47 protein-coding genes and 1 riboswitch (2 of these 48 running past the window's edge) are annotated in these 56,940 nt (G+C 70.1%); of the genes, 11 read left to right on the top strand and 36 right to left on the bottom strand.

Annotated elements, in window-relative coordinates; translation table 11 throughout:
- Together ACFPJ4_RS11650 and ACFPJ4_RS11645 are read right to left on the bottom strand one after the other, a co-directional pair.
- Positions 1-285 carry the 5' portion of a carbohydrate ABC transporter permease gene (locus tag ACFPJ4_RS11650; RefSeq protein WP_386740594.1) on the bottom strand. Its footprint begins 738 nt before the window's first position, so 285 of the gene's 1,023 nt are visible here — the first part of the coding sequence; it begins with the start codon at positions 283-285; its stop codon lies off the left edge, out of view.
- Positions 286-293: 8 nt separating this feature from the next.
- Positions 294-1,586 carry an ABC transporter substrate-binding protein gene (locus ACFPJ4_RS11645; RefSeq protein ID WP_386740593.1) on the bottom strand — a complete coding sequence of 431 codons (1,293 nt, stop codon included), beginning with the start codon at positions 1,584-1,586 and terminating at the stop codon, positions 294-296.
- A gap of 187 nt (positions 1,587-1,773) precedes the next feature.
- On the opposite strand from ACFPJ4_RS11645, the gene ACFPJ4_RS11640 reads away from it, so the two are divergent.
- The 3 genes from ACFPJ4_RS11640 to xylB all read left to right on the top strand — a co-directional run bounded on the left by ACFPJ4_RS11640 (position 1,774) and on the right by xylB (position 5,557).
- A complete protein-coding gene (locus ACFPJ4_RS11640; RefSeq protein ID WP_386740631.1) occupies positions 1,774-2,775 on the top strand; it encodes a LacI family DNA-binding transcriptional regulator in 1,002 nt (333 codons plus the stop codon).
- Between the two features lie 81 nt (positions 2,776-2,856).
- Positions 2,857-4,044 carry a xylose isomerase gene (gene xylA, locus ACFPJ4_RS11635; protein WP_386740592.1) on the top strand — a complete coding sequence of 396 codons (1,188 nt, stop codon included), beginning with the start codon at positions 2,857-2,859 and terminating at the stop codon, positions 4,042-4,044.
- A gap of 85 nt (positions 4,045-4,129) precedes the next feature.
- Complete coding sequence (gene xylB / locus ACFPJ4_RS11630; RefSeq protein ID WP_386740591.1) at positions 4,130-5,557, top strand: xylulokinase; 1,428 nt, start codon at positions 4,130-4,132, stop codon at positions 5,555-5,557.
- 68 nt (positions 5,558-5,625) lie between these two features.
- On the opposite strand, the gene ACFPJ4_RS11625 is transcribed toward xylB, so the two are convergent.
- Together ACFPJ4_RS11625 and ACFPJ4_RS11620 are read right to left on the bottom strand one after the other, a co-directional pair.
- A complete protein-coding gene (locus ACFPJ4_RS11625) occupies positions 5,626-6,192 on the bottom strand; it encodes a YbhB/YbcL family Raf kinase inhibitor-like protein (RefSeq protein WP_386740590.1) in 567 nt (188 codons plus the stop codon).
- Positions 6,193-6,219: 27 nt separating this feature from the next.
- Positions 6,220-7,635: an MFS transporter gene (locus tag ACFPJ4_RS11620; RefSeq protein ID WP_386740589.1), complete on the bottom strand. Its 1,416-nt coding sequence runs from the start codon at positions 7,633-7,635 to the stop codon at positions 6,220-6,222.
- 87 nt (positions 7,636-7,722) lie between these two features.
- Here ACFPJ4_RS11620 and ACFPJ4_RS11615 point away from each other — a divergent pair, with 87 nt between their 5' ends.
- Positions 7,723-8,202, top strand: coding sequence for a MarR family winged helix-turn-helix transcriptional regulator (locus ACFPJ4_RS11615; RefSeq protein ID WP_386740588.1), 480 nt, complete (start codon positions 7,723-7,725; stop codon positions 8,200-8,202).
- Between the two features lie 7 nt (positions 8,203-8,209).
- Here the strand turns inward: ACFPJ4_RS11615 and ACFPJ4_RS11610 are convergent, their stop codons facing one another.
- The 4 genes from ACFPJ4_RS11610 to ACFPJ4_RS11595 all read right to left on the bottom strand — a co-directional run bounded on the left by ACFPJ4_RS11610 (position 8,210) and on the right by ACFPJ4_RS11595 (position 11,525).
- Entirely contained in the window at positions 8,210-8,512 is a 303-nt protein-coding gene (locus ACFPJ4_RS11610; RefSeq protein ID WP_386740587.1) for a putative quinol monooxygenase, read from the bottom strand.
- Positions 8,509-9,309, bottom strand: coding sequence for an ATP-binding cassette domain-containing protein (locus tag ACFPJ4_RS11605; RefSeq protein ID WP_386740586.1), 801 nt, complete (start codon positions 9,307-9,309; stop codon positions 8,509-8,511). The genes ACFPJ4_RS11610 and ACFPJ4_RS11605 overlap by 4 nt, the downstream gene beginning before the upstream one ends.
- Positions 9,306-10,346, bottom strand: coding sequence for an ABC transporter permease (locus ACFPJ4_RS11600; protein WP_386740585.1), 1,041 nt, complete (start codon positions 10,344-10,346; stop codon positions 9,306-9,308). The genes ACFPJ4_RS11605 and ACFPJ4_RS11600 overlap by 4 nt, the downstream gene beginning before the upstream one ends.
- A gap of 84 nt (positions 10,347-10,430) precedes the next feature.
- The gene (locus ACFPJ4_RS11595) at positions 10,431-11,525 is read right to left on the bottom strand and encodes a substrate-binding domain-containing protein (RefSeq protein WP_386740584.1); all 1,095 of its coding nucleotides are present in this window, start codon (positions 11,523-11,525) and stop codon (positions 10,431-10,433) included.
- Between the two features lie 162 nt (positions 11,526-11,687).
- Between ACFPJ4_RS11595 and ACFPJ4_RS11590 the strand changes: the two genes are divergently transcribed.
- Both ACFPJ4_RS11590 and ACFPJ4_RS11585 read left to right on the top strand, forming a co-directional pair.
- Positions 11,688-12,686 carry a LacI family DNA-binding transcriptional regulator gene (locus ACFPJ4_RS11590; protein ID WP_386740583.1) on the top strand — a complete coding sequence of 333 codons (999 nt, stop codon included), beginning with the start codon at positions 11,688-11,690 and terminating at the stop codon, positions 12,684-12,686.
- The gene (locus ACFPJ4_RS11585) at positions 12,683-13,561 is read left to right on the top strand and encodes a carbohydrate kinase family protein (protein WP_386740582.1); all 879 of its coding nucleotides are present in this window, start codon (positions 12,683-12,685) and stop codon (positions 13,559-13,561) included. Before ACFPJ4_RS11590 ends, ACFPJ4_RS11585 begins: the two co-directional genes overlap by 4 nt.
- A gap of 24 nt (positions 13,562-13,585) precedes the next feature.
- Here the strand turns inward: ACFPJ4_RS11585 and araA are convergent, their stop codons facing one another.
- The 12 genes from araA to ACFPJ4_RS11525 form a co-directional block, all read right to left on the bottom strand.
- The gene (gene araA, locus ACFPJ4_RS11580; RefSeq protein WP_386740581.1) at positions 13,586-15,106 is read right to left on the bottom strand and encodes an L-arabinose isomerase; all 1,521 of its coding nucleotides are present in this window, start codon (positions 15,104-15,106) and stop codon (positions 13,586-13,588) included.
- Positions 15,103-16,731, bottom strand: coding sequence for a xylulokinase (locus ACFPJ4_RS11575; protein ID WP_386740580.1), 1,629 nt, complete (start codon positions 16,729-16,731; stop codon positions 15,103-15,105). The genes araA and ACFPJ4_RS11575 overlap by 4 nt, the downstream gene beginning before the upstream one ends.
- Complete coding sequence (locus tag ACFPJ4_RS11570) at positions 16,728-17,468, bottom strand: L-ribulose-5-phosphate 4-epimerase (RefSeq protein ID WP_386740579.1); 741 nt, start codon at positions 17,466-17,468, stop codon at positions 16,728-16,730. Before ACFPJ4_RS11570 ends, ACFPJ4_RS11575 begins: the two co-directional genes overlap by 4 nt.
- A 45-nt stretch (positions 17,469-17,513) precedes the next feature.
- Positions 17,514-18,521 carry a LacI family DNA-binding transcriptional regulator gene (locus ACFPJ4_RS11565; RefSeq protein ID WP_386740578.1) on the bottom strand — a complete coding sequence of 336 codons (1,008 nt, stop codon included), beginning with the start codon at positions 18,519-18,521 and terminating at the stop codon, positions 17,514-17,516.
- 70 nt (positions 18,522-18,591) lie between these two features.
- A complete protein-coding gene (locus tag ACFPJ4_RS11560; protein ID WP_386740577.1) occupies positions 18,592-19,689 on the bottom strand; it encodes a substrate-binding domain-containing protein in 1,098 nt (365 codons plus the stop codon).
- A 44-nt stretch (positions 19,690-19,733) separates the two neighbouring features.
- The gene (gene mmsB / locus ACFPJ4_RS11555; RefSeq protein WP_386740576.1) at positions 19,734-21,038 is read right to left on the bottom strand and encodes a multiple monosaccharide ABC transporter permease; all 1,305 of its coding nucleotides are present in this window, start codon (positions 21,036-21,038) and stop codon (positions 19,734-19,736) included.
- Positions 21,035-22,621: a multiple monosaccharide ABC transporter ATP-binding protein gene (mmsA, locus tag ACFPJ4_RS11550; RefSeq protein WP_386740575.1), complete on the bottom strand. Its 1,587-nt coding sequence runs from the start codon at positions 22,619-22,621 to the stop codon at positions 21,035-21,037. Before mmsA ends, mmsB begins: the two co-directional genes overlap by 4 nt.
- On the bottom strand, positions 22,618-23,643 hold the full coding sequence (locus tag ACFPJ4_RS11545; protein ID WP_386740574.1) for a LacI family DNA-binding transcriptional regulator: 1,026 nt from the start codon (positions 23,641-23,643) through the stop codon (positions 22,618-22,620). Before ACFPJ4_RS11545 ends, mmsA begins: the two co-directional genes overlap by 4 nt.
- Before the next feature lie 120 nt (positions 23,644-23,763).
- Positions 23,764-24,690, bottom strand: coding sequence for a cyclase family protein (locus ACFPJ4_RS11540; protein ID WP_386740573.1), 927 nt, complete (start codon positions 24,688-24,690; stop codon positions 23,764-23,766).
- Positions 24,674-26,020: an amino acid permease gene (locus ACFPJ4_RS11535; protein WP_386740572.1), complete on the bottom strand. Its 1,347-nt coding sequence runs from the start codon at positions 26,018-26,020 to the stop codon at positions 24,674-24,676. The genes ACFPJ4_RS11540 and ACFPJ4_RS11535 overlap by 17 nt, the downstream gene beginning before the upstream one ends.
- A gap of 92 nt (positions 26,021-26,112) precedes the next feature.
- Complete coding sequence (locus ACFPJ4_RS11530; protein ID WP_386740571.1) at positions 26,113-28,191, bottom strand: glycosyltransferase family 39 protein; 2,079 nt, start codon at positions 28,189-28,191, stop codon at positions 26,113-26,115.
- A complete protein-coding gene (locus tag ACFPJ4_RS11525; protein WP_386740570.1) occupies positions 28,191-29,486 on the bottom strand; it encodes a bifunctional glycosyltransferase family 2/GtrA family protein in 1,296 nt (431 codons plus the stop codon). The genes ACFPJ4_RS11530 and ACFPJ4_RS11525 overlap by 1 nt, the downstream gene beginning before the upstream one ends.
- A gap of 141 nt (positions 29,487-29,627) precedes the next feature.
- On the opposite strand from ACFPJ4_RS11525, the gene ACFPJ4_RS11520 reads away from it, so the two are divergent.
- Positions 29,628-30,839 carry an ATP-binding protein gene (locus ACFPJ4_RS11520; RefSeq protein WP_386740569.1) on the top strand — a complete coding sequence of 404 codons (1,212 nt, stop codon included), beginning with the start codon at positions 29,628-29,630 and terminating at the stop codon, positions 30,837-30,839.
- A 34-nt stretch (positions 30,840-30,873) separates the two neighbouring features.
- On the opposite strand, the gene ACFPJ4_RS11515 is transcribed toward ACFPJ4_RS11520, so the two are convergent.
- From ACFPJ4_RS11515 to ACFPJ4_RS11505, 3 genes are all read right to left on the bottom strand, one after another.
- Positions 30,874-32,052 (bottom strand): cystathionine gamma-synthase, encoded by a 1,179-nt coding sequence (locus tag ACFPJ4_RS11515; RefSeq protein ID WP_386740568.1) that lies wholly within the window; start codon positions 32,050-32,052, stop codon positions 30,874-30,876.
- Positions 32,053-32,061: 9 nt separating this feature from the next.
- Positions 32,062-33,426, bottom strand: coding sequence for a cystathionine beta-synthase (locus tag ACFPJ4_RS11510; protein WP_386740567.1), 1,365 nt, complete (start codon positions 33,424-33,426; stop codon positions 32,062-32,064).
- A gap of 67 nt (positions 33,427-33,493) precedes the next feature.
- On the bottom strand, positions 33,494-35,374 hold the full coding sequence (locus ACFPJ4_RS11505) for an ABC transporter ATP-binding protein (protein ID WP_386740630.1): 1,881 nt from the start codon (positions 35,372-35,374) through the stop codon (positions 33,494-33,496).
- Between the two features lie 279 nt (positions 35,375-35,653).
- Here ACFPJ4_RS11505 and ACFPJ4_RS11500 point away from each other — a divergent pair, with 279 nt between their 5' ends.
- Positions 35,654-37,297, top strand: coding sequence for a LuxR C-terminal-related transcriptional regulator (locus ACFPJ4_RS11500; protein ID WP_386740566.1), 1,644 nt, complete (start codon positions 35,654-35,656; stop codon positions 37,295-37,297).
- Positions 37,298-37,559: 262 nt separating this feature from the next.
- Here the strand turns inward: ACFPJ4_RS11500 and ACFPJ4_RS11495 are convergent, their stop codons facing one another.
- The 6 genes from ACFPJ4_RS11495 to ACFPJ4_RS11470 all read right to left on the bottom strand — a co-directional run bounded on the left by ACFPJ4_RS11495 (position 37,560) and on the right by ACFPJ4_RS11470 (position 46,008).
- Entirely contained in the window at positions 37,560-39,377 is a 1,818-nt protein-coding gene (locus tag ACFPJ4_RS11495) for an ABC transporter ATP-binding protein (protein ID WP_386740565.1), read from the bottom strand.
- Entirely contained in the window at positions 39,374-41,194 is a 1,821-nt protein-coding gene (locus ACFPJ4_RS11490) for an ABC transporter ATP-binding protein (RefSeq protein WP_386740564.1), read from the bottom strand. The genes ACFPJ4_RS11495 and ACFPJ4_RS11490 overlap by 4 nt, the downstream gene beginning before the upstream one ends.
- Positions 41,195-41,479: 285 nt before the next feature.
- Positions 41,480-42,091, bottom strand: a complete 612-nt coding sequence (locus tag ACFPJ4_RS11485; RefSeq protein ID WP_386740563.1) for a DUF4232 domain-containing protein — start codon at positions 42,089-42,091, stop codon at positions 41,480-41,482.
- Positions 42,092-42,193: 102 nt separating this feature from the next.
- Positions 42,194-43,780 carry a bifunctional phosphoribosylaminoimidazolecarboxamide formyltransferase/IMP cyclohydrolase gene (purH, locus tag ACFPJ4_RS11480; RefSeq protein ID WP_386740562.1) on the bottom strand — a complete coding sequence of 529 codons (1,587 nt, stop codon included), beginning with the start codon at positions 43,778-43,780 and terminating at the stop codon, positions 42,194-42,196.
- Between the two features lie 36 nt (positions 43,781-43,816).
- A riboswitch (ZMP/ZTP riboswitch) is annotated at positions 43,817-43,912 on the bottom strand.
- Positions 43,913-44,187: 275 nt separating this feature from the next.
- A complete protein-coding gene (gene purN, locus ACFPJ4_RS11475; RefSeq protein ID WP_386740561.1) occupies positions 44,188-44,775 on the bottom strand; it encodes a phosphoribosylglycinamide formyltransferase in 588 nt (195 codons plus the stop codon).
- Between the two features lie 9 nt (positions 44,776-44,784).
- Positions 44,785-46,008: a cell division protein PerM gene (locus ACFPJ4_RS11470; protein WP_386740560.1), complete on the bottom strand. Its 1,224-nt coding sequence runs from the start codon at positions 46,006-46,008 to the stop codon at positions 44,785-44,787.
- A gap of 104 nt (positions 46,009-46,112) precedes the next feature.
- Between ACFPJ4_RS11470 and ACFPJ4_RS11465 the strand changes: the two genes are divergently transcribed.
- Entirely contained in the window at positions 46,113-46,724 is a 612-nt protein-coding gene (locus ACFPJ4_RS11465; RefSeq protein WP_386740559.1) for a DUF4166 domain-containing protein, read from the top strand.
- 10 nt (positions 46,725-46,734) lie between these two features.
- Here ACFPJ4_RS11465 and ACFPJ4_RS11460 read toward each other — a convergent pair whose 3' ends face one another.
- From ACFPJ4_RS11460 to ACFPJ4_RS11440, 5 genes are read right to left on the bottom strand one after another with little or no spacing between them, the layout of a single operon-like run.
- On the bottom strand, positions 46,735-48,291 hold the full coding sequence (locus ACFPJ4_RS11460; RefSeq protein ID WP_386740558.1) for an alpha/beta hydrolase: 1,557 nt from the start codon (positions 48,289-48,291) through the stop codon (positions 46,735-46,737).
- Positions 48,292-48,308: 17 nt separating this feature from the next.
- The gene (gene ptsP / locus ACFPJ4_RS11455) at positions 48,309-50,744 is read right to left on the bottom strand and encodes a phosphoenolpyruvate--protein phosphotransferase (protein WP_386740557.1); all 2,436 of its coding nucleotides are present in this window, start codon (positions 50,742-50,744) and stop codon (positions 48,309-48,311) included.
- Between the two features lies 1 nt (position 50,745).
- Positions 50,746-51,390, bottom strand: a complete 645-nt coding sequence (gene dhaL, locus ACFPJ4_RS11450) for a dihydroxyacetone kinase subunit DhaL (RefSeq protein WP_386740556.1) — start codon at positions 51,388-51,390, stop codon at positions 50,746-50,748.
- A 38-nt stretch (positions 51,391-51,428) separates the two neighbouring features.
- A complete protein-coding gene (gene dhaK, locus ACFPJ4_RS11445; RefSeq protein WP_386740555.1) occupies positions 51,429-52,424 on the bottom strand; it encodes a dihydroxyacetone kinase subunit DhaK in 996 nt (331 codons plus the stop codon).
- A gap of 12 nt (positions 52,425-52,436) precedes the next feature.
- On the bottom strand, positions 52,437-53,171 hold the full coding sequence (locus ACFPJ4_RS11440; protein ID WP_386740554.1) for an MIP/aquaporin family protein: 735 nt from the start codon (positions 53,169-53,171) through the stop codon (positions 52,437-52,439).
- Between the two features lie 189 nt (positions 53,172-53,360).
- Here ACFPJ4_RS11440 and ACFPJ4_RS11435 point away from each other — a divergent pair, with 189 nt between their 5' ends.
- Positions 53,361-54,152: an IclR family transcriptional regulator gene (locus tag ACFPJ4_RS11435; RefSeq protein WP_386740553.1), complete on the top strand. Its 792-nt coding sequence runs from the start codon at positions 53,361-53,363 to the stop codon at positions 54,150-54,152.
- A gap of 23 nt (positions 54,153-54,175) precedes the next feature.
- On the opposite strand, the gene sucD is transcribed toward ACFPJ4_RS11435, so the two are convergent.
- Both sucD and sucC read right to left on the bottom strand, forming a co-directional pair.
- The gene (gene sucD, locus ACFPJ4_RS11430; RefSeq protein WP_386740552.1) at positions 54,176-55,063 is read right to left on the bottom strand and encodes a succinate--CoA ligase subunit alpha; all 888 of its coding nucleotides are present in this window, start codon (positions 55,061-55,063) and stop codon (positions 54,176-54,178) included.
- A gap of 14 nt (positions 55,064-55,077) precedes the next feature.
- A complete protein-coding gene (sucC, locus tag ACFPJ4_RS11425; protein ID WP_386740551.1) occupies positions 55,078-56,241 on the bottom strand; it encodes an ADP-forming succinate--CoA ligase subunit beta in 1,164 nt (387 codons plus the stop codon).
- Positions 56,242-56,438: 197 nt separating this feature from the next.
- On the opposite strand from sucC, the gene ACFPJ4_RS11420 reads away from it, so the two are divergent.
- Positions 56,439-56,940, top strand: the 5' portion of a protein-coding gene (locus ACFPJ4_RS11420) for an oxygenase MpaB family protein (RefSeq protein ID WP_386740550.1). Its footprint extends 257 nt past the window's final position; the window shows 502 of its 759 coding nt (coding positions 1-502); its start codon is at positions 56,439-56,441; the stop codon falls past the right edge of the window.

The following is a 56,940-nucleotide window of genomic DNA, read 5'->3' as shown; positions in this document are numbered from 1 at the left end:
CGCGTAGTTGCCGAGGCCGACGAAGTCGGTCGGGGCCCCGTACCCCTGCCAGCGGTAGAAGCCGTAGTAGGCGGCCAGGGCCACCGGCAGGATGACGAAGGCGACGAACACGACGATCGCGGGCCCCGTGAAGAGCGTGATCTCGAGTCGCTGCCGCCAGCGACGCGCCCGCCGGGCCGGCCCCGGACGGGCCGGAGCCGACACACGCGGTGTGCCGGCCCCGACCCGCGGGAGCCCCTCGGGCGAGCGCTGCGCCGTCGACTTCACGCTCACGGAGTCGCTCATGCGCTGAATCAGCCCTTCGCGGCCGCGTCGCTGACATCCTTCAGGATGTCGGCGGGCGTGCCCGAGCCGGCGAGCAGGTCGACGACGCCCTTGTTCAAGGCGTTGCCGACGTTCTGGCCGTAGTTGGTGTCGAGGTACTGGGAGACGTACGGGGCCTTCGAGTATGCCTCGAGCACCGACTTGAGGTAGCTCTCGGTGACGATGCTCTGGGCCGCGGTGTTGACCGGCGGAGCGTTGAATCCCTTGTAGTAGTTCTCCTGAACCGACTGCGTGACGATGTAGTTCAGGAAGTCGGCGCAGGCCTGCTTGGGGGCCTTGGCCGAGCAGGAGTACCCGTCGACGCCGCCCATGATCGCGCCTTCGGCGCCGGCTCCGCCCTTGACCGAGGGGAAGGGGAACCATCCCAGGTCGGGAAGCGGCTTCTGGTCGGGGGTCAGCGAGGCGATCACTCCGGGATCCCAGGCACCCATGAGCTCCATCGCGGCCTTGTGGTTGGCGAGCAGGCCGGCCGAGCTTCCGGCGCCCTGCTGAGCGGCGGTCGTGAGGAAGCCGTCGTTGAACGGCTTGGTCTTGTTGAACGCATCCACGTCCTTGCCGGCGGCCAGCCAGCAGGGGTCGTCGAACTTGAGGGTCTTGGCCGCAGTGTTCAGCACGCTCTGGCTGCACTCGCGCAGCGCGAAGTTGTAGTACCAGTGGGCGGCGGGCCAGGCGTCCTTGGCGCCGACGGCCACGGGAGCCACGCCGGTCGCCTTGAGCTTGGTGATGGCGGTGTTGAGCTCGTCGAAGGTGGTGGGAACCGAGGTGATCCCCGCCGCGGCGAACAGGTCCTTGCTGTAGAAGATGCCCTCGGGCAGCACGTCGACGGGCATCGCGTAGGTCTTGCCGTCGATCTGCTCCGCGGCGAATGCGCCGGCGCCCACGGCCGACTTGGTGGCGGGCGTGATCAGGCTGCTGATGTCCATCACCTGACCGGCCTTGACCATGGCCGCCATCTTGCCGCCGCCGCGCTGCAGGAAGATGTCGGGCGCGCTCCCCGAGTTCAGCGCCGTCTGCAGCTTTCCGTCGAGATCCTCGTTCTGGATGGACTGCATCTTGATGGTGACGTTCGGGTGGCTCTTCTCGAAGTCGGCGATCGTCGTCTTCCAGAACGCCTGCCCCGGGCCCGTCGTCGAGTTCTGCCAGAAGGTCAGGGTGACCTTGCCATCGCTCGATGAGCCGGAGCCGGCTGCACACCCGGCCGCCAGGAGGGCGACGCCCGCACCGATGGCGACGGCGGCCGCGCCGCGCAATTTCCTTCTCATTGTTGAGACTCCTCTTGTCGTCGTTGACCAGACAGCGCGGATGGCCGTCGGGGCGACTCTGCCACGCGTCGGCGAAATTTGTCAAACGATATCGATAACGTTTTCTATCCCATTTCACGGGGGCACGTGATCCCCGGCCCCAGGCGATGCGGGCTGCGGTAACGTGAGCCCCGTGAGCACCGAGACCATGCCGAGGGCGACGATCCACGACGTCGCGCGCGTCGCCGGCGTCTCGGTCGCCACGGTCTCGAAGGTCATCAACGGACGCTACGGAGTGGCCGAGGCGACCTCGACCCGGGTGCTGAGCGTCGTCGCCGAACTCGGCTACGAGAGCTCGCTGGTCGCCAGCTCGCTTCGTCGCCGCCGCACCAACGTGATCGGCATCCTGGTCGCCGAGTTCGAGCCGTTCTCGACCGAGTTGCTGAAGGCGATCGCGGCGGCGAATGCGGGCTCCGGGTACGAGTTGCTGGCCTATTCCGGGCCCGGCGGCGGCGAAAGCCGGGTGGGATGGGAGCTGCGCTCGCTGTCGCGGCTGGCCGGAACCCTGATCGACGGCGCCATCATCGTCACCCCCACGGTGCTGATGACCACGACGTCGATCCCGGTCGTCGCGATCGACCCGCACACCGGCCAGGGCGGCCCGTCCACGGTCGGGTCCGACAACGTGGCGGGCGCGCGCACGGCGACCGATCACCTCATCGCGTTGGGGCATCGCCGCATCGCGCACATCCGGGGACGCGTCGACCTCGAATCGGCGCAGTTGCGCGAGGCCGGCTACCGCGAGTCGCTCGCCGCGGCCGGCATCGCCTTCGACCCCGAGCTGGTCCGCGACGGCAACTACCGCGCGCCCGAGACCGACGACGCGGCCCGTGAACTGCTGACCCGGCCCGACCGGCCGACGGCGATCTTCGCGGCGAACGACCTGTCGGCGATCCGCGTACTGAGCGTGGCGGCCGAGCTCGGCATCCGGGTGCCCGAGGAGCTGTCGGTGATCGGCTTCGACGACGTGCCCGAGGCCGCCGCCGCGACGCCGCCGCTCACCACGATGGCGCAGCCGCTGCGAGAGATGGGCGGACGCGCGCTCGAGATGCTGCTCGAGCTCATGCGCGGCGACAACGTGGCCCAGCATCTGCACCTTCGCGCCGAGCTGATCGTGCGCGCCAGCACCGGTCCCGCTCCCCGAGGATGACATCCACTTGTCCCTCGGCGCCCCGGGGCCTAATATGTTGTAACTCCCAACAATCATCGACGTAGCTGAAAGCAGGACCTCGTGGCCGCCACTCCCACCCCCGCAGACAAGTTCACCTTCGGACTCTGGACCATCGGCTACAACGGGGCCGACCCGTTCGGCGGCCCGACCCGCCCGCACCTCGACACCGTGCACGCCGTCGAGAAGCTCGCCGAGTTGGGGGCCTACGGCCTGACCTTCCACGACGACGACCTGTTCGCCTTCGGGTCGACCGACGCCGAGCGCCAGCACGAGATCGACCGCCTCAAGGGCGCCCTGAGCGCCACGGGCCTGGTGGTCCCGATGATCACCACGAACCTGTTCAGCCAGCCGGTCTTCAAAGACGGCGGCTTCACGAGCAACGACCGCGCCGTGCGCCGCTTCGCGCTGCGCAAGGTGCTGCGCAACCTCGACCTGGCCGCCGAGCTGGGCGCCACGACCTTCGTGATGTGGGGCGGGCGCGAGGGCGCCGAGTACGACGCGGCCAAGGACATCCGCTCCGCGCTGTCGCGCTACAAGGAGGCCGTCGACCTGCTGAGCCAGTATGTGCTCGACAAGGGCTACGACATCCGCTTCGCGATCGAGCCGAAGCCGAACGAGCCGCGCGGCGACATCCTGCTGCCGACGCTCGGTCACGCGCTCGCCTTCATCAACTCGCTCGAGCACCCCGAGCTGGTGGGCCTGAACCCCGAGGTCGGGCACGAGCAGATGGCCGGCCTGAACTTCGCCTCGGGCATCGCCCAGGCGCTGTACCACGGCAAGCTCTTCCACATCGACCTGAACGGCCAGCGCGGCATCAAGTACGACCAGGACCTGGTCTTCGGCCACGGCGACCTGCACAACGCCTTCGCTCTCGTGGACCTGCTCGAGAACGGCGGCGTCAACGGCGGCCCGAGCTACGACGGCCCGCGCCACTTCGACTACAAGCCGAGCCGCACCGAGGACGAGACCGGGGTCTGGGACTCCGCCGCGGCCAACATGCGCACCTACCTGCTGCTCAAGGAGCGCGCCGCGGCCTTCCGCGCCGACCCCGAGGTGCAGGAGGCCCTGAAGGCCTCGAAGGTCGCCGAGCTCGCGCAGCCGACACTGGCCGAGGGCGAGGGCTACGAGCAGCTGCTCGCGGACGACTCCGCCTGGAACCTCGACACGGGCGCCTACCTCGGCGGCAAGGGCTTCGGCTTCGTGCGCCTGCAGCAGCTGGCCACCGAGCACCTGATGGGCGCGCGCTGATCGCAGACGCCGACGCGTCTGCGACCACGCGCGCGTGGTGCGGTACGACCGACGTCCCAGCACGCCGACGAGAGCGGAAATTCGAATGACACTCGTAGCAGGCGTCGACTCCTCGACCCAGAGCTGCAAAGTGGTGATCCGGGACGCCGAGAGCGGCGCGATCGTGCGGACGGGGCGCGCCCCGCATCCGGACGGCACCGAGGTGCATCCGGATGCCTGGTGGAGCGCCCTGCTCGCCGCGGTCGCGGACGCGGGCGGCCTCGACGACGTCTCCGCCGTGTCGATCGGGGGCCAGCAGCACGGCATGGTGGTGCTGGATGACGCGGGCCGCGTCATCCGCCCGGCCCTGCTGTGGAACGACACCCGCTCGGCCGACGCCGCCGCCGCGCTGACCGCCGAGTTCGGCGCTGCCGAGCTGGCCGCGCGCACCGGCAGCGTTCCGGTGGCGTCGTTCACGATCACCAAGCTGCGCTGGCTGCGTGACGCCGAGCCCGACCATGCCGCCCGGGTTGCGGCCGTCGCGCTGCCGCACGATTGGCTGACCTGGCGACTGCGCGGCTTCGGACCGTCGGGCGAGAGCGCCGGGGGCCCGGCCCTCGACGAGCTCGTCACCGACCGTTCCGACGCGAGCGGCACCGGGTACTGGTCCCCCGCGCAGGAGCACTACGACCGCGAGCTGCTCGTCGCGGCACTCGGCCACGACGCGATCCTCCCGCGGGTGCTCGGGCCCGGCGACTCGGCTGGCACCTCCGCCGACCACCCCGGCATCCCCGCCTCGCTGGTCATCGGGCCCGGGGCCGGCGACAACGCCGCCGCGGCCCTCGGACTCGACGCTCGCAGCGGCGACGTGGTCGTGTCGATCGGCACGAGCGGCACCGTCTTCGCGGTCACCGACGCGGCGCCGTCCGATGCCAGCGGAACCGTCGCGGGCTTCGCGGATGCCGGCGGCCGCTTCCTGCCGCTGGTCGCGACCCTCAACGCGGCGCGCATCCTCGACGCGATCTCGCGACTGCTCGGCGTCGACCACGACGAGCTCGGCCGCCTCGCCCTGGCCGGCGAGCCCGGCGCGAACGGGCTCGTGCTGCAGCCGTACTTCGAGGGCGAGCGCACCCCCAACCTTCCGGATGCCACCGCCACCCTGTTCGGCATGACCCTGGCCTCGACGACCCGCGAGAACCTGGCGCGCGCCGCGATCGAGGGGATGCTGTGCGGCCTCGCCGACGGACTCGACGCGGTGCGGGCGCAGGGGGTGCAGGCCTCACGCATCCTGCTGATCGGCGGCGCCGCCCAGAACCCGGCCGTCGCCACGATCGCCGCCCAGATCTTCGCGGTGCCGGTCGTGGTGCCGACCCCGGGCGAGTACGTCGCGTTCGGGGCCTCCGCACAAGCCGCCTGGGCCCTCACCGGGGCGCGCCCCGCGTGGCCGATCGCGCTCGCAGCGAGCCCGGCGAGCGACCCGCGGCCGGTCATCCGCCGGCAGTACGCCGCACACCGCGCTGCGACCGGCGCTTAGGACCGGCGCCTAGGAGCCGTCACCCAGAGCGCTGCCGGTACCCGCCGTCAGCGCGTCGCCGTGCCGGCTCACCGGATCTCGTAGCTTCCGTCGAGCCGGGCGCGCGCGATGACGTGCCCCGTCATCGCGTCGATGGTGTCGTCGAGGGTGAAGGTCTCGGGCAGGTCGACCCGCCGATCGAGGGCGAAGAGCTGGAAGACGTAGGAGTGGGGTCCGTGGGAGCGGATCGGAAGCGGGCCCGAGTAGCCGCGCCGGCCGAGGCCGCCCTTGCCGTGCCTGAGCCCGCGGAGGGGGCTGGGGTCGGTCAGCCCGTTCTCGGGGATGCCGTGCAGGGCCGGGTCGATGCCGAGCGTGAGGGCGTGGGTGGCCGGTTTGCCGAGGGGCGCATCGGGGTCCTGCACGATGAGCACGAGCTCTCGGGTCTCTGCCGGAGGTGTCGTCCAGTTCAACTCGGGTGAGATGTTCGGGCCGCGCACCCTGCCGCGGTGGCGTTCGGGAATCGGGGCTCCGTGCTCGAATGCCGGACTGCTGAGGGTGAAGGTCTCGGGTGCCTGGAGCTCGGGATTCGCCCAGGCGAGCGTGTGGTGTCCGGCGCGCCGATTGCGCAGCAGGAGGCCGAGGGGGTTGGCGGGCATGGTCGGGTGCGCTTCTTTCTGGCCGCTTCAGGCCTGGGTCGTTTCGCGGTGGGTGGTGCGGAGCGTGCGGTCGAAGACCGTGAAGGCGATGGTGACGAGGCTGACGCCGATCATGATCAGGCCGATGGTGCGAACGCCGCTGTCGTCGGCGGCGGTGCGAAAGACGATGCCCGTGATCGCGGAGGAGGCGATGGAGCCGAGGTAGCCGAAGGTGCGGAACAGCCCGGATGCGACGCCGAGCTGCTCGGACGGTGCCTGCAGGTAGAGCGCGAGTTGGTTGCCGCTGGAGGCGGTGCCGAGCACGACGCCGAAGATCACCGTGATCAGCACGATCCACACGATGCCGGTATCCGAGGTGAGCAGCAGCACCCCTACCGAGCCGAGGAGGCTGGCGACCGCGGCGACGATCACGGGGCCGCGCACGAGGTTGCGGCGCGAGATCGGGACGACGACGATGCCCGAGATCACGCTCATCGGCAGGAGCAGCAGCCCGGCGCTGAGGGCGGACATGCCGCGGGCGGCCTCCATCCACTGGGTGATTCCGTACATGACGACGTAGACGCACAGGGCGACCAGGGCGAAGCGGAGGTAGGTGCGGGTGAGCGCCGCGTTGCGCACGAGCAGACGCACGTCGAGGAACGGGGACGCCGCCCGCAGTTCCCAGAAGGTCAGCGCGACGAAGAGGAGCACGGCCGCCGCGAGCAGGATCCAGTTCGGATCCTGCAGCGAGAACAGGAATCCGAGCAGCGCGGACATCGCCAGAGCGAAGCCGACGATGCCGCTCAGATCGATGCTTGAGAGGATTCCGCGAGCGCTGCGCGGCGTCGGGACCGCCGGATCGCGCGGAATCCAGATCACCGCCGCGGCCAGGGCGATGAGGGCCACGGGGACGTTGACGAGGAACACCCATCGCCATCCGACCGTCTCGACGAGGACGCCGCCGATCGGAAGACCCAGCGCCGCGGTGGCGAGCGCGGCGATCTGAAGACCCCCGAGGATGCTCCCCGGCGGCTTCGCCATCCCGGCCACTGCGGCGCGGCGCTGGATCAGCATCATCGCCGACGGGTACGCGCAGGAGGTGCCCAAGCCGATCAGCACCCGGGCGATCAGCACCATCGACAGATTCTGGGCCACCCCGCCGAGCACCCCGCCGAGGAGCACCAGGATGATGCCGACGAGGAACACCCGACGCGCGCCGAACACCGCGGCCAGCTTGCCCGCCGTCGGCTGCGCGATCGCGCTGGCCAGGTAGAGGGCTGTGACCAGGGATGCGGTCTGACCGATCGGCACGCCCAGGCCGGTGGCGATCGGCACGAGCGCGGTCGCGATCATGGAGCTGTTGATCGGATTCAACGCCGATCCGATGAACAGGGGCGCGGTGAACCGCCACGAGAAGGGTGCTCTCGTCGCGAGCGGGTTGCTGGCGGTGGCGGGTGACGACATGGCGTGCTCCGAGGAAGAGGCGGATCGATCGAGGCGAATCGATCTTTAGGTTCACTAAAGACTTTCTTTTAGGTAGACTAATCACCCATGGATGCGAACGCAAGTCGGAGTCGACCGCACGCCGCCGATCCCTCCGCCGACGATCACGGTGCCGACCCCGGCCTCGGCGCCCAGGTGCGCTCGACGGTGGGGCGCCTGTACCGCCGGTTCCGCAGCGAACGCCCGGAGGGCAGCCTCGGAGACGCCGCACTGGACGTGCTCAACTGGCTGTACAAGAACGGTCCGCAGACCCTGACCGAGCTCAGCGAGTACGGCCAGGTCGCTCCCGCGTCGATGAGTCAGAGCGTGAACCGGCTCACCTCGGCGGGCTACGCGATCCGCACCCCCGATCCGAGCGACCGCCGGAAGGTGCTGTTCAGCACGACGCCCGACGGTGCCGAACTCGCCCGCGCGACGCGGACCCAGCGCGACGCCTGGCTCGACGGCCAGCTGCGGGCGCTCAGCCCCGAGGATCAGCGCGTGATCGCCCGCGCCTGCGCGCTGCTCAGCGGCATCGCCGACTCCTGACCGGGGCTCAGCCCGGCAGCGGGGCCAACCGGGTCAGCCGCGAGGCCCCGCCCTCGACCAGGGGGCCGAGCCGCCGATTGAACTCGACCGAGGCCTCGGACGCGATGTGCGCGGCGAACGCCTCGGCGTCGCGGTACTCCTCGTAGACGAAGAAGTGACCGGGGCGATCCTCCCGCTCCGAGGGCTCGAACAGCACGTTGCCGGGTTCGGCGCGCACCACCGCGGTGAGCTCCGACAGCAGCGCTCTGACCTCGCGGTCGCGGCCCGGCGCCGCCACGATCTCGGCGTAGAGCACCCTGCGGGGGTTCACCCGACCGACGCTCCCGTCATGATCGCGACGGCGTCGGTCATCGAATGCGACTTCGGCGTGATCGTCGCGGCCCGCTTTCCGAGGCGCTGGATGTGGATGCGATCCGCGACCTGGAAGACGTGCGGCATGTTGTGGCTGATCAGGATCACGGGAACGCCTCGGCTGCGCAGCGTGGTGATCAGCTCGAGCACCTGGTTCGACTCGCGCACCCCGAGCGCCGCGGTCGGCTCGTCGAGCACGACCACTTTCGACCCGAAGGCCGCCGCACGCGCCACCGCGACCGCCTGGCGCTGGCCGCCCGAGAGGTTCTCGACCGGCACCGTGACGTCCTGCAGGGTCGAGATCCCGAGCGTCGACAGCTCGGCGGCCGCCCGCTCGCGCATGAGCTTGCGATCGAGCACGCGGAAGACCGATCCGAGGATGCCGGGCTTGCGCAGTTCACGCCCCAGGAACAGGTTCGCGGCGACGTCGAGCGCGGGCGAGACGGCGAGCGACTGATAGACGGTCTCGATGCCGAGCTCGCGCGCATCCTGCGGACGACGGAAGTGCACAGGATGCCCATCGAGCTCGATCGTGCCCTCGTCGGGGATCTCGGCCCCGGTCAGGCATTTGACCAGGGTGCTCTTGCCCGCGCCGTTGTCACCGATGATCGCCAGCACTTCTCCGGCGTAGAGCTCGAGGCTGACTCCGTCGAGGCCGACGACGTGTCCGTAGGTCTTGACGAGCTTGGTCGCTTTGAGAACCGGCGTTCCGTTCTGCGTGGTCGGCTCGGCCTCCGTGGGGGTGGTGATGGTCATTTCTGAGCCTTTCTGATCCACTGGTCGATGGCGACCGCGACGATGACGAGCACGCCGACCGCGAGGGTCTGGTAGAGCACGTCCAGGCCGGCCAGCGCCAGGCCGTTGCGGAACACGCCGACGATGAGGGCACCGAGCAGGGTGCCCCAGATCGTGCCGCGTCCGCCGAAGAGGCTCGTGCCGCCGATCACGACGGCGGTGATGGAGTCGAGGTTGACATCGGCGGCGGCGTTGGGGCTCGCGGCGAACGACCGGCCGATCTGGATCCAGGCTCCCAGCGCGAGGATCGCCCCGGCGACCACGTAGACGCTCAGCAGCACGCGGTTGACCCGGATGCCGCTCAAGCGGGCGGCCTCCTTGTCGTCGCCCACGGCGTAGACGTGTCGCCCCCATGCCGTGCGGCCGAGCACGAACGCCATGACGACGTAGAGCACGAGCATCATGACGACGCTGAAGGTGATGTCGACGCCGAAGACCCGGAAGGTGTCGCCGGTCCAGGTTGCCAGGTCCGGCATCGCCGTGCCCTGGATGGTGGCCCCGTTCGAGACGAGCAGGGTCAGCGCGGTGAAGATGCTCAGGGTGCCCAGCGTGACGATGAACGGCGGGAGCTTGAGACGGGTGACGAGGGTCCCGTTCAGGGCCCCGGCCGCGACGCCGACGACGAGACCGAGCAGCAGGGCGAGCACGACGGGCACGCCCTTGCTCGCGGCGGCCTGCCCGATGGTCATCGAGGCGAAGATCATGATCGCGCCGACCGAGAGGTCGATGCCCGCCGTGAGGATGACGAGCGTCTGCGCGACCCCCAGGGTGCCGATGACGGCGACCTGCTGGGTGATCAGCGACAGGTTGGTGCCCGCGAGCACGCGCGGGTTGATGAGGCCGAAGATGACCACCGCGACGACGAGCACCACGCCGGGGCTGATGGCGGGGTACCGGTGCAGGACACCCTTGACCACGCTCAGCGGCGTGCGGCGGCGCAGGAACTCCTGCGCCAGATCGATCTGCCCGGTCGGCAGCATGGCGGGCGATTGACTCATGGGTGGTCTCCGGTACGTCGTTGTCCTGGTGGGATCGGGAAGGGCAGCGCCGCTCGTGGGCCCTGCCCTTCCCGTGTCTGGTGTCTACTTACCCCAGCAGAGCTTGGCTCCGTCGGCGCTCGTGATGCTCGGCAGGCCGTCGACCGGCTTGTCCGTGATCAGCTTGGACCCCGTGTTGAAGAAGTCAAGGCCCGCGCTCGTCGTCGGCTTGGTGCCGTCCTTAGCGAGCTTCACGATGGCTTCCATGCCCTTGGTGGCCATGTCGCCCGGGTACTGCTGGCTCGTCGCGCCGATGATGCCCTGCTGGACGTAGCCGACGCCCGAGCAGCCGCCGTCGATCGCGACGAGCAACACGCCATCCGTCTTGCCCGCGGCCTTCAGGGCCTGGTACGCGCCGTACGCGGCCGGCTCGTTGATGGCGTAGACGACGTTGATGTTCGAGTTCTTCGACAGGAGGGTCTCCATGGCGGTACGACCGCCGTCCTCGGCCCCCTGCGACGGCTGGTTGCCGACGATCTCGTACTGGCCGCCCTTGCCTCCGGTGTAGCTGCCGGTCGGGCTCTCGTCGCCGTTCTTCTTGATGTCGTTGGTGGGCACGCCCAGACCGGTCAGGAATCCCTGATCGCGGTTGTAGTCGACCGAGACGACCTGGTCCGAGAAGAGGTCGACGAGGGCGATGGTCGCCTTCTTGCCGTCGAGCTGCGCCGCCGTCCACTTGCCGATCGCGAGACCCGCGGCGAAATTGTCGGTCGCGAAGGTGATGTCGACGGTGTTCGCCGGGTCGGGCGGGGTGTCGAGGGCGATCACGTAGAGACCGGCCTTGCGCGCCTTCTGGATCTCGTTGTTGACCGCGGGGCCGTTCGGGGTGATCAGGATGCCCTTGTCACCGCGCGAGATGGCGTTCTCGATCGCGGTGATCTGAGTGTCGGTGTCGCCGTCCTTGGTGCCGGCCGCGAGGGTGAGGCTGACGCCGTCCTTGGCGGCCGCCGCCTTGGCGGAATCCTCCATCGAGACGAAGTAGGGGTTCGAGGTCGTCTTGACGATCAGCGCGACGCCGACCTTGCCGCTGGACGAGGCGCCGGCGGAGCAGCCGGCCAGCATCGTGGCGGCCGCGGTGAGCGCGATGGCGCCGACGGCGAGCCGCGCGATGGCGGGGCGGACTTTCGTGCGATTCAGCATTGAATCTCCTCATATCTGTGATGGACACTCACCGCCTGACAACGGTGTCAATGACTAGGTCTAACCCCTCCGACCCTGTACAGTCAAGCCGAACGTGATTTTCAACCGAAAGTGATGACACCGGTGTCTTCAAGTCAGCAGCGCGTAAGACCGCACGCGACGATGCGCGATGTCGCGGCCCTGGCCGGGGTCGGGCTCAAGACCGTCTCGCGCGTGATCAACGAAGAACCCAACGTGCGGCCCGAGACCATGCGCAAGGTGCTCGACGCCGCCGAGCGGCTCGACTACCGCCCCGACATCAACGCCGGCAACCTCAAGCGATCCGCGCGCCGGGTGCACACCCTGGGCCTCGTGGTCGGCAACGTGGCCAACCCCTTCTCGGGCGCCATGAGCCGCGCCGTCGAAGATGTCGCCGGTCGCCGCGGGACCGCGGTGTTCACCTCGAGCCTCGACGACGACCCGCAGCGCGAGACGCAGATCGTGGGCGAGATGCTGCGCCGACGCGTCGACGCGCTCATCCTCACGACCGTACGGCGCGACCAGAGCTACCTCGTCCGCGAGCAGGAACGCGGAACCGTGCTGGCCTTCGTCGACCGCCTGCCCTCGGGCATCCTCGCCGACACCGTCGTGAGCGAGAACGCCAGCGGGGCGGCACTGGCCACCCGGCATCTCGCCACCGGCGGTCACCGGCGGATCGCCTACCTCGGCGACATGCACACCCTCTGGACCGCGCAGGAGCGCCTGCGCGGCTACCGGGAGGCCATGTCGACCGCGGGCATCGCGGCCGACGCCCGCGTGCTGGAGGATCTGAGCGACGAGGCGGCCGCGTACCAGGCCGTGCAGCGGATGATGACCGACGACGACGCCCCGACGGCGCTGTTCACGAGTCAGAACCTCGTGACGATCGGGGCGCTCAAGGCGCTGAGAGATCTCGGTCTGCAGCGCGCGGTCGCCCTCGTGGGTTTCGACGACATCCCCCTCGCCGACATCATCGAACCCGGGATCACCGTGGTCGCGCAGGACCCGTACGCGATGGGACGGATCGCGGCCGAGCGGGTCTTCGCCCGACTCGACGGCGAGGCCGGCGACGCACGCACCGAGATCGTTCCCGTGACGCTCGTGACCCGCGGCTCGGGCGAGATCCCCCCGAGGGCGTCATGAGCGAGCGGTCGACCGTCGTGATCGGGGACGCCCTGGTCGACGAGCTCGTGCGCGACGACGGGAACGCACGCCGCGAACCCGGCGGCTCCGCCCTCAACGTCGCCGTCGGGCTGAGCCTGCTCGGGGTCGATTCGACCCTGCTGGCGATGGTCGGCGACGACCCCGCCGGCGCCCTGCTGCGCGCCCACCTCGATCGCTACCGCGTCGAGCACCGCTGGAGTCCCGCTCCGTTCGGCACCGGGATCGCCCGTTCCGATCGGTCCGACGGCGAACCGCGGTACTCCTTCAACTGGGCCTCGCGGCACCGGGCGATCCGGTTCGACCGCGAGGTGCGGCGACTGCTCGAACGGGCCGGGACGATCGTGATCAGCGGATTCCCCTTCGACGACGAGGGCCAGGTCGCGGAGCTGCTCGGGCTCGACCGACAACCGCAGGGCGTCCTGCTGATCGACCCCAACCCCCGCACGGGCCTGCTGACAGATCGCGCCGCCTTCGTGCGCGGGCTCGAGTCGGTCGCCCGCGAGTCGGAACTGGTGAAGGTCAGCGACGAGGATCTGCACCTGCTCTACGGAACGGACCTGCCGCGGGCGGTCGGCCGGCTGCTCGAATCGGGGGTGCGTCGGCTGCTCGTCACCCACGGAGCCGGCGGCGCCGAGCTGCACCTGCCCGGCGGCTCCATCCGGCAGGCCATCGTGGCGATCGACGGAGAGATCGTCGACACCATGGGCGCGGGTGACGCGACCTTCGCCGTGGTGTGCGCCGCGATGATCCAGGGCGAACCGGACGACGCCGAGGGGTGGCGGACGGTGCTGCGGACGGCGATGCACCACGCCGCCGCGACCATCCGGCACGAGGGCGCGGTCTTCCGGTTCTGAGGGGCGCCGACTCCGGCGCCCCGGTCAGATCCCCTGGGCGAGCCGGTAGTACGCGGCGTTCCAGCGCACCTCCCGGCCGAAGCCCTCGACGGTGGTGTCATCGTCGATGACGAGCAGTTCGACGCGCGACATCGCCGCGAAGTCGCGGAACACCTCGACCCCGAGCTGGGTGGTCATGACGGTGTGGTGCGCGGCTCCCGCCGTGAGCCAGGCGGTCGCCGAGGTACGGAAGTCGGGTGCCGGCTTCCAGACCGCACGCCCGACCGGCAGCTTCGGCATCGGCTGCGGCAGTGCCACGTTCTCGACGACGTTCGCCACGAGCCGGAAGCGGTCGCGCATGTCGCTGAGGGCGACCACCAGGGCCGGCCCGGCATCCGCCGTGAAGACCAGACGCACCGGGTCGTCCTTGCCGCCGATGCCCAGCGGGTGGATCTCGAGGCTCGGCTTGGCCGTCGTCAGGCTCGGGGAGACCTCGAGCATGTGCGCGCCCAGGATCAGCTCTCGGCCCGGGGTGAGGTCGTAGGTGTAGTCCTCCATGAGGCTCGCACCGCCGGGCATCCCGGCGCCCATGACGGATGCCGCGCGCACCAGCACCGCGGTCTTCCAGTCGCCCTCCGCCCCGAAGCCGTAGCCGTCGGCCATGAGCCGCTGCACGGCGAGACCGGGGAGCTGCTTGAGCGCCCCGAGGTCTTCGAAGTTGGTCGTGAAGGCGTGGAAGTCGCCCGCTTCGAGGAAGCTCCGCAGACCGGCCTCGATGCGCGCGCCATCGCGCAGCGACTCGTGTCGCGCCCCACCCGGCAGCAGTTCGGGAACGATGTCGTAGGCCTCGAGGTACTCGGCGATCAGCTCGTCGACCGCCGTCTCGGGCGCCGCGGCGACCGCATCTGCGAGCTCGTTGACGCCCCAGGTGTTGACCTGCACGCCGAACCGCAGCTCGGCCTCGGTCTTGTCGCCCTCGGTCACGGCGACGAAGCGCATGTTGTCGCCGAAGCGGGCGAGCTTCATGCCGCGGGTGGCCGCGCGTCCGGCGGCGGCGCGGGTCCAGCTGCCCACGCGCGCGGTGACGGTCGGGTCCGAGACGTGGCCGACCACGGTCGTGCGCGGCACGTTGAGACGCGACTCGATGTAGCCGAACTCGCGGTCGCCGTGCGCGGCCTGGTTGAGGTTCATGAAGTCGAAGTCGATCTCGCCCCACGGCAGCTCGACGTCCGCCTGGGTGTGCAGGTGCAGCAGCGGCTTCTGCAGGGCGTCGAGGCCCGCGATCCACATCTTGGCCGGGCTGAAGGTGTGCATCCAGGCGATCAGGCCGACCACCGAATCGTCGGCGTTCGCGTCGAGCACGGCCCGGCGGATCGCGGCGCTGTCGGTCAGCACCGGCTTCCAGACGATCGTCACCGGGATGTCGGAGCTCGCGCCCAGCACCCGGGCGACCTCCTGCGACTGCTCGGCGACCTGCCGCAGCGTCTCCTCGCCGTACAGCCCCTGGCTGCCGGTCAGGAACCAGACCTCGCGGGTCGTCAGCTCGGGGATGATCGAGCGGCTCATCGGCTCGTCCTTTCGGGTGGGGTGGTGGCGGGAGGAGTCGGCGCAAGGGCGACGACCGCGGCGCGTTCGACCTCCAGGCCGGCGCGGTAGCGGTCGAGGTAGGAGGCGAAGCCGGCGACGTCGGCGGGGGCTGGGTCGGCGGTCACCGGCTCGGACCCCGCGAAGACATGCCGCTGGAGGTAGCCGGCGAGATCGAGGTCCGTTCCGGACACGGCGAAGGCGGCGAGCACGGCCATCCCCCACGCGCCGCCCTCCGCGGCGGTCTCGGCGACGGCCACCGGCGCATCCAGTGCGGCGGCGAGGAAGCGCTGCGCCACGCCGGCGGTGCGGAACATGCCGCCGTGCGCATACATCCGGTCGAGCTCGACCCCCTCGTCGGCGAGCACGCGCATGCCGAGGCTCAGCGTGCCGAAGACGCCGTACAGCTGGGCACGCATCGCGTTGGCCAGGGTGAAGCGGCTGTCGGGCGTCCTGACGAACAGCGGGCGTCCCTCGGTCAGACCGGCGATCGGCTCCCCCGCGAGGTGGTTGTAGGCGAGAAGCCCTCCGGCGTCGGCTTCGGCCAGGAGCGCCTCACCGAACAGGGTGTCGTAGACGGCGTCGGCGTCGAGGGGCGAGCCCGACGCTGCCGCGAAGCGGTGGAACATGCCGACCCATGCCGCCAGCTCGCTTGCCCCGTTGTTGCAGTGGACCATCGCGACGGGACTGCCCGCCGGGGTCGTGACGACGTCGAGCTCGGCGTGCTCGCGCTGCAGAGGACGCTCGAGCACGACCATGGCGAAGATGCTCGTGCCCGCGCTGACGTTGCCGGTGCGCGGCGACACCGCGTTGGTCGCGACCATCCCGGTGCCGGCATCCCCCTCAGGCGGGCAGAACGGAGCGCCCGGTAGCAGCCGCCCGCTCGGGTCGAGCAGCGCGGCGCCCTCGGCCGTCAACCGGCCGGCCTGCTCCCCCGCGGTGAGCACCTCGGGCAGCAGCTCGCGAAGCGGTGCGGGCAGGGCGCCGCCCTCGACGAGCCGGTCGTAACGGGCCAGGAAGTCGGCGTCGTAGTCGCCCGTGGCCGGGTCGATGGGGAACATCCCGGAGGCATCGCCGACGCCGAGCACCCGACGGTCGGTGAGCCGGCCGTGCACGTAGCCTGCAAGGGTCGTCAGGGAGTCGATCCGGGCCACGTGCGGCTCGGCGTCGCGCACCGCCTGATGCAAGTGCGCGATCGACCACCGAAGCGGGATGTTCACCCCGAACAGTCCGGTGAGTTCTGCGGCCGCGTCGGCCGTGGTCGTGTTGCGCCAGGTGCGGAAGGGCACCAGCAGCTCTCCCGCCGCATCGAGCGCGAGGTAGCCGTGCATCATCGCCGAGACGCCGATGCCGGCGAACGAGCTCGGTATCACCGAGTAGCGGCTCTCGATGTCGGAGAGCAGATCGGCGTACGCCGCCCGCAGCCCCGACCACACGGCGTCGATCGGGTACGTCCACATGCCGTCGACGAAGTCGTTCTCCCACTCGAACGCTCCCGCCGCGAGCACCGTCGCGGTGTCGTCGCCGATGAGACACGCCTTGATCCGGGTCGACCCGAACTCGATCCCCAGGACGGCGCGACCGGAGGAGATGACCTCGGCGCTCATCGTCGCGCGTCGCCGCTCTGCCCGTACACGTTCTGGTACCGGGCGTACAGGCTGTCGATCTTCTCCTGCGGGATCGGGATCAGGGGTCCCGCCTGGCGGGCGAGGTGCACGCTGCGCGCGGCGTCTTCGCACATCACCGCGGCCTTGACCGCGTCCTTCGCCGTGATCCCGATCGTGAACGGCCCGTGATTCTGCATCAGCACCGCGCGGGAACGATGCCCGCGGAGGGTCTCGACGATCCCGCGTCCGATCGAGTCGTCGCCGATGACCGCGAAGGGACCGATCGGGATCGGTCCGCCGAACTCGTCGGCCATGCCCGTGATCACGCACGGGATCTCTTCGCCGCGCGCGGCCCAGGCCACGGCATAGCTCGAATGGGTGTGCACGACGCCGCCGACCTCGGGCATCTCGCGATAGACGTAGGCGTGCGCGGCGGTGTCGCTCGACGGGCTACGGTCGCTTCCCGGGGTGCCCGGGACCACGGCGCCGTCGAGGGTGCAGAGGATCATGTTCTCGGGGCTGAGGTCGTCATACGACACCCCGGACGGCTTGATCACGAAGTAGTCGGTGCCGGGAACCCGCCCAGAGACGTTCCCTCCCGTCCAGACCACGAGTCCGTAGCGGACCAATTCGCCGTGCAGTCGCGCCACCTCGGCGCGGACTCGCGCGATCGACGCCTCGACGCCGGAATCGCCGGAGTCCGTCGTGGGCCGTCCGGGCGCGTGCTCGTCGCTCATGAGCGATGGTTCTCCTCGTCGAGTCGGGGTATCCGAATGTTAACGTTAACGAAGGTCGGCCGCCACCCGGGCCGTCGAGGCGCGCACGACGAGCCAGGGTTCGATCGGCTGCCGGGCGGGCGGCTCCGCCCCGGTGAGGGCCGCGACGAGCACCTCGATCGCCCGGCGCCCGACCTCGTCGAAATCCTGGTGCACCGTCGTCAGCGACGGCCGCACGAACTCCGCCTCGGGAACGTCGTCGAATCCGACGACACTCACCTCGCCCGGCACCGAGCGCCCGGCATCGAGCAGGGCGGCGATCACCCCGATCGCCATCTGGTCGTTGGCGGCGACCACCGCAGTCGTCGCGGGGTCGAGGAGCGCGACCGCCCGGTAGCCGAACTCCGCCGTCCAGTCCCCCTCGACGACGCGGCCGGGCTCGAGACCCGCGGCGGTCATCGACTGCTCGAACCCGCGGCGCCGAGCAGCCGCCTCGAGGTACGAACGCGGGCCGGAGACGTGCTGGATGCGGCGGTGACCGAGCCCGATCAGATGGCCGGTCGCGAGCGCCGCCCCCGCCACCTGATCCACCCCGACCCCCGACTCCTGCTCGGGCGCCTGCAGGGTCACGAAGGGCACGGTGAGCTCGAGTTCGTGGATCGCGGCCAGCACGCTCTCGTGCGGTGCGATCACGACGAGCGCCTCGACGGCCTGATCGAGCAAGAAGTTCAGGCTCGCGACCGTCGCGTCGCGGTCGACGGCGGCGGCGGTGACGAGGGGGTGGTATCCGTGCGCCCGTGCCGCCGATTCCACGGCGAGCACGCTGCTCGCCGGCCCGTGCTGGGGAACGGCGGGGGCCAGCACCCCGATCGCCCGCGACCGTGAGGTGACCAGGGTGCGCGCCGCCAGATTGCGACGGTAGCCGAGTTCGCGGATCGCCGCCAGCACGCGCTCGCGGGTGCCGGGCCGGATGCTCGGGTAGTCGTTGAGCACCCGCGAGACGGTCACGTGCGAGACGCCGGCCAGGCGCGCGACATCGTGCATCGTCGGTCCGCGTCGCGCCTCGTCCGTCATGGGCCCTCCTGAGCAGTCAGGCTAGCGGGACGTCGAGATCGAGGCGCGGCGTGCCGGTCGACCGCGCCCCCTAGCCGCGCGTGAGCGGTTCGAGCGCGGGGTCGCCCCGGTAGGACTGCGCGGCGTTGGCGCGGGTCACCAGCTGCGGAGGCAACAGGAACGTGGGCACGGTCTTGGCCCCGTTGTCGTACGAGCCCGGGTCGTTCACGTCGACCTTCTCGCCCCTCTGCAGCTCGCCGACCATCTTGATCGCCTCGGCGACGAGCTTGCGAGTGTCCTTGTTGATGGTCGAGTACTGGATGCCGGCCATGATCGACTTCACCGAGTCGGCCTCCGAATCCTGGCCCGTCACGATCGGGTAGGGCTTGCCTGCGGTGCTGATGGACTGCAGGATCGCGCGCGCGAGCGTGTCGTTCGGCGACAGCACGCCGTCCAGCTCGGTCGTGGCGTAGAAGCCGGCCAGCAGGGTGTCCATGCGGCTCTGGGCGTTCTGCGCGAGCCAGCCCTGGGTCGTCACCTGCTTGAAGTCGGTCTGGCCCGACACCACCCGGAGGGTCCCGTCATCGATCTTGGGCTGCAGCACCTTCATGGCACCGCGGAAGAACACCCCGGCGTTGTTGTCGTCGGGAGAGCCGGCGAACAGCTCGATGTTGTAGCTGGTGTTGTTCGGGTACTTGGCCTTCATCCCGTCCAACAGTGCCTGGCCCTGCAGCTCGCCGACCCGCTCGTTGTCGTAGGCGACGTAGTAGTCGACGTTCGGGGTGTTGAGGATCAGCCGGTCGTAGGCGATCACGACGGCCCCCGCCGCGGTCGCGTCGGCGACCTGCGTCGAGAGCTGGCTGCCGTCCTTCGCCCCGATGATGATGACCTTGGCGCCGTTGGTGATCATCGATTCGATCTGGTTCTGCTGCTCGGCGACGGTGTTGGTCGCCGGGGCGTACTGCACATCGGGGGTGAAACCGGCCCTGCGGAGCCCGTCGGTGAACAGCTTGCCCGCGATCGCGAAGTTCTCGCTGGTCTTGTCGGGCAGGGCGACCCCGACGACGGCGTGGGCGGGGAATCCGGTCGCCGCTGCGCTCGCGGCCGCCTCGGACCGCGAGGTGCACCCGGTGAGCGCCAGCGCCGTCACGGTGCCGACGGTCAGTGCCGCCAGGACGGTCTTCAGCATGGGGATCTCTCTCTGAGAAACGGGGGGAACTCGGATACGGCGGCTCAACGTCGAGCGTCGGAGTCGGCGGTGGATGAGTCGTCGGACTCGGCCATGGCGCTACGGCGCTGGAAGCGGCCGATGATCGAGGGCCGCCCCTGCCGCTTGCTGTACACGTCGACGCCGACCGCGATCAGTAGCACGAGACCCTTGATGATCTGCACCCGATCCGAGCTGACGCCCAGCAGGGCGAGTCCGTTGTTGAGGACCGCGATCACCAGGCCGCCGACCACCGAGCCGACGATCGTGCCGATCCCGCCGGAGACGGCGGCGCCGCCGATGAACACCGCGGCGATCGCGTCGAGCTCCCAGCCGATTCCGTCGCCGGGCCCGGATGCCGCGGCCCGGGCCACCCACATCTCGCCCGCGAGCGCCGCGATGATCGACATGTTCATCATGACGAAGAAGTTCACCCGACGGATCTTCACGCCCGAGAGCTCCGCCGCGCGCCAGTTGCCGCCGACCGCGTAGATGTGGCGCCCGATGATGGTGCGGTTCGACAGGAAGGAGTAGCCGATCACGAGGGCGACGAGGATCAGCCCGGCGATCGGGAAGCTCGTGTTGACCGGACCGTGCGCGAACAGGTAGGTCGTCGCGGCGATCACCGCGACGAGCACGGCGACCTTCGTGACGCTCACCCAGCGCGGCGCCACCTCGGCACCCATGCGTCCGAGTCGTCGTCGGCCGACGACCTCGCGGACGATCACGGCGAGCGCGGCGAGCCCGCCGAGCACGACGGTCCAGAGGTTCAGCTGCACCCCCCAGGCCGGGTCGGGCAGGTAACCGCTGCCGATGAACGCGAAGCTGTTGCCGGCGGGCAGGCCGACGCTCGTCGAGTTGCCGACGAACTGGTTGGCCCCGCGGAAGATGAGCATGCCCGCGAGCGTCACGATGAACGCGGGAACCCCGACGTAGGCGACCCAGAACCCCTGCCAGGCGCCGACGAGGGCGCCGACGCCGAGCCCGAGCAGCAGCGCGAACGGCCAGGGCCAGTGCCAACTGCTGATCGAGAGCGCGACGATGATGCCGACGAAGGCGGCGACCGAGCCGACCGAGAGGTCGATGTGGCCGGCGATGATGACCATGACCATGCCGATCGCGAGGATCAGCACGTAGGCGTTGCCGTTGACCAGGTTGAGCAGGTTGATCGGGTCGAGGGTCTTGCCGCCGGTGAGCACCTGGAACAGCACGATGATGGCGACGAGGGCGCCCAGGATGCCGAACTGCCGTCCCGACGACTGGCCGGCACCGAAGACCTTGCGCAGATCGGTGAACCGGAAGGTCCGGGCGGCGGGGTCGTGGTCGCTCATCGGGATGTCGCCTTCTTCTGAGTGGTCGTGATGCTGCGCATGAGGGTCTCGGGATCGGCATCCGCCGTCTGCAGGTCATTGGTGATCCTGCCTTCGAAGATCGTGTAGATCCGGTCGCAGATCCCGAGCAGCTCCGGGAGTTCCGATGAGATCAGGACGATCCCGGTCCCCTGCGCCGCGAGCTGCTGGATGATGCCGTAGATCTCGAACTTGGCACCCACATCGATGCCGCGGGTCGGTTCGTCGAGGATGAGCAGATCGGGGTCGGTGAACATCCACTTCGCCAGCACGACCTTCTGCTGGTTGCCGCCCGAGAGCGAGCTCACTCCCTCGTCGACCGTCGGCGTCTTGATGCGAAGACCGCGCCGGTAGCTGTCGGCGACGCGCCGCTGCTCGATGTCGTCGACGAGTCCCGCCCGCGAGATCTTGCCGAGCTTGGCCGCCACGATGGAGTCCTTGACGTCGTCGAGCAGGTTGAGTCCCAGCGTCGTGCGGTCTTCGCTCAGGTAGGCGATGCCGTGACGGATCGCGTCCGAGACCGTGCTCAGCACGATCTCACGCCCGTCCTTGATGATCGACCCCGACACGTAGCTGCCGTAGGAACGGCCGAAGACGCTCATGGCGAGCTCGGTGCGGCCGGCCCCCATCAGCCCGGCGAGGCCGACGATCTCGCCCCGCCGCACCGCGAAGCTCTCGTCGTTGCAGACCAGGCGCTCCGGCACCTGCGGATGGCGCACCGTCCAGTTGCGCACCTCGAAGAACACCTCGCCGATCTTGGGATCTCGGTCGGGAAAGCGGCTCTGCAGGCTGCGCCCGACCATTCCGCGGATGATGCGGTCCTCATCCACCTCGTGTGCCTTCACGTTGAGCGTCTCGATGGTGTGGCCGTCGCGCAGGATCGTGATCGAGTCGGCGATCTGCTCGATCTCGTTGAGCTTGTGGCTGATGATGATCGAGCTGACGCCGCGTTCCTTGAGGCCGAGGATCAGCTCGAGCAGATGCTGCGAGTCCCGTCCGTTGAGGGTCGCCGTCGGTTCGTCGAGGATCAGCAGCTGCACGTCCTTGTGGAGCGCGCGGGCGATCTCGACGAGCTGCTGCTTGCCCACCCCGATGTGCTTGATCCGGGTCTTGGGGTCTTCGTGCAATCCGACGCGTTCGAGCAGTTCGGCGGCCCGGCGATGCTGCTCGTGCCAGTCGATGACGCCGCCCCGGGCGAGTTCGCTGCCGAGGAAGATGTTCTCGGTGATCGTCAGCTCGGGGATGAGCGCGAACTCCTGGTGGATCGTCACGATGCCGACGGCCTCGCTCGACCCCACGTTGCGGAACCGCTGCAGCTGCCCGCGGTAGACGATGTCGCCCGAGTAGCTGCCGTAGGGGTAGACCCCCGACAGCACCTTCATGAGGGTGGACTTGCCCGCGCCGTTCTCGCCGGCGATGGCGTGGATCTGACCGGCCCCGACCGAGATCGAGACGTCGGACAGCGCCTTGACCCCGGGGAACACCTTCGAGATGCCGCGCATCTCGAGGATGTTCGCCTCGCGCGCGGCCGGCACGAGGGGCGTCGCGGCGTCGACGGCGGTCATACGCGGGCTCCGATCCGCGCGGTGGAGGAGCGCATCACGAGCTCGGGGCGGATGGGTTCGACGTGCCGCTGGCCGCCCGAACCCAGTTCGGCGAGCAGCAGGCCGATCGAGCGGCGGCCCACCTCGGCGAAGTCCTGCCTGATGGTGGTGAGGGGCGGCGAGTAGTGCGCCGCCTCCGGGATGTCGTCGAATCCGACCACGCTGACGTCCTCGGGCACCCGGATGCCGGCCTCGCGGAACGCGTGCAGCAGTCCGAGCGCCATGAGGTCGTTCGAGCAGAACACGGCCGTGAAGTCCTCTCCCGCGAGCAGTTCGCGCCCCGCGCGATAGCCGAACTCCGCGGTCCAATCGCCGAGCACGGGCGGGCGGACCATGAGCTCGGAGTCGGAGATCTCGCGCAGGTAGCCCTGCATGCGCGCCTCCGCCTCGATCCAGTCCTGCGGACCGGCCAGGTGGATGATCCGCCGGTGCCCGAGCTCGATGAGGTGCCGGGTGGCCAGGCGCGCGCCCTCGAACTGATCGACCGCGACGCTGTGCCCGAGGTCGCGCCGCGACGAGTCGAGCATCACGAACGGAACCCGCAGCGGGGTCGTGGTGAGCAGATCGAACACCCGGGATTGCGGTGCGACCACGACGACGGCCTCGACGGCCTGCCCCTCGAGCTGGGCGAGGGCCGCGCGCACCGACTGCTCGTCGCTCGGGGTCGTGGCGATCGCGATCCGGTAGCCGGCGGCGCGCGCCGCATCCTCGATCTCGTAGAGGATCGTCTGCACCCCGTAGGCCGCTGCCCGGGTGGCGACGAGCACCCCGATCACCTTCGACCGGCTCGTGACGAGGGCGCGAGCGGCCTGGTTGGGACGGTAGCCGATCTCTTCGATCACCTCGAGCACGCGCTGCTTCGTCGTCTCGCGCAGGTTCGGCGAATCGTTGAGCACCCGCGAGACGGTCTGGTACGAGACGCCGGCCACCCGCGCGACATCGCGGATGTTGGGGGCGCGGCTCGTGCTCGGCTCCGTGGTCACTGGCGTCCCGACTTCTTCGGCGATGCCCGACACCGTGGCGACGCTCGCTGCGTGCACCGCGGCTGCGGGCTGCCGACCATTATGCACGCTTTGTGACAAGACTCCATCGAGCCGGTTTTGTCACATTCGCGCGTATGCCCGCACCGGGAAGGTACCGAAACCCTCGATCGCGGGCGGCGCGGCGGTGAACAGCGCCCCGCGGGCCGGCAGCGACGCGAGGTTCGTCAGGTGCTCGACCACGTGGATGCCCGCCGCGAGCAGCCCGGAGTGCGCCGGCCGCTCGCCGCCCGACTCGGTGTCGTCGATGTTGAGGGAGTCGATCCCGACCAGGGCGACCCGCTGCTCCACCAGGTACCCGACCGCCTCCGCGCTCAGGTAGGGCGCGCCGTGACCGTAGTCGGCGGTGCCGAACAGCCGGCTCCATCCGGTGTCGAGCAGCACCGCACCACCGCGCAACTCGCGGTCGAAGAACACGCTCGCTGGGATGTCGCGACGCCCGTCGCCCCCCGGTGCGACGTCGCCGAGATGGAACACCTCGGCCGGCAGGTCGACCAGCGTCTCGAGTACGAGCCCTGCGAGGTCGGCGCCGTCGGCGTAGCGGTGGAACGGGCTGTCGAGATAGGTGCCGGTGTTGCCGATCATCGTGACGATGTCCATCGCGAACTGGGTGCCGGGGGCGTAGCGCCCGATCGACTGCTCGCGGGTGAGGTGCGGGGTGAACGCGGGTGCGGGCAGGCCCGGGTAGGTCACCATTCCCTCGCGGATGACGTGGCTCAGGTCGACGACGCGCCGGGCGCCGGATGCGGTCGGCCGGGTCTCGACCCCGCGGGAGCCGCGGTGCGGCTCCTCGACGATCCGCAGCTTCTCGATGCGCACCGAGTCGACCAGGGCGAGCCCGAGGTGGCGCACCAGGAGTCGGGCGACGGCATCCTCGTCGACATCCGCCGACGGAAGATCGAGACGGAACCCCTCGGCGGTCAGTCCGCCGCCGTTCGCGAACTCGATGCGCGCATCGAGGTGCGCGCGGTACTCAGGGACGTCGGGCACGGGCACGGAACCTCCGGATCACGGTCACCGAGACGGCCACCAGGGCGAGCGTAGCCGGAACGACGAGGTGCCATCCGGCGAGCACCAGCAGCCCTGCGGTCAGGACGATCGACACGAGCGCCATGACCCAGCCAACCGAGCCGCGGCGCAGCAGCCTCGCAGCCGACACCATGCCGAGGGCGTAGACGGCCACGAGCGAGCTGGTGTGGATGAGGATGAAGGTCTGCAGGTCGAGACCGAATCCGAAGTAGATGGCGGTGTAACTCAGCATCTGCACGGCGACGACGGCGAGCGCACGGCGGGGCACCGCGCCGGGTTCGGCCCCCCGCGCCATCCATCGCGGCAGGTGCCCGTCGCGGCCCAGCGACGCTCCCAGGTTGGCGAACGCGGGGATGTAGGCATTGAGCACCCCGACCACCACGATCGCCGCGATCACGGCGACGACGATCGGGCCGATGCCGGGGAGCGTGACGGCGACGAGGTCGATCAGCGGAACCGAGCCGGACGCACCGCCGGCTCCGAGCACCCCGACCGTCACGAACTGCAGGGCGAGGTAGGCGATCCCGACCACGGTCACGGCAACGGCCGTCGCCAGCGGGATCGTCCGACGCGGATTGCGGAACTCGCCCGCGATGTGCGTGACGGCCTCCCACCCCGCGAAAGCCCAGACGAAGAGGCTGATCGCGAGCCCGACCCCGGCCCAGCCGTGCGGCAGGAACGGCGTGAAGCTCGTGGCCCGCACCGCGGGCGCCGCGGTCGCGACCACGCCGACGACCACCGCGACCAGCAGGGCCGACAGCACGAACTGCACCCGGCCGCTGACCTTCAGCCCGAAGGCGGCGAGCCCGAGGGGGACGACGAGGAAGGTGACGCCGATCACCGGCACGAGCGCGCGGTCGAGGCCGAGCGCGGCCACCAGGTACTCGCCGCCGAGGGCCGCGACGACGGGCGCACCGAATCCGACGCCGAAGAAGAACCAGTACCCCGCGGCGCGCGCTGCCGTCGTGCCGAGGGCCAGACGCACGAAGGTGGCGACGCCGCCCGCATCCGGATATCGGGCCGCCAGCGCCGCGAAGGTGCCGGCCAGCGGGATCGACAGCAGCAGCACGACCGTCACCGCGAGGATCGACGCGGGCCCGGCGGCGGCCGCCGCGAGCCCGGGCAGCACGAGAACGCCCGTGCCGAGCACCGCCGCCACGTAGAGCGCGGATGCCGTGGCCAGACCGATGCGCCCGGATCCGGTCGACCCGCTCGCGGCGGTCGGCACGACTCCGGATGAGGTGCTGTCGGCGCCGCTCGGCGGTGAGCTGGTCGTGGTCACGGCTCCCATCATGGCAGTGGCAGAAACGAGACAAACATCCCGTTCCTGCCACTCGACGTGGCTTTCACGCCACCTTGTCAGGCGCCCCGACACCCGCCGCGCTACGACCCGGTCGAGGTCGCGCTGAGGTCGTAGAGCGTCACGTTGTCGACGGTGGTCGCCGTGAAGTTCGCGGCCACCCAGCCGGCGATCTGGCTCGCGGCGTTCGAGCCGCCATTGGAGGCTCCGATGCTGCCGCCGATGAACCAGTGGATCTCGCCCTTCGCGACCAGGGCCTTGAACTCGGCCAGGGTCGGCGAGGGGTCGCTGCCGTTGAAGCCGCCGATCGGCATCACCGCGAACCCCGTGGCGAGCTGGTAGCCCGCCGCGCTGTTCGAGCCCACCGCGGCGGCGATCCACGTGAACGACGAGGCGCTCGAGCTCAGCTTGGCCGAGAGCGTGCTGCTCACCGTCGCCGAGTTGAGCAGGCCGCCCGCGCCGCCCATCCCGCCGGGCATGCCCTGCACCGCGGTCCCGGTGGGCGGCGTGCCGGCGCCCATCTGAGGCAGGGTGCCCGTGCTCGGCAGCTGGTTGGTCCCGGTCTGGCCGCCGGGCCCACCCTGGCCACCGAGCCCTGCTGGGCGCCCCCCGCCGAATCCGCCCATCCCGCCCGACACCGTCGGGCCGGCGGTCACGATCGAACCCGAGTGCCCGGTGGTGACCGTCTGGATCGTGTACGCGGTCGGGGCCAGCAGCACGGCCGTCAGGGCTACCGACGCCGTCAGCACCGTGAGCAGCCTGGTGCGGGACGGGAGCAGCAGCAGCACCGCGCCGATCACCCCGAGGATGACGACGACGACCTTGAGAGCGGGCATCCAGCTCGAGGCCCGCTCCAGCAGTGCCCACGCCCAGCCCGCGCTGACCAGCACGAGTGTCGCCATGACGATGCGGGCCGCGAGCGACGAGCGACGGGACCAGAGCAAAGAGGTGCCGATCGCCACGACGCCGGCGATTGCCGGGGCGAGCGCGACCGTGTAATAGGCGTGGAAGATCCCGGCCATGAAGCTGAAGGCCAGGGCCGTCACCAGCATCCAGACGACGAAGACCGCGAGGGTCGCGCGCTGCGCCGAGACGCGGGGAGCGCGCCGCAGCAGCACATAGCCGACCAGAGTCAGCACGAGCGCGGCCGGAAGCAGCCAGGTGATCTGCCCGCCGATCTCGTTCTCGAAGAGCCGGAACAACCCGGTCGAACCCCACATGCTCGTGGCGCCCGTGCCACCGCCACCGCCCGTCACGCTGCCGACCTCGTTGCCCGTCAGACGCCCGAAGCCGTTGTATCCGAAGGTGAGCTCGAGGAAGGAGTTGCTCTGTGATCCCCCGATGTACGGGCGCATCGATGCCGGCACCAGCTCGACGATCGCGACCCACCAGCCGGCCGAGACGAGGAGCGCGCCGAGAGCGGCGAGCAGATGCAGCAGCCGGATGCCGAGCTTGCGCGGCGAGGCCAAGAGATAGACGCCGACGAGCGCGGGCAGGATCAGGAACACCTGCAACTGCTTGGTCAGGAAGCCGAGTCCGACCATGACACCCGCCCAGAGCACCCAGCGGATGCGGCCGTCTTCGACCCCGCGCAGCGTGAAGTACGCGGCGAGGCTCAGCAGCAGCACGAGCAGGGCATCGGGGTTGTTGAACCGGAACATGAGCGCCGCGACCGGCGTGAGCGCGAGCACGGCCCCGCCCAGCAGGGCGGTTCCTGCGGAGAACCGCCGCCGCAGGGTGGCGTAGAGCACCCCGACGGTCGCGACGCCCATGAGCGCCTCGGGCAGCAGGATGCTGAACGAGCTGAGACCGAAGATCCGCACCGACAGCGCCATGAGCCACAGGCTCGCCGGCGGCTTGTCGACCGTGATCGAGTTGCCGGCATCCGAGGAGCCGTAGAAGAACGCCTCCCAGTTCACCGACCCGGCCTGGGCGGCCGCGGAGTAGAACGAGTTCGCCCAGCCGCTGGACGAGAGGTCCCAGAGGTAGAGCAGCGCGGCGAGGGCGAGCAGTCCCAGCAGGGCGGGGCGTTCCCAGCGCGCCGACTCCGCGCGGCCGCGGACGAGCCGGCGACCCGCCGTGCGCAGTCGGTCACCGAGTCCGGTCGGCTTCGGCACGCCGGGGGCGGTCGGGGTCGGACGGTCGAGGGTCGTGGAGGTCATCAGGCACTCGCCTTCTGCGAGCCCTCGCCGAGCCGGGCGATGAGGGCCTCCCGGGTCGTCAGGGGTTCACGGTCGTGGGGAAAGGGGATGGACACGTCGCCTGCGTCCGCGGGTTGCCGCTGCCGGCGGAAGACCCAGACGCGCAGCAGCACGAAGCGCACGAGCGTCGCGAGCAGATTGGCGGCCGTGAGCACGAGCAGCGAGGCCAGCGCCGAGGCATCCGGTCGCACGGCATGCAGCAGGGCGAGCGATCCGCTCGTCATCGCCCAGGCGATGCCGAACACGATGAGGCCCTGGAACTGATGGCGCACGACGCCGCGTCGGCCTCGCACCCCGAAGGTGAAGCGCCGGTTGACCGCGGTGTTCGCGACGGCCGTGACGAGCAGCGCGAAGAAGTTGGCCGGCTGCCCGGGCATCGCGAGATCGAACAGCAGGTAGAGCAGGGCGAAGGCGATAGTCGACGCCACGCCGACCAGGCCGAAGCGGACGACCTGCCCGAAGAAGCTCGGCACGCGCGGTTCGGCGAGCGGATGCCGCCCGAGCTCGGCGTAGATCCGTTCCAGCGGGATGCGTCCGGTCGCGATCGAATGCCCGACCCGCACCATGCCCTTGAGGTCTTCGATGGCGGTGTCCGCGATATCCACCGAGCTGTCGGAGTCGTCGATCCAGTCGACCGGCACCTCGTGGATGCGCAGGCCGGCCCGTTCCGCGATCACCAGCAGCTCGGTGTCGAAGAACCAGCCGTCGTCGCGCACGTGGGGAAGCACCAGCTTCGCGACATCCTGGCGCATCGCCTTGAAGCCGCACTGCGCGTCGGTGAAGGTCACGCCGAGGTAGCGGCGCAGGAGCAGGTTGTAGCTGCGCGAGATGAACTCGCGCCGGGGACCGCGCACGACGCGGGAACCGGGAGAGAGCCGGGTGCCGATGGCGAGGTCGGAGTGCCCCGAGAGCAGGGGCGCCACGAGCGGAGGGAGGGCCCGCAGATCGGTCGAGAGGTCTTCGTCGAGATAGGCGACGACGTCGGCGTCGCTGTCGAGCCACGCGCGCTTGAGGGCGCGGCCTCGGCCCTTCTGCAGGAGGTGGATCGCCGCCACGTTCGGCAGTTCGAGCGAGAGCCGATCGGCGATCTGCGACGTCGCGTCGGTCGACGCGTTGTCGGCGATCGTGATCTGCCAGGGCTCGTCGAACAGGCCGCCCAGGGCGTCGTACAGCGTACGGATGCTGCGCTCGAGGGTCGCCTGCTCGTTGTACACGGGCACCACGACCTCGAGCCGGAGTCGCTCGGAATCGGTCATGACCCGATGCTCGACGGCGCCCCTATGCCGTGCGCTGGCGCTTCCTAAGAACCGCCCGAGCAAAGCTGCCTTGGTCCTTTTCGTGATTAGTCGGCTTTATCAAGAATTACTAAAGCGCCCAAATATCCATAAACTCATCTCATGGACGCGATCGATAATCCGTACACTCCCAACGCCGGCGCGTCTCCGGAAGCTCTCATCGGACGGGACGATCAGACAACGGCGTTCCGGACGCTCCTGCAGCGGCTCGACCGCGGGCGAGCGGAACAGTCGATGATCATCACGGGACTGCGTGGAGTCGGCAAAACCGTCCTGCTCAATCGATTCGTTCGAATCGCGACCGAAGCGAACTGGGAAGTCGTCGAATTCGAGGCGAGCAAGCACGACGACAGCCATTTCCGACAGACGATGTTCTCCCAGCTGAAGTCTGCTCTGCTTCGGTTGTCTCCGCGAGCCCGGTGGACCGCTCGAGCGCGAAGCGCAGCGGAGGCGCTCAGCGCATTCGCGGTCAACGTCGACCAACGCGGCACCTGGTCTGTCTCCTGGGACATCCCTCCGGCCGAAGGCTATGCAGACCACGGCGATCTCGGAATGGATCTGACGGATGTGCTGGTCGCGATTGGTGAAGCCGCCAAAGAGAACAGCCGGGGGCTGGTCGTCCTCATCGACGAGGTCCAGTTCCTCGCGGCGTCACAACTTGAAGCGCTGATCCAATCGATCCACAAGACCGTTCAGCGAAACCTCCCCGTGACTTTTGTCGGCGCGGGTCTGCCCCAGATCGCGGAACTCGCCGGAGACGCAAAGTCATACGCCGAGCGCCTTTTCAAATTTCCAAAGATTGACTCACTTCAAGGGGACGACGCACGGGCTGCCCTCACCGAACCTGCCATGAGCGAAGGTGCACTCTTCGACGACGACGCCGTCGATCTGGCGATCGAGATCACCCGTGGGTACCCGTACTTCATCCAAGAACTCGGCTATCAAGTCTGGACGGTGGGGGTCGCCAACCGCATCACCAAAGCGGACGTCGAACTCGCCCGCGAGGCCTATGAGGCAAAGCTAGACAGTTCCTTCTTCAGGGTTCGCCTCGAGCGGGCGACCCCTCTCCAAACCGCCTACATGCGAGCGATGGCCGAACTCGGTCCTGAGCCGCAGAAAGCCGCCGACGTAGCCAGACTTCTCGGTCGCGATTCGACGCAACTGGGTCCGACCCGGGCCGAACTCATCGAGATGGGCCTGCTCTACACACCGGAACACGGCTACGCCGCCTTCACTGTCCCCGACTTCGACAAGTTCATGTTGCGCGCCGTTCCCACACTCGAAGTACCACCGCTGCGAAGAGCACGCCCCTAGAAGGGCTAAAGCGCGTCCGACCCGCTGATCCTCGCTAGACCTGGTCGAGCGCCGCCAGCAGATCGGCGAGCAGGTCGTCGACCCCCTCGATGCCGACCGACAGGCGCACGACGCTCTCGGGCACCTCGAGCGAGGTCCCGCGCACCGAGGCGTGGGTCATCTCGGCCGGGTAGCACATGAGCGATTCGACGCCGCCGAGCGACTCCGCCAGCTGGAACAGCTTCGTGGTCTCGGCGAACTTGCGCGCCGTGGGTCCGTCGGCGAGTCGCAGCGAAATCATGCCGCCGAAGGCCTTCATCTGCGTCGCGGCGATCGAGTGACCCGGGTGATCCGGCAGCCCCGGGTAGTAGACGTGGGAGACCTTGGGATGCCCGAGCAGCCTCTCGGCGATGGTCTGCGCATTCGAGGAGTGGCGCTCCATGCGCAGCGCCAGGGTCTTGATCCCGCGGATCGTGAGCCAGGCATCCATCGGCCCTGAGACCGCCCCCACGCCGAACTGCAGGAAAGCGACCTTGTCGGCCAGGCGCTCCTCCCCGACCATGGTGTCGTTCCTGACGATGACGGCGCCACCGAGCACGTCGCTGTGACCGCCGAGGTACTTGGTCGTGGAATGCACCACCACGTCGGCGCCGAGCGACAGCGGCTGCTGCAGATAGGGCGAGGCGAAGGTGTTGTCGACGACGACGATCGCTCCGACCGCGTGGGCGATCTCGACGACCGCGGCGATGTCGGTGATCTTCATCAGCGGGTTGCTCGGCGTCTCGATCCAGACCACCTTGGTCGCGGCGGGGCGGATCGCGGCGCGGACGGCATCCGGATCGCTCATGTTCACGGTCGAGAGCGAGACTCCCCATGGCACGAAGGCGCGGCTGACCAGGCGGTGGGAGCCGCCGTAGACGTCGTTGCCCATCAGCACGTGGTCGTTGGGGCCGACGATCGCGCGCAGCAGGGTGTCTTCGGCGGCGAGGCCCGAGGCGAAGCTGAACGCCCGGTCGCCGCCCTCGAGCGCGGCGAGCAGGGTCTCGAGCGCGGTGCGCGTCGGGTTGCCGCCGCGGGCGTACTCGTATCCGTTGCGGAAGCCGCCGATGCCGTCCTGCACGAAGGTGGTGGTGAAGTAGACGGGCGGGATGACCGCGCCCGTCGTGGGGTCTAACTCCTGCCCGGCGTGGATGGCGGTCGTCGAGAAGGCGGTGGGACGGTCGGGCTGGGTCATGTCGGCTTTCTAGCTGTTGAGGAAGGTGAGCAGGTCGTGCCGGGTCAGCACGGCGGCGGGTTTGCCGTCGTTCGTCACCATGAGAGCATCGGCGGTCGCGAGCTGTTCGCGCGCCGACTCGACCGACTCGTGCATCCCGATCAACGCGAATGGGGGCCCGATCAATCCCGACACCGGATCGGTGAGCGACGCCCGCCCGCTGAACACGGCATCCACGAGGCTGCGCTCGTCGATCGAGCCGACCACCTCGCCCATCACGACGGGCGGCTCGGCGCTCAGCACGGGAACCTGCGAGACGTCGAACTCCTGGAAGATGCCGATCACGTCGCGCACCGTGTCGCTGGGGTGGGCGTGCACCAACTCGGGCAGTTGGCCGCCCTTGCTGCCGACGATGTCACCGACCGTCTTGCCCTCGTCGGCGGGCAGGAAGCCGTAGCTGCGCATCCAGCGGTCGTTGAAGATCTTGCCGAGATAGCCGCGGCCGCCGTCGGGCAGCAGCACGACCATGACGTCCTCGGGCCCGAGCTCGCGGGCGACCTTGAGAGCGGATGCCACGGCCATCCCGCTCGAGCCTCCGACCAGCAGCCCCTCCTCCCGCGCCAGGCGCCGGGTCAGGTCGAACGACTCCGCATCGGACGACGCGACGATCTCGTCGACCACCGAGGGGTCGTACGCGGTGGGCCAGAAGTCCTCGCCGACGCCCTCCACGAGATACGGTCGGCCGGTTCCGCCGGAGTAGACCGAGCCCTCGGGGTCGGCGCCGATGACGCGCACGGCGCCGTTCGACACCTCCTTGAGGTATCGGCCGACCCCGCTGATCGTGCCGCCGGTTCCCACGCCCGCGACGAAGTGCGTCAGCAGCCCGTCGGTGTCGCGCCAGATCTCGGGACCGGTCGTCTCGTAGTGGCTGAGCGGTCCGTTCGGGTTGGAGTACTGATCGGGCTTGAAGGCCCCGGGGATCTCGCGCGCCAGGCGGTCGCTCACGCTGTAGTACGACTCCGGGCTGTCGGGGGCGACCGCGGTCGGGCACACCACGACCTCGGCGCCGTAGGCGACCAGGGTGTTGCGCTTGTCTTCGCTGACCTTGTCGGGGCAGACGAAGACGCACCGGTAGCCGCGCTGCTGCGCGACGAGCGCGAGCCCGATCCCCGTGTTGCCGCTCGTGGGCTCGACGATCGTGCCGCCGGGCTTGAGCTTGCCCTCGCGCTCTGCGGCGTCGATGATCCGCACCGCGATCCTGTCCTTCGACGAGCCGCCCGGGTTGAGGTACTCGATCTTGGCCAGAACGGTGGCCTGGATGCCCTCGGTCACCCGGTTCAGCCGCACGAGCGGGGTGTTGCCGATGAGGTCGAGCACGGTCTCGGCGTAGTCCATGCTTCGAGCCTAGCCGCGGGGTGCTGCGTGTTACGCGGGCGCGGCGACGGCACCGAGCCGCGCGCGATCAGTCGCCGAACTCGGGGATCGCGGCCGCCGCGAGCTGCTCGGCGAAGAGCTTGGAGTACACGCCGTCGTTCCTGAGCAGTTCGGCGTGCGTGCCGCGCTCGACGATGCGGCCCGCCTCGACCACGAAGATCACGTCGGCGGCGACCACGGTCGAGAGCCGGTGCGCGATGGCGATCGTGGTGCGTCCGCGCGCGGCGCGATCGAGGGCGCGCTGCACCAGGCGCTCCGAGACGGTGTCGAGCGCGCTCGTCGCCTCGTCGAGGATCAGCACGGCCGGATCCTTGAGCAGCACCCGCGCGATGGCGACGCGCTGCTTCTCGCCGCCGCTCAGCCGATAGCCGCGTTCGCCGACGACGGTGTCGTAGCCATCGGGGAACGACACGATCGTGTCGTGGATGTTGGCCGACTTCGCCGCCGCGATCAGCTCGTCGTCGCTTGCCCCCGGCTTGGCGTAGCGGAGGTTCTCGGCGATGGTCGCGTGGAACAGGTAGGTCTCCTGGCTCACGATGCCGATCGCCCCGATGAGCGACTCGTGCCGCAGCTCGCGCACGTCGTCCTCGGCGAACAGCACCGCTCCGCTGCTCACGTCGTGCAGCCGCGGAACGAGGTATGACACCGTCGTCTTGCCCGCCCCGGACGGCCCGACGAACGCGGCGTACTGGCCGGGTTCGATCTCGAAACTGATCCCCTTGAGCGTCGCCGGGGAGTCGGGCGGCGCATCCGGATAGCGGAACACCACCTCGTCGAAGCGCACCCGGCCGAGCTCCCTCGACCTGACCGGGCGGGCATCCGGGGCATCGGCGATGCGCGGCACGAGGTCGAGGTACTCGAAGATGCGAGCGAACAGCGCCTGCGAGGTCTGCAGATCGAGCGCGACCCGCAGCAGTCCCATGAGCGGGAACAGCAGTCGCGCCTGCACGGTCGTGAAGGCGACGATGGTTCCGGCCGAGACGGGCACGTCGTGGAAGATCAGCCAGGCGGCGACGAGGTAGATCACCGCCGGGATCACCGACAGGAACACGCTGACGATCGCGAAGAACCACTGGCCGCTCATCTGCTGCCGGATCTGCAGCGAGATCTGATTGCGGTTCTCGGCCTCGTAACGACCGATCTCGGCGTTCTGCTGGTTGAAGCTCTTGGCGAGCAGGATGCCCGAGACGCTCAGCGTCTCCTGCGTGATCGCCGTCATCTCCGACAGGGACTCCTGGGTCTTGGTGGCGATACGCGCGCGCACCTGCCCGACCCGGCGCTGCGCGATGACCAGCACGGGCAGCAGCACGACCGCGACGATCGTCATCTGCCAACTGAGCACGAGCATGGCCACGAACGCCGCGATCACGGTCACCGTGTTGCCGACGACGCTCGAGATGGTGTTGCTCAACACCCCGGCGACCCCGCCGACGTCGTTCTGCAGCCGCGACTGGATCACGCCGGTCTTGGTGCGCGTGAAGAATCCCAGCTCCATGGCCTGCAGATGCGAGAACAGGCGGATGCGCAGCTCCCCCATGACGCTGTTGCCGACCCGGGCGGTCAGGTAGGTCTGCCCGACGCCGATTCCCGCCGACGCGAGCCAGAGCAGCACCATCGTGCCGACCAGGGCGAGCAGCACCGGCACGTCGGGGCGGGCGCCACCGGGCGGGAAGAGACCGCGGTCGAAGGCCTGCTGGGTCAGCAGCGGAGGGATGACGCTGATGCCGGCGCTGACCAGCACGAGCGCGATCGTCACGATCAGCTGCCCCCGGTAGGGACGGAACAGCTCCCCGATGCGCGAGAGCAGGTTCGGGATCCGGGGCGCCTCGGCGTTCGCCGCCTTCTGCGCGGAGATGTCTCCGCTGCTGACCCGGCCTCCCCCGCCGCGGCCACCTCCACCGCCGCGCATGCTCACCCGGCGAGCTTATCCCCGCCGCACGGCCTCGTAGGCCCCCTCACCCCGGTCTGCTAACGTACCCCTCATGGGGAGCTCTGTCCCCCGTAGCGGGTGCGCGCGTCCTCCTTTCGGTGGACGTCTGGGACCGGGCCCCCTACCATGTACCAATTGCAACCTCACCGGCTGCGGCGTTCTGGGAGCCGTCGTCCGGCAGCATCATCCCTCTGCACCATCCGCGCATGCACCGGGCAGATCGAAGTCGATCGTCCCGCCGCTCCCAGGAGACCCGACGTGCTTGATCCACCCGACTTCGAATCGTTCCGCGACTCGGTCCTGGCGTCGGTCGCGCGCGGCGACACCGACCGGGTGCTGTCCGAGATCCGGCGGGTCGGACGCAGTATCGCGACCGAGCACGGGTCGGAGTTCCGCCGGCTGATCGGCGGGCTGCCGTTCGAGATCTGGCACGACGATCCCTGGATCGCCGCCGCGATGGGCACCAGCTACCGAGGAGCGGGGGCCCCCCGAGGCGAGTCCGCCCTCGGCTATTACCGTGCCGCGGAGGTCGCGATCGCCGCCACGCCGGATGCACCCGACCACTGCCTCGCCGCGGTGCTGGTCGGGCACACCGCAGCGCTGCGCGCCCTCGGCCAGCTCGGCAGCGCCCGGGCGAAGTCCGAGATTGCGCGCCGACTCATCGACGCGAGCCTGGCAGCCCTCCCGCTGCGGGTCACCCTCGACGCCCAATGGGCCCTCGAGGACGGGATGCTGCTGCTGCACTCGGGCGAGTTCGACCAGGCGCGACGGCGTCTCGAATACGCCAACGGGTTGGCGCCGACGCATCTCGTGCGCGCCGAGCACGTCGAATGCCTCGGCGCACTCGCCCTGCTCGACCTGATCGGCGGCGACTTCGACGGAGCAGAATCCCACACGCAGCACGCCAGGACGATCGCCGAGGGCACGGAGCTGTTGCGCACGGGCTACGGCGCCCCCGCGCTCATCGCCGCCATGGCGCTCGCCTGCGAGCGAGGTGACTCCGAGAGAGCCGAACTGCTCGACGACGCGGTCAGGACGGCGTCGTCGTCGACCGAGTTCGAGCCGATCGCTCTCATGGCCTCGGCGACTCTGCGCGCACTGCAAGAGCGCCCGATCGAGGCCCTCGACCTGCTCAACCAGGCGGGTCGCCGGCTCGCCGGGTGGGACGAGAAAGGGGTCGGACTCGAGATCGGCGAACTCATCCGAGCCGGCCTGCTGATCTCGCTCGATCAGGGTGACGAGGCATGGACCGTTCTGCGGAAGGTCGCGCCGCGAGCCACCCACCCCCTCTGCCCCGGCCGGCTCGTGGCCCAGCTGCGGCTGAGGCACGGCGATCTGCACGGTGCGGAGGCCGCGATCCGCGACTGCGAGCGCCTGGGATACGAGCACTGCGCTCGCACGCTGGCCGACATCCAGCTGCTGCGTGCCGCGATCGAGCTGGAACGCGGCAACCTGGTCACCTCGGACGTCAACGCCGATCGCGCCTTCGTCAGCATGGCGCGCACCGGATCGCGAGCACCGCTCGGCCGGATTCCCGCCTCATCGTTGGCGGCGATCGCTCAGCGCGCGGCGGCTCGACCCCATCGTGACGCCGCGGCCGGATTGATCGTCGAGATCGTCGAACGCACCTCGGGGCCGCAGCGCGAGATCGCCGCTCTCAGCGAGCGCGAGCGGCACGTGCTGGCGCACGTCCAACGCGGCCTGACGGTGGCGGCCATCGCCGCCGAGCTGTACATCTCGCCCAACACGGTCAAGACCCACCTGCGCAACCTCTACAGCAAGCTGGGCGTCAGCACCCGCGAGGAGGCGATCCGCGCCGCCCGCTCGCTCGGACTCGAACACGAGATCACCCGCGATTCACCCGGGTCCCACCGTGGTCGAGATGGCGACGTGGTGCTTTGATCGTGGAGTTGCATGCGAGCGGCGGTTCCTGATCCCCGTCCGCTCGGTACGACAACGGGTGGGACCTCTCGGCTGGTTACCGGGGGTCCCACCCACCGTCTTTTCGGTGCGCCGCCGCTCCCGCGGCGCACGTGCGCTGGAGGCGGCGTGCACGCCGCGCGGAGCGGGTGCGCCGCAGAGGCGGCGGCGCACTAGACGAGCCAGCAAAGCGCGACGGCGTGCACGCCGCGCGGAGCGGGTGCGCCGCAGAGGCGGCGGCGCACTAGACGAGGCTGTCGCGCCAGGCGGCGTGCAGCTTGGCGAAACGACCCGTTCCCTCGATGAGGTCGGCGGGGGTCCCGTCTTCGACGATGCGCCCGTGCTCCATCACGAGCACCCGATCGGCGATCGCCACGGTCGAAAGGCGATGGGCGATGATCACGGCCGTGCGATCCGAGAGCAGGGTGGTGAGCCCCTGCTGCACGAGCCGCTCGCTCGGGACGTCGAGCGAGGCGGTCGCCTCGTCGAGGATCAGCACCGCCGGGTCGGCGAGGAAGGCCCGCGCGAACGACAGCAGCTGCCGCTGCCCGGCCGAGACGCGGCCGCCGCGCTTGTTCACATCGGTGTCGTAACCGTCGGGCAACGCCATGATGAACGGATGCGCACCCACCGCCTGCGCGGCGGAGCGGATCTCGTCGAAGCTCGCCTCCGGCTTGCCGAGCGCGATGTTCTCGGCCACCGAGCCGCTGAACAAGTACGCCTCCTGGGTGACCATCACGATCGCCCGCCGCAGATCCTTCGGGTGCAGCCGCCGCAGGTCGATCCCGTCGAGCAGCACCGCCCCCGCAGTCGGGTCGTAGAACCGCGCCATGAGCTTGGCGAGCGTCGACTTGCCGGCGCCCGTCGACCCCACCAGGGCGACGGTCTGACCGGCCGGGATGTGCAGCTCGAAGTCGGGCAGCACCACCCGGTCGTCGTGGTACGCGAAGCGCACGTCGGCGAACTCCACCTCGCCGCGCGCCTGCCACAGGTCGACCGGCTGACCGGGATCGGCCACGCTCGGCTCCTCCTCGAGCACGCCCGAGATCTTCTCGAGCGCGGCCGCAGCGGACTGGTAGGAGTTGTAGAAGGTCGCCATCTCCTCCATCGGGTCGAAGAACCGCCGGGTGTACAGCACGACCGCGAGCAGGGCCCCGATCTCGAGCCCGCCGCCCAGAACGCGGAAGCCGCCCACGAGCAGCACGACGGCCACGGTCACGTTGCCGATCAGGATGAGCCCCGGGTCGAAGATCCCGAACAGCTGGATCACCCGCGCGTTCGCGTTGCGGTAGTCCTCGACGATGTCGCCGAACTCCTTCTCGTTCCTCTCCTCCTTGCGGAAGGCCTTCACGGCCCGGATGCCGGTCATGGTCTCGACGAAGTGCACGATCAGGCGGGCCGAGAACACGCGCGTCGCGCGGAACATCGTCTGCGAGCGCTTCTGGAACCAGCGGGTCAGCAGGAACAACGGCACGAGGGCGACGGCCAGCACGAGCGCGCTCCACGGATCGAGCACGACCAGGGCGATCGCGATGAAGACCATGTAGAGGATGCCGCGCACGAGCCCGTTGATGCCCGAGTCGAGCAGCTCGCGGATCGACTCGAGGTCGCTGGTCTGCCGCGCGATGATCCGGCCCGAGGTGTAACTCTCGTGGAACTCGAGGCTCAGCCGCTGGGCGTGCAGGAACACCCGCTTGCGCAGGTCGATCAGGATCGCCTGGGTGATCCGGGCCGACAGGATCGTGAACTGCGCGATCAACACGGCGCCGACGATGCCCGCGACCAGATACGCGCCGACGACCAGGCTGATCGGCATCCAGTCCTGGTGCTTCATCAGGGCGGGGAGCCCCTGGTCGATGCCGATCGCGATCAGGGTCGGCCCGGCGACCTGCAGGGCGGTGCTGATCACGATCACCCCGAGGGCGAGCGCGACCCGGCCGCGCAGCGGGCGCAGCAGCGACGCGAGCAGACGCAGCGAGCGCGCACGGATCGCACGACTCTCTTCCCGCGAGTACTCGCTGCGCTCTTCGCCTTCGACTCCGGTGAGGGCGGTGTTCGTCATGCGTTGACCTCGATCTCGGTGTTGTCGTCATCGAACGACGAGATGACGAAGCGGTAGTGGTCGTTGCTCGCGAGCAACTCGGAGTGCCGGCCGACCGCCGTGACCCGGCCGTTCTCGAGCAGAGCGACCCGGTCGGCGAGCATGACGGTCGATGGCCGATGGGCGACCACGAGGGCGGTCGTGGTCGCGAGCACCCGGCGCAGACCCGCCTCGACGCGCGCCTCGGTGTCGACGTCGAGCGCCGACAGCGGATCGTCGAGCACGAGCACGGCCGGCCGGGCGGCGATCGCCCGGGCCAGGGCGAGACGCTGGCGCTGGCCCCCCGAGAGGCTGAGGCCCTCTTCGCCGACCCGGGTGTCGGCCCCGTTCGGCAGCTCGGCCACGAAGTCGGCCTGCGCGATCTCGAGGGCTTCGGCGAGCACGCGGTCGGCCTCGGGCCCGCCGTCGGCGAGTTCGGGGCGGCCCAGCAGCACGTTGTCGCGCACCGACGCCGAGAACAGGGTGGCGTCCTCGAACGCCATGGCGATGTGCCGGCGCAGCTCCTCACGGCTCAGCGCGCGGACGTCGACCCCGTCGAGGGTGACCGCACCGCCCGTCACGTCGTAGAGCCGGGTGGCCAGCGCGGTCAGGGTCGTCTTGCCCGATCCGGTCAGACCGACGAGCGCCATCGTCTCGCCCGGCTCGAGCTCGAGGTCGATCCCATCGAGCAGGTCGGGGAACTGGGCGGGCGAGTCCTGATAGCGGAAGTGCGCGCCCTCGAAGACCAGGCGGCCGCTCGGCTGGGCGATCGTCTGCGGATGCTCCGGATCGGTGATCGGGTTCGGCTCGTCGAGCACCTCGAACAGCCGGTCGATCGCGGTGCGGGTGTCGAAGGTCATCGACAGCAGGAATCCGATCGACTCGATGGGGAAGCGCAGCACGGTCGCGGTCGCGAAGAAGGCGAAGAGCTGCCCGACCGTGAGCGAACCGGTCGACGCGAGCCAGACCCCGCCGAGCAAGCACAGGGCGAAGGCCACATCGGGCACCAGCAGCAGCCAGAGCCAGATTCCGGCGATCGCTTGGGCCTTCTCGATCTCGGTGCCGCGCAGGTCTTCGGCCTGCCGGGTGAACTTCTCGAGCGAGTACTTGCCGCGGCCAAATGCCTTGAGCACCCGGATGCCGTGCACCGACTCCTCGACGGCCGTCGCCAGATCGCCCTGCTGGTCCTGCGAGCGCCGGGCGACGACCGAGTACTTCTGCTCGAACACGTAGCCGTAGATCCACAGCGGGATCGAGCAGAGTAGGAAGACCAGGCCGAGCTGCCAGCTCCAGAAGAACAGCACCACGAATCCGACCAGGATCGTGGCGAGGTTGACCACGAGCAGCACGATGCCGAAGGCCAGCCAGCGCCGGATCAGGCCGAGGTCGCTCATCGCCCGCGACAGCAGCTGACCGCTCTGCCAGCGGTCGTGGAACGCGACCGGCAGGTCTTGCAGCTTCGCGTACAGCGAGTTGCGCATAGCGGCCTCGACGTGGGTCCCAGGGGTCAGCACGAACCAGCGTCGTGCCGCGATGAAGGCCGCCTCGAGGGCGCCCAGCACGAGCACGATGACGGCGGCGGGCCAGATCTGGCCGCCGTCACCGCTCGACAGCGGACCGTCGACGAGGCTCTGCAGCACGACCGGGATCGCGAGCGAGACGAGGCCCGCGGCGAGCGCGGCGCCCATCCCGAGGAAGATGCGCGGCAGGGCCGGGCGCACCCACGGGAGGATCCGCAGGATGGTGCGCGCGGTACCGCGGACGTGAGGGCGGACGGGGGACGTGGTCGATGGAGACATGACTCTTCCGGAGTCGGCGGACGCGCGCGAACGCGATCCTGAGCGGTTCTGTGGTGGCGAGGGTGCTGCGACCGGCCGATGGTGCGGCCGTCGCCGTGGGTCGTGCGAGCGGGCGGTGCCGCTACGGTCGCGCGGGGAAGGCGCCGACGGTGCGCAGCGACGGCGTGGTCATCCGTGTGATCCCAGACGTCTTCATGGCAGGCCTCCCCGAGTTCGCGTGTGCCCCGGCGACCACCGGAGAGCCCTCCAGCCTAGGCCACCGTCGTGCGGCGACGCAAGGATCGATCAACTTCCCGGCGGGATGTAGTTCGCGCTCACCGAGAGCAGGCCGATGTCGGTGTCGTCGCAGGCCTCGGTGGCCGGGATTGGCACGACCCGCTCGTGGTCGAGCCCCGGCGGGGTCACGAGCAGCACCGTCACCGTAACGACCGTGCAACTCTGCACGTTGCTCGCGCGGGTGATCGTGAGGTCGGCGGTCGAGAAGCCGCCGACGCTCGCCACCGCGGCGGTCGTCGGATGCGAGGCGTCGTGCGTCGACGGCAGACCCATCGCCTGGTGCCCGTCCGGGCCGCCGAACACGACGGTCGCATAGCCGGTCAGCTCGCACTCCGACGACCCCGTGTTGGCGAAGGTCAGCACCCCGTGGGCATGCCCCGCCGTGTTGTCGGTCGGCGAGTAGCTGATGCTCAGCTGGTCGAGGGTGCACGGCGGAACGATGCCCGATCCGGGATGCGGGGGCGTCGGAGCCGGGTATCCGGTATGCGGCGTGATCGGAACGGGTGGACTCGTCGACGGGGTCGCGCCGTCGTGAGACGCCGGGAGCAACGCGCACCCCGCGAGCAGCCCGGCCGCCGCAAGCAGCAGCAGCAGGGGCAGCCCGATCCGTGCCCGTCTCATGCCCGGAATCCTGGCAGCACCGGGACCCGCAGGCAATGGGCGGGGCCGCCGAGGGTGTCAGGGGGCTCAGCGGACTCAGTGGACTCAGTGGACTCAGTGAACTCAGTGGAAGAAGTGGCGCTCCCCCGTGAAGTACATCGTCACGCCGAGCTCCTTCGCGGCCGCGATCACCTCGTCGTCACGGATCGAGCCGCCGGGCTGCACGATCGCGGTGACCCCGGCCTCCATCAGGATGCGCGCGCCGTCGGCGAAGGGGAAGAACGCGTCCGACGCCGCCACGCTGCCGGCCGCGCGATCGCCGGCGCGTTCGACGGCGAGTCTGCACGAGTCCACCCGGTTCACCTGACCCATGCCGACCCCGACGCTCGCGCCGTTCTTGGCGAGCAGGATCGCGTTCGACTTCACGGCGCGGCAGGCGATCCAGGCGAAGCTCAGGTCGGCGAGGGTCGCGGCGTCGGCGGGCTCACCGGCGACGAGCTTCCACTGCAGCGGGCGCTCGAACTGCGTGTCGGCCTGCTGCAACAGGATGCCACCCGAGATCTGCCGAAGCTCCGTCTCGCCCCGCGCATAGCCCTCGGGCAGTTGCAGCAGGCGCAGGTTCTTCTTCGCCTGCAGGATCGCGAGCGCCTCCGGCTCGAATCCCGGGGCGATGACCACCTCGGTGAAGATCGGCGCGATCGACTCGGCCGCCTCCTTCGTGATCGGGCGGTTCGCCGCGATCACCCCGCCGTAGGCCGACACCGGATCGCAGGCGTGCGCGGCGGCGTGGGCGGCGGCGATCGTGTCGGCGGTCGCGATGCCGCAGGGGTTGGCGTGCTTGATGATCGCCACGGTCGGAGTGTGGTGGTCGTAGGCGGCGCGGAGGGCGGCATCCGCGTCGACGTAGTTGTTGTACGACATCTCCTTGCCGCCGAGCTGGGCGGCCTGGGCGATGCCCGCTGCGCCGGGAGTGCCGTAGAGGGCGGCGCGCTGGTGCGAGTTCTCGCCGTAGCGCAGCGGGGTGACGCGGTCCCAGGTGGCGCCGACCCAGCCCGGAAAGCCCGAGCCCTCGTCGTCGGGCGCGAGCACGTTGCCGATCCAGCTCGCGACCGCGACGTCGTAGCGCGCCGTGTGCCGGAAGGCCTCGCGCGCCAGCTCGCGGCGTTGCAGCAGAGTGGTGCCGCCGGCGAGGAGCGCGTCGATGATGTCGCCGTACCCGGCGGGGCTCGTGACGACCGCCACGTTGGCATGGTTCTTGGCGGCGGCGCGCACCATGGCGGGGCCGCCGATGTCGATCTGCTCGACCACGGCATCCGGTTCGGCGCCCGAGGCGACGGTGGCGGCGAAGGGATAGAGGTTGCTCACCAGCAGCTCGAACGGCGCGATGCCCTGCGCGGCGAGCTCGGCCTCGTGCGACTCGAGCCGCAGGTCGGCGAGAAGGCCGGAGTGCACGAGCGGATGCAGGGTGCGCACCCGGCCGTCGAGCGACTCGGGGTAGCCGGTGAGGTCACCGACCTGGGTCACCGGATGTCCGGCGGCGGCGATCGCGGCGGCGGTCGAGCCGGTCGACACGATCTCGACGCCGGCAGCGGTCAGGGCGGCGGCGAGGTCGATGAGCCCCGACTTGTCGCTCACCGAGACGAGGGCTCGGCGGATCGGGACGAGATCGCGCGGGCGGTAGGCGGCGGGATCGATGGATGGACCGGACATGAACTGCTCCTTCTGGGTACGACCGGACAGGGCATCCGGTTCAGCCCAGGCGAACGGCCGAAACGATCGGTTCGTGACGAACCCGTCGCTCCCCGATGGTCACCCATCTCAACGCCAGTCGCGACCGAATCAGTTTACCGCCTCATCCCTCCGCCTCCTCCGCCTCCCCTCCCCGTCTCCTCCCGTCTCCTCCCGTCTCGTTCCGTCTCGTTCCGTTCCGTCTCGTTGTCGCCGAGACTCCCCGAATCGACCTTCGGATGCCGCGGAAGGTCGATTCGGGGAGTCTCGGCGCTCCGGGGCGAGGGCATGGGCACGCGCGCGAGACGAGGGCGGACGGTCCTCGGGCGAGACGGGGACGCAACACGACGAAGCCCGACGCGGCACGGGGCGGGCACGCGGCGGGGGCGTCAGGCGAGCGTGGTGAGGTCGAGCTGCCCGTTCGCGATGTCGAGCACGACGTCGACGAGCAGCTCGCGTTCCACGAGTTTGATGCGGTCGTGCAGGCGCCCCTCGGTGTCGCCGGGCAACACGGGCACCCGCCGCTGGGCGACGATCGGGCCCGAGTCGACGCCGTGATCCACGATGATGACGCTCGCGCCCGTCTGCGCTACCCCCGCCGCGAGGGCGTCGCGCACGGCGTGAGCACCCGGGAACTCGGGCAGATAGGCCGGATGCGTGTTCAGCAGCGCGGGACTCAGCGCCTCCACCGCGCGCGGCGGCAACAGTCTCATGAAGCCGGAGAGGATGACCAGGTCGGCCTGCCACTGCCGCAGCTGGTCGACCAGCTCGTCCCCCCAGGCCTCGCGGCTGTCGAAGGCGTTGAACGGAACCACGAAGCTCGGGATGCCGAACTCCTCGGCGTGCGCGAGCCCCTCCGCGTCACGGTCGGCTCCGATCGCGACGACCCGAGCCGGGAACTCGGCGTCGTCCGAGGCATCGAGGAGGGCCCGCAGGTTGGAGCCGCCGCCCGAGATCAACACGACCAACCGGAGCACGGGCCCAGCCTAGCGACGCCGCGGCATGCGGGATGACGCGGCCAGTCCGATCCCGATCGCCACCGCGAACTCGATCCCCGCCGCGATTCCGACCGCCCAGGGATCCGGTCCGACCTGCTGGAACCGTCCCGGCCCCGCCGCCCCGGCCGAGGCCGCCGACAGCAGCCCGAGCAGCGCGCCGCCGGCCAGCCCGCCGCCGAGCGCGGTCACCAGGAAGGCGACCCCGTGGGAGGCGTCGGCGTCGTCGAGGGCCCGAACGACGATCGGCCGCACCGCCGCCCCGGCCAGGAAGCCCGCGACGACCGGCACCAGCAGCCCGGCGAATCCGAAGGCGAGGTCGCCGGTCGGCAGGGCGCCGAGCAGCGGGATGGCGGGCATGGGCCCGAGCGCCGTGCCGAGCGGAGACACATGCGACCCCGCGCCGATCGCGAAGCCGGGGCCGACGAACCAGGAGGCGGCCCAGATCACCAGGTTCGGCACGAAGGCCAGCTGCCCGGCGGTGAGGGCGAGCCCTCCGACGACGCCGGTGTGCAACGACTCGTAGAGCCGCACGATCTGCGCGTAGTCGACCGCGATGAGCAGCGAGACGGCGACGGCGCTGACCAGGATCGTGAGGGCGACCGCCGCGGTGCCCGCGCGCAGGGCTCCGCCCACGGCTGCACGCACGGCCGGACGCCAGTCGTCGATCCAGTCGCGCAGCGAACTGCCGGCGGCATCCGGGCCTCGCTCTCGCCCCTCGCGCAGCACGCCGACGAACAGACCCACACCGAAGACGAGGGTGGGCAGCAGCGCGCCCTGCCAGATCGACGGTCGCGCGGACGAGTTGACCGCGGTGAGCGTGACGGCCAGGGATGCCGCGGCGAAGACGCCCAGCGTCGCGAGCTCCCCGAGCGCCCGATGACCGGTCTCGGCGACTCGCTCCCCCGCGCGCACGCCGAGCAGCAGCGTCAGCAGCGCGAAGCCGAGCAGCGCGATCGTGATCTTGACGGGAGCACCCGCGCCGGCGATCTGCAGGGCGGCCGCCGTGGCCGGATCGAGCGTGAAGGTGACGTCGACGCCGTGCCCGATCAGCCAGATGTCGACCGCCCCGCGCCAGAAGATCGCCCAGTCGGGGGCGAAGCCGAACTGCGCGGCCCAGACGATCGTCAGCGGCACCAGGGGGATGGCGACGCCGATCGCGACCACGAGAAGCGCCTCGAAGGCCGAGAACAGCAGGGTCAGGCGCCGGGTCATCGGGACGACTGTACCCGGGGCTCGCCGCTCGGCTCGGGCGGCATTCCGCGCAGCGCCGATTCGCCCGTGAGATGCTCAGGCGACGCACGGCGGAACGGAGAAGGATGACCGGCTCGGTCTACCAGCGCGTGCTCGGCCCCCGGTTCGCCGAGCTCGACCCCTCGCTGGCCGCGTACTTCTCCCTACCGCCCGCCGGACACCGCGGCCACGGCTCGGGCGTCTACGCGGTCGCCGGCTCGCGCCTGCGCTGGGCGAGGCCGCTCTGGGCCTTCCTGGCGTGGCGCCAGGTGCTCTTTCCCGAACTCGGCCGCGGGGTGCCGTTCACCGTCGTGAACACGCCGACCGCGGACGGCCGCCTCACCGCCGTGCGCAGCTTCGCGTTCCCGGGGCACGAGCGCGTCATGGCCGACGCCATGTCGGTCGTCGACGGCCGTCTGCACGATCGCCTGGGCCGCCGCGGCGGCCTCGAGGTGGAGCTGCTGCTCGACGTCGTCGACGGCGGCTTGCACATGACCTCCCTGCGGCAGTGGCTGCACCTGGGCGCCGTGCGGGTGCGCATCCCCTCCGTCGTCCACGTCCTGCTCGCCGAGACCGCGCTCGCGCCCGGCGCCTCGGCGGTGCCGGATGCCCGGCAGCGGGTGGACGTGCGCATGACCGCACCACTGCTCGGCGAGGTCTTCCGGTACACCGGCGATTTCGTCTACCGGCAGCTCTGAACCGCTCCGGTCAGCCGCACATCGGGTCGCGCGTCGGCACGGTACCCGCGAGCAGGTAGGCGTCGACCGTCGAGTCGATGCACTCGTCGCCCTGGGCGTACACGGTGTGGCCCTCGCCCTCGTGGGTGACGAGTACGCCGCTCGACAGCTGCCGCGACAGCGAGACCCCGCCGGCGTAGGGCGTCGCGGGGTCGTTCGTGGTCGCGACGACGAGGATCGGCGCCGCCCCCAAGGCGTCGAACTTCGTCGGCAGCGTGGCGACCGGCTCCGACCAGTTGCTGCACGCGGTGTCGAGCACGGCGTAGTCGTCCTCGGCGAAGTACTTGCCCAGGATCGGTGCCGCCGCGTCGATCTTGGCCAGTCCCTGCAGGGGCGTGACGCCATCCGTCCCGAGGTCGCCCTCCGCGCAGGTCACCGCCGCATACACATCCGACGCGTTGTCCGAGTAGCTGCCGTCGGTGTCGCGTCCGTTGTACGCGTCGGCGTTGGCGAAGGTCGAGTCGGCGTCGTTCTTGGCCAGATCGCGGATCATCTTCGTCAGGTCGGGCCAGCTCGACTTCGAGTAGAGCGTGTACGAGATGCCGGTGCCGACCGTCGCAGAGTCGAGTACGCGCCCGTCGGACGCGACGAGGTGACGGGCGTCGATGCCGTCGAGCACCGCCCGCACCTGCCGCAGTCCGTCGTCGACGGACCCCGTGAACGGGCACCCCTTCCGCGCCAGGCAGTCCGACATGTAGGCCTTGAGGGCGCTGTCGAATCCCGCCATCTGGGTCGCGAGCGCGTCGAGGTCGCCGACGAGCGGGTCGATCGGCCCGTCGAGCACCATGCGACCGACCTTCGTCGGGAACAACTCGGCGTACATCGTGCCCAGGTAGGTTCCGTAGGAGTAGCCGAGGTAGTGCAGCTGCTTGTCACCGAGCACGGCCCGGATGACATCCATGTCGCGCGCATTGCTGGCGGCGTCGATATGGCCGAGCAGCGGTCCGGTGTTCTCGAGGCAGGCTGCCGACCATGCCTTCTCGACCGTGGTGAGCTCGTCGATCCAGCCCTGCGTGCCGTACGGCGAGGAGTAGGTGCCGTAGAGCAGTCGATCCTCCTGCTTCGGATCGGTGTAGCAGGTGATCCGGGGAGTCGAGTGGTTCACCCCGCGCGGGTCGAATCCGACGATGTCGTACCTGGCCAGCACCGCGGGCGTCACGATGCCGCTCACGTACTGGTCGACGAAGTCGAACCCCGAGCCGCCGGGACCGCCCGGATTGACCAGCAGGGAGCCGAGCGACCCCGAGCCGGCGCGGTGCCGCGCGACCGCGATCGAGATCGTCGCGCCGCCCGGTTTGCTCCAGTCGAGCGGCACGGTGACGTTGGCACTGTCGATGCCTCCGCTGCGCTTCGTCCAGCGCAGGCTCTGCGTGTAGAAGGGCTTGAGTTCGGATGCCACGGCCTGGTCGGGCCGGGCCGCCGCCGTGTGCCCGCTGCCGCCGAGCCCGGGGATGAACTGACACCCGGCGAACAGCATGGCGACGGTGACCGCCGCGGCGAGGAGAGCGAGGCGGCGGGCGGTGGGCATGCCGAGAGCCTAGGGGTTCAGCCGCCGAGCGCCGCGCGAGCCCGCGCGCGGGCCTCCGCCGGACTGGATGCGGCGACCGCCTCCTCCGCGGCCCGGCGGCACTCGTCGAGGGTCACCGTGCCAAGCCGCTGCGCCACCCGTGGCAGGGCCCGGACCGCCATCGAGAGCGAACTGACCCCGAGCCCCACCAGCACGACCGCGAGAAGGGGGTCCGCCCCCGCCTCGCCGCAGACGCCGACCGGGGTGCGGGTCGTCGCTCCGGCCGCTCCGACCGTGCCGATGAGCCGAAGCACGGCGGGCTGCCACGGATCGTTGAGCTCGGCGAGCTCGCCCACCACGCGGTCGGCCGCCATCGTGTACTGCGTCAGGTCGTTCGTCCCCAGGCTCGCGAAGTCGACGGCGGCGAGAAGCTCCGGCGCGCTGACCGCCGCCGCGGGGGTCTCGATCATGACGCCGGCGGTCGCGATCCCCTTCCGATGGCACAGCTCCACGAAGGCGGCCGCCTCCTCCACCGTCGCGACCATCGGGGCCATCACCTGCACCCGGGCGGTTTCGGCTGCGGCGGCCTCCGCGATGGCGGTGAGCTGAGCGTCGAGGATGTCCGGATGCCGTCGCGCCGTTCGCAGGCCACGGACGCCGAGCGCGGGATTCTCCTCGCCCTCGAGCGTGACGAACGGCAGAGGCTTGTCGGCGCCCGCGTCGAGGGTGCGGACGACGACCTTGCGACCTGGGAACGCGGCCATGACGCCGCGATACGCCGCGACCTGCTCGTCGACGCTGGGCGCCTCGGCGCGACCGAGGAACAGGAACTCCGTGCGGAGCAGCCCGATCCCCTCGGCTCCCCCTCGCGCCGCCGCCTGCGCCTCCTCGCCGCTGCCGACATTGGCCATGAGGGCGACAGGGTGCCCGTCGGCGGTGGCGCCGTGCCCGGTGAACGCCGAGACGTCGGGGGCCATCGCGAGCGCGGCCAGCTCGGCGGCGCTCGGATCGACCGTGACCCGCCCGGTCTCGCCGTCGACGAGGACCGTGGTCCCCTCGGCGATCGCCAGAGCACCCCGGGCGGCGACCACGGCGGGGATCCCCAGGGATCGGGCGATGATCGCCGTGTGGGAGGTCGGGCCCCCCTCCTCCGTGACCAGGGCGACGCAGCTGGCCGGATCCAGGGTCGCGGTGTCGGCGGGCGCCAGGTCGCGGGCGATCAGGACGAAGGGCTCGGCTCGCTCAGGCACCCCCGGCACCGAGCGACCGGAGAGCTCGGCGACGATCCGGTCGCGCACGTCGCGCACGTCGGCGACCCGCTCGGCGGTGCGGCCGCCGACCCCGGCGAGCAGGTCGATGAGTGCCCCGGCCGCGTCCCAGACGGCGCGTGCGGGCTCGGTCCCGCGGTCCCGCACCGCGGCGGTTGCGGCGTCGATGAGCCCGGGGTCCGTCGCCATGAGCGCCGTCGCGGCGAGGATGTCGCGCGCCGCACCCTCGCTGGATTCGGCGCGCTCGGCGAGGCGCGTCGACACGGTCGAGGCCGCACCCTCAAGCCGCTCTGCCGCGAGGGCGCGCTGATCGGACGGCAGCGCCGGGGCCTCCACCGGCGCGTCGAGCGCGGGTGCCAGGTGCACGACGGGGCCGGCAGCGCGCCCCGGGCTGACGCCGATCGGTTGTGCGAGCTCTCGGCCCGTGGGCGCGGGCGCGGCAGACGGTGATGCGGGCTCGTCGAGCTCGCCGAATCCGCTCTCGACGAGGGCCTCGATGCGATCGAGCACCTCGTCGGCCTGAGACCCGGCCGCAGAGACCTCGACCGCGTCGCCGCCCCGGCTGCCGAGCCCCATCAGGGCCGTCGGACTCACCGCAGACGCGACGGCCCCCGTGCGCTCGAGTCGCACCTGGACCTCGGCCGCCCCCACCCCGTTCTCGCTCGCGAGCAACGCCGCGGGACGGGCATGCAGACCGAGCCGATTCCGGAGGACGAGACGGCGGGCGCGACGCGGGGCTGCGGGGGCCGCCGGGCCCGCCGCCGGCTGCCCGGCCGCGGACACCGGCTCGGCGGGGGCGAGCTGCCCGCGCTTGGCCGTCAAGGCGCTCTCCGCCTCGGCCGCGACCTCGGCCAGGCTCGCGCCTCCCGCAGCCCGCACGGTGGCGGCGAGCAGGCCTTCGACGAAGGGCGCCGCCGACAGTGTCACGGGCACGGTCGCAGTGACGAACTCGAGAGCGAGTTCCGCGCTCAGCACGGCCGATCCGAGGTCCATGAGCACGAGCACTCCGTCGGTGTCGGACAGCTCGTCGATCGCGGCGGCGACGACGGTCGCATCCGTTCCGATGATGGCCGAGCCGTCGCGTTCGACGCCGGCACCCGCGGCGACGAGCACGCGAGGATGCCCGCTCGGGACCATCGCGAGCGCAAGGCTGACAGCCGCCTCGGCCAGCTTCGCGCTGTGCGAGACGACGACGATGCCGATCACGTCACGAACTCCCGAGCGCGTCCGCGAGACAACGCAGCAGCAGGGCGCTCGAGGCGGCGCCGGGATCGAGGTGACCGGCGCTGCGCTCGCCGAGGTAGCTCGCGCGCCCTTTGCGCGCCACCCAGGGCTTCGTCGCGTCGCGTCCCGCCTCGGCGGCGGTGGCCGCGGCGGCGGCCGCCTCGGCCGGGGAGGCTCCCTCGGCGAGTGCCGCATCGAACGCGCCCAGGCCGGGCGCGAGCGCATCGAACATGGTCTTGTCCCCGGCTTCGGCCTTGCCGCGCGCGACGATGCCGTCGAGTCCGGCACGGAGGGCCGCCGCGAGGGCCGCGCCGTCGAACTCGGCGATGGCCCCCGCGGACATGCCCATGCGAAGGAAGAAGGTCCCGTAGAGCGGACCGCTGGCGCCGCCGACCGAGGTGACCAGGGTCATCCCCACACTCTTGAAGAGCTCATCGGCGGTGGCGGGAACACCCGCCCCCAGCTTGTCCATGACGGCGGTCATCCCGCGCGCCATGTTGGCTCCGTGGTCGGCGTCCCCGATCGCGGAGTCCAGTTCGGTGAGGTACGCGCGCTGCTCGATCACGGCGTCGCGATAGCCACCGAGCCAGCTGACAAGTCGGTCGAGGGGGACGGTCGCGGTGCTCATTCGGTTCTTCTTCCTCCTGCGGGTGGGTCGGACGGGGTTCAGAGACCCCAGCGCAGCCCCGAGGTGTTGACGGGAGCATCCCACAACTTCAGGATCTCGTCGTCGGCCTTCAGCACCGTCACGGAGCAGCCCGCCATGTCGAGCGAGGTGATGTAGTTGCCGACCAGGCTGCGGGCCACCTTCACCCCCGCCTTGTCGAGGAGCCTCGCGACCTCTCCGTACATGAGGTAGAGCTCGATGAGCGGCGACGCGCCCATGCCGTTCAGCATGACGATCGAGGGTGCTCCCGTGAAGTCGAGGTCGTGCAGGATCGGCTCCACGAGCTGCTCGGCGATCTCATGAGCGCCGGCCAGCGGCACCCGGTGTCGTCCCGGCTCACCGTGGATGCCGACGCCGATCTCCATCATGTCGTCGGGCAGCTCGAAGGTCGGCTTGCCCGCCGCGGGGACGGTGCAACTGGTGAGCGCCATGCCCATCGAACGGCCGGATTCGTTGACCTTGTTCGCCAGCGCCGTGACGGCCGCGAGATCCCGGCCTTCCTCGGCCGCCGCTCCGACGATCTTCTCCAGCAGTACCGTCACCCCGACGCCGCGCCGGCCCGCGGTCCAGGTGGAATCCTGGACCGCCACGTCGTCGTCGGTCACGACGGTCGCCACCTCGACGCCCTCCGCGCCGGCGAGTTCGCCCGCCATCTCGAAGTTCATGACATCGCCCGTGTAGTTCTTCACGATGTGCAGCACGCCGGCTCCCCGGTCGATCACCTTGGTGGCCTCCTGCATCTGATCGGGAGTCGGCGAGGTGAACACCTCGCCCGCGCAGGCGGCATCGAGCATCCCGACACCGACGAAGCCGCCGTGCAGCGGCTCATGACCCGAGCCTCCGCCGGAGAGCAGTGCCACCTTGCCGTCGGCCTTGGGGTTCGCCCGGTAGATGATGCGGTTGACATGATCGACCCGCAACTGCGGGTGGGCGGCCTCGACACCGAGGAGAGCGTCTTTCAGTACATCCTGAGGGTCGTTGATGAGCTTCTTCATGTTCCTGACTCCTTAGCTGCTCACCGCGGCCTTGTCGGCCGCGGTCTTCGAGATGACACCGAACAGGAGCGCGGCGATGACACCGCCGAGCAGCTCGGCGACGACGTACACCCACCATTGTCCCCACGCGACCTGCCCGCCGAGAAGGGATTGCACGATCATCGGACCGGTCGTGCGGGCCGGGTTGATCGAGGCTCCCGTCGCAGGTGCGACGGGGATGATCGCGGCGAAGACCACAAGGCCGATCGCCAGTCCGGCCCAGCCCGGTGCCGCCTTGCGGTGGATGACGCCGAAGACGGCGAACACCAGCAGGAAGGTGCCGATGAACTCGGCGAACAGCGCCTGGGGAATCGAGACCGTGTCGGGATTGAACGAGGCGACGCCGAGGCCCAGCTTGCTGGCCTTCGGTCCGAGCGCTCCGACGATGGCGAACGAGCCGGCGATCGCTCCCAGCAGCTGCGCAAGCAGGTAGCCGGGAACGCTCCGCCACGGGAACTTGCCCGAGACGGCGAGGCCCAGGGTCACCGCGGGGTTGATGTGGTTGCCCGAGATGTAACCGAAGACGTAGACCGTGACCACCACGATCGTCGCGAACGACAGGGAGATGAAGCCGAGGTCGGCGCCGGTGAAGGGCGCATCACCTCGGGCCATCGCCAGTGCCGGCACCGAGCCGACACCGACGAAGACGAGGAAGGCGGTGCCGAGGAACTCCGCGGCGAGCTTCTGCCACGTGCGGTTCTCATCCATATGTACTCCTTTGGACATGCGGGGTGGGGGGACCTGCGGGTGTCGATTCTGGGTGATGCTGGCGCTCCAACATCGGAACGTCATTCGACAATGTCGAATATGCCGCGAATAAAGTGGCGATGTCAAGCCTGAATGCGAAACATCCGCAAGGGCGCGCGATAATGGGACCCACACTCGAAGGGGGTGGCGGTGATCCAGGCGATCGACCGGGCGGCGAAGGTGCTCAGTTCCCTTCAGGGCGCCCGTCATCTCGGCATCACCGAACTCGCGGCGGCCCTCGAATTGCCCCCCTCCACGGTTCACGGCATCGTCAAGTCGCTGCAGCAGCACGGTCTCGTCGCGAAGGAGCGGGGCAGCAATCGCTACATGCTCGGCCCGGCGCTGCTCAAGCTCAGCAACGTCTACCTCGACACGCTCGATGTGCGCGCGCGCGCGATGCGCTGGACCCAGGAGCTCGCGCGTCGAACCGGTCTCGCGGTGCGGCTGGGCGCCGAGCTGTTCGACGAGGTCATCGTGATCCATCACAATCGACGACCGGACGGCAGTCAGCAGATGCTCGAGACCGGGCTCACGATCCCCGCCCACGCCTCGGCGATGGGCAAGGTGCTGCTGGCCTACGACGCCGACTACGCGTCGGAGGTGCTCAGCCGGCCCTTGCGCAGCCTCACCGGCGACACCATGACGGATCCGGCCCGGCTCTCACTCGCGCTCGCTCAGATCGCCGAGCGCGGCCTGGCGACCGAGGAGGACGAGGCGGTGCTCGGCGAATCCAGTGTCGCCGCTCCGGTCTGCGACGCAAGCGGCAACGTCATCGCCGCGGTCGCGGTCGTGCTTCCCACCAGCGACTGGCCCCCCGAGGATCCCGTTCTCAACGACCTGCGCGAGACCGCGCGCAACATCTCCCGCGAGCTTGGCGCGACCGTGTGGCCGCCGCGTGCTCCCGAGCGGCACGACGCGGCGACCGCCGCCGACGAGGCTTAGAGCCCGACGGCGGCCGACCACGGCTACAGCGCCGCGATGATCTCCCGCATCAGCTCGGCCGTCTCGCTCGGCGTCTTGCCGACCTTGACCCCGGCGGCCTCGAGGGCCTCCTTCTTGCCCTGGGCGGTGCCCGCTCCGGCCGAGACGATCGCGCCGGCGTGGCCCATCGTCTTTCCCTCGGGGGCCGTGAAGCCTGCAACGTAGCCGACGACCGGCTTGGTGACGTGCGCCTTGATGTAGTCGGCCGCCCGCTCCTCGGCGTCGCCGCCGATCTCGCCGATCATGACGATCGCCTTGGTGTCGGGGTCGGCCTCGAACGCCGCGAGGGCATCGATGTGCGTGGTGCCGATGATGGGGTCGCCGCCGATGCCGATCGCGGTCGAGAAGCCCAGATCGCGCAGCTCGTACATCATCTGGTAGGTCAGGGTGCCCGACTTGCTGACGAGTCCGATCGGCCCCGTTCCGGTGATCGTGGCGGGAGTGATGCCGACGAGCGACTCGCCCGGGGTGATGATGCCCGGGCAGTTCGGCCCGATGATCCGGGTGGTGCCCTTCGCCTTGGCGTGCGCCCAGGCCTCGGCGGTGTCCTGCACCGGAATGCCCTCGGTGATCACGACGAGCAGCGGGATCTCGGCGTCGATGGCCTCGATCATCGCGTCCTTGGCGAAGGCCGGCGGCACGAAGACGATCGACACGTCGGCGCCGGTCTTCGCGATGGCCTCGGCCACGGTGCCGAACACCGGCAGGCTGATGCCGCCGTCGTGCTCGACCGTTGTGCCCGCCTTGCGCGCGTTGACGCCGCCGACGACCTGGGTTCCGGCCTTGAGCATGAGAGCGGTGTGCTTGGTGCCCTCACCGCCCGTGATGCCCTGGACGATGACTTTGGAGTCCTTGTTGAGGAAGATCGACATTTCTCGGCTGCCCTTTACTTGCTCGCCAGTTCGGCGGCCTTGTCGGCGCCCTGGTCCATGTTGTCGGCGAGGGTGATGAGCGGGTTCGCCGCGGCGCTCAGGATCGCACGCCCCTCCTCCACCTTGTTGCCGTCGAGTCGCACCACGAGCGGCTTGCTCGCCGTCGCGCCGAGGATCTCGAGCGCCTGCACGATGCCGTTCGCGACCGCGTCGCAGGCCGTGATACCGCCGAAGACGTTGACGAAGACGCTCTTGACCTGCGCGTCGCCGAGGATCACGTCGAGGCCGTTCGCCATGACCTGAGCGGATGCTCCGCCGCCGATGTCGAGGAAGTTGGCCGGCTTGACGCCGCCGTGCCTCTCGCCCGCGTAGCTGACGACATCCAGCGTGCTCATGACGAGGCCCGCGCCGTTGCCGATGATGCCGACCTGGCCGTCGAGCTTGACGTAGTTGAGGCCGAGCTTCTTGGCCTTCGCCTCGAGCGGGTCGGCCGCATCCTTGTCTTCGAGCGCCTCGTGCTCGGGGTGACGGAAGTCGGCGTTCTCGTCGAGCGAGACCTTGCCGTCCAGGGCGACGATGTCGCCGGCGCCGGTGAGCACGAGCGGGTTGACCTCGACGAGCGTCGCGTCTTCGCCCGTGTAGACCTCGTAGAGCTTCACGAAGACCGGGGCGACCTTGTCGATGAGCTCGGCCGGGAAGTGCGCGGCGACCGCGATGGCCTTCGCCTTCTCGAGGTCGAGCCCCTCGGCGGGGTTCACCTCGACCCGGGCGAGGGCTTCGGGGCGCTCGACGGCGAGCTCTTCGATCTCCATGCCGCCTTCGAAGCTCGACAGGCTGAGGTAGCTGCGGTTGGCCCGGTCGAGCAGCACCGAGAAGTAGTACTCCTGCTTGATGTCGGCGCCGGCCGCGACCATGACGCGCTTCACGACATGGCCCTTGATGTCGAGCCCGAAGATCCCCTTCGACAGCTCTTCGGCATCCGCCGGGGTCTTGGCGACCTTGACGCCGCCCGCCTTGCCGCGCCCTCCGGCCTTGACCTGGGCCTTCACCACGGTGACGCCGCCGAGCTTCTCGGCCGCGGCGCGCACCTCCTCGGGGGTGTCGGCGATGATGCCCGCGAGTACGGGGACACCGTACTTCTCGAAGAGATCACGGGCCTGGTACTCGAAAAGATCCACGCTGTTTTGCTTCTTCCGTCTGACGAGGAATCGGGCGGCCCGCTCGGCTGCGTCCGAGGACTGTCTCGACACCAAGATAGTTCGACGTCGAGAGACTTTCGGGCCAGAGAGAACTCTACCCGCTGACGATCACGGCAGGCTCCGAGAGGCGCCCGCCTGCGTGAAAACTTCGGGGGTTCTTGCTGCGACGATGGAGCATGACCCGCTCACGGACCTTCGAGCAGTACGCGGCAGACGGCGTGCTGGTGCTCGGCGGTGCCGCGGCGATCCTGCTGCAGGTGGCCGATCCGGTGGTGGCGCACGGGGTGGCCGGGTACAGCTCGTTCGCGCGCGACCCGATGAGGCGGCTGCGCAGCACGCTGAGCTACGTCTACGCGGTCGGGCTCGGGACGGACGCCCAGGCCGCGCTGGCCGCCGGGTCGGTCGACCGGGCGCACCACGGCATCCCCGGCGCGATGGATGCGCAGCGCCAGCTCTGGGTCGCCGCTACCCTGCACGAACTCGGCCGCGAGGTGCACGAGCTGGTGCACGGTCCGCTCGCGCCGCAGCTCGCGGACGAGATCTACGCCGCGAGCGGGCGGTTGGGCACCATGCTGCAGCTGCCGCCCGAGGCCTGGCCCGCCGACCGCGCCGCGTTCGCGGCGTACTGGGCGGATGCCGTAGCCGGCCTCGAGGTGACCGACGAGGCCCGCGGCATCG

This window comes from Lysinimonas soli (assembly GCF_042655435.1).
Classification (GTDB): Bacteria; Actinomycetota; Actinomycetes; order Actinomycetales; family Microbacteriaceae; genus Lysinimonas; species Lysinimonas soli.
Note: the sequence above shows the minus strand (reverse complement) of the source record. Positions and strands in the feature narration are given on the sequence as shown.

Excerpts from the sequence above, each read along its gene's own strand:
- ACFPJ4_RS11645 (WP_386740593.1), bottom strand. The coding sequence starts at position 1,586 with ATGAGAAGGAAATTGCGCGGCGCGGCCGCCGTCGCCATCGGTGCGGGC.
- ACFPJ4_RS11640 (WP_386740631.1), top strand. The coding sequence starts at position 1,774 with ATGCCGAGGGCGACGATCCACGACGTCGCGCGCGTCGCCGGCGTCTCG.
- xylB (WP_386740591.1), top strand. The coding sequence starts at position 4,130 with ATGACACTCGTAGCAGGCGTCGACTCCTCGACCCAGAGCTGCAAAGTG.
- ACFPJ4_RS11625 (WP_386740590.1), bottom strand. The coding sequence starts at position 6,192 with ATGCCCGCCAACCCCCTCGGCCTCCTGCTGCGCAATCGGCGCGCCGGA.
- ACFPJ4_RS11620 (WP_386740589.1), bottom strand. The coding sequence starts at position 7,635 with ATGTCGTCACCCGCCACCGCCAGCAACCCGCTCGCGACGAGAGCACCC.
- ACFPJ4_RS11615 (WP_386740588.1), top strand. The coding sequence starts at position 7,723 with ATGGATGCGAACGCAAGTCGGAGTCGACCGCACGCCGCCGATCCCTCC.
- ACFPJ4_RS11605 (WP_386740586.1), bottom strand. The coding sequence starts at position 9,309 with ATGACCATCACCACCCCCACGGAGGCCGAGCCGACCACGCAGAACGGA.
- ACFPJ4_RS11600 (WP_386740585.1), bottom strand. The coding sequence starts at position 10,346 with ATGAGTCAATCGCCCGCCATGCTGCCGACCGGGCAGATCGATCTGGCG.
- ACFPJ4_RS11595 (WP_386740584.1), bottom strand. The coding sequence starts at position 11,525 with ATGCTGAATCGCACGAAAGTCCGCCCCGCCATCGCGCGGCTCGCCGTC.
- ACFPJ4_RS11590 (WP_386740583.1), top strand. The coding sequence starts at position 11,688 with ATGCGCGATGTCGCGGCCCTGGCCGGGGTCGGGCTCAAGACCGTCTCG.
- ACFPJ4_RS11585 (WP_386740582.1), top strand. The coding sequence starts at position 12,683 with ATGAGCGAGCGGTCGACCGTCGTGATCGGGGACGCCCTGGTCGACGAG.
- araA (WP_386740581.1), bottom strand. The coding sequence starts at position 15,106 with ATGAGCCGCTCGATCATCCCCGAGCTGACGACCCGCGAGGTCTGGTTC.
- ACFPJ4_RS11575 (WP_386740580.1), bottom strand. The coding sequence starts at position 16,731 with ATGAGCGCCGAGGTCATCTCCTCCGGTCGCGCCGTCCTGGGGATCGAG.
- ACFPJ4_RS11570 (WP_386740579.1), bottom strand. The coding sequence starts at position 17,468 with ATGAGCGACGAGCACGCGCCCGGACGGCCCACGACGGACTCCGGCGAT.
- ACFPJ4_RS11565 (WP_386740578.1), bottom strand. The coding sequence starts at position 18,521 with ATGACGGACGAGGCGCGACGCGGACCGACGATGCACGATGTCGCGCGC.
- ACFPJ4_RS11560 (WP_386740577.1), bottom strand. The coding sequence starts at position 19,689 with ATGCTGAAGACCGTCCTGGCGGCACTGACCGTCGGCACCGTGACGGCG.
- mmsB (WP_386740576.1), bottom strand. The coding sequence starts at position 21,038 with ATGAGCGACCACGACCCCGCCGCCCGGACCTTCCGGTTCACCGATCTG.
- mmsA (WP_386740575.1), bottom strand. The coding sequence starts at position 22,621 with ATGACCGCCGTCGACGCCGCGACGCCCCTCGTGCCGGCCGCGCGCGAG.
- ACFPJ4_RS11535 (WP_386740572.1), bottom strand. The coding sequence starts at position 26,020 with ATGGGAGCCGTGACCACGACCAGCTCACCGCCGAGCGGCGCCGACAGC.
- ACFPJ4_RS11530 (WP_386740571.1), bottom strand. The coding sequence starts at position 28,191 with ATGACCTCCACGACCCTCGACCGTCCGACCCCGACCGCCCCCGGCGTG.
- ACFPJ4_RS11525 (WP_386740570.1), bottom strand. The coding sequence starts at position 29,486 with ATGACCGATTCCGAGCGACTCCGGCTCGAGGTCGTGGTGCCCGTGTAC.
- ACFPJ4_RS11520 (WP_386740569.1), top strand. The coding sequence starts at position 29,628 with ATGGACGCGATCGATAATCCGTACACTCCCAACGCCGGCGCGTCTCCG.
- ACFPJ4_RS11515 (WP_386740568.1), bottom strand. The coding sequence starts at position 32,052 with ATGACCCAGCCCGACCGTCCCACCGCCTTCTCGACGACCGCCATCCAC.
- ACFPJ4_RS11510 (WP_386740567.1), bottom strand. The coding sequence starts at position 33,426 with ATGGACTACGCCGAGACCGTGCTCGACCTCATCGGCAACACCCCGCTC.
- ACFPJ4_RS11505 (WP_386740630.1), bottom strand. The coding sequence starts at position 35,374 with ATGCGCGGCGGTGGAGGTGGCCGCGGCGGGGGAGGCCGGGTCAGCAGC.
- ACFPJ4_RS11495 (WP_386740565.1), bottom strand. The coding sequence starts at position 39,377 with ATGACGAACACCGCCCTCACCGGAGTCGAAGGCGAAGAGCGCAGCGAG.
- ACFPJ4_RS11490 (WP_386740564.1), bottom strand. The coding sequence starts at position 41,194 with ATGTCTCCATCGACCACGTCCCCCGTCCGCCCTCACGTCCGCGGTACC.
- ACFPJ4_RS11485 (WP_386740563.1), bottom strand. The coding sequence starts at position 42,091 with ATGAGACGGGCACGGATCGGGCTGCCCCTGCTGCTGCTGCTTGCGGCG.
- purH (WP_386740562.1), bottom strand. The coding sequence starts at position 43,780 with ATGTCCGGTCCATCCATCGATCCCGCCGCCTACCGCCCGCGCGATCTC.
- ACFPJ4_RS11470 (WP_386740560.1), bottom strand. The coding sequence starts at position 46,008 with ATGACCCGGCGCCTGACCCTGCTGTTCTCGGCCTTCGAGGCGCTTCTC.
- ACFPJ4_RS11465 (WP_386740559.1), top strand. The coding sequence starts at position 46,113 with ATGACCGGCTCGGTCTACCAGCGCGTGCTCGGCCCCCGGTTCGCCGAG.
- ACFPJ4_RS11460 (WP_386740558.1), bottom strand. The coding sequence starts at position 48,291 with ATGCCCACCGCCCGCCGCCTCGCTCTCCTCGCCGCGGCGGTCACCGTC.
- dhaL (WP_386740556.1), bottom strand. The coding sequence starts at position 51,390 with ATGAGCACCGCGACCGTCCCCCTCGACCGACTTGTCAGCTGGCTCGGT.
- dhaK (WP_386740555.1), bottom strand. The coding sequence starts at position 52,424 with ATGAAGAAGCTCATCAACGACCCTCAGGATGTACTGAAAGACGCTCTC.
- ACFPJ4_RS11440 (WP_386740554.1), bottom strand. The coding sequence starts at position 53,171 with ATGGATGAGAACCGCACGTGGCAGAAGCTCGCCGCGGAGTTCCTCGGC.
- sucD (WP_386740552.1), bottom strand. The coding sequence starts at position 55,063 with ATGTCGATCTTCCTCAACAAGGACTCCAAAGTCATCGTCCAGGGCATC.